This window comes from Bordetella genomosp. 5 (assembly GCF_002261315.1).
Lineage (GTDB): Bacteria > Pseudomonadota > Gammaproteobacteria > Burkholderiales > Burkholderiaceae_B > Bordetella.
In genome coordinates, this window is sequence record NZ_NEVP01000012.1 from 1 (window position 1) to 54514 (window position 54514).

At 67.9% G+C, this 54514-nt stretch carries 53 protein-coding genes, 3 tRNA genes and 1 riboswitch (1 of these 57 cut by a window edge); of the genes, 32 read left to right on the forward strand and 24 right to left on the reverse strand.

From position 1 onward, the window contains the following. Positions 1-202 precede the first annotated feature (202 nt). The gene (gene murB / locus CAL25_RS20065) at positions 203-1285 is read right to left on the reverse strand and encodes a UDP-N-acetylmuramate dehydrogenase (protein WP_094803344.1); all 1083 of its coding nucleotides are present in this window, start codon (positions 1283-1285) and stop codon (positions 203-205) included. A 345-nt stretch (positions 1286-1630) separates the two neighbouring features. Between murB and CAL25_RS20070 the strand changes: the two genes are divergently transcribed. The 5 genes from CAL25_RS20070 (at position 1631) to CAL25_RS20090 (ending at position 3401) form a co-directional block, all read left to right on the forward strand. Continuing rightward, positions 1631-1706 (forward strand) — tRNA-Gly (locus tag CAL25_RS20070). Between the two features lie 100 nt (positions 1707-1806). After that, positions 1807-2439 carry a hypothetical protein gene (locus CAL25_RS20075; protein ID WP_094803346.1) on the forward strand — a complete coding sequence of 211 codons (633 nt, stop codon included), beginning with the start codon at positions 1807-1809 and terminating at the stop codon, positions 2437-2439. Positions 2440-2666: 227 nt separating this feature from the next. Continuing rightward, positions 2667-2742, forward strand: a tRNA-Gly gene (locus tag CAL25_RS20080). 59 nt (positions 2743-2801) lie between these two features. Next, a tRNA-Cys gene (locus CAL25_RS20085) sits at positions 2802-2875 on the forward strand. A gap of 145 nt (positions 2876-3020) precedes the next feature. Next, positions 3021-3401, forward strand: coding sequence for a DCC1-like thiol-disulfide oxidoreductase family protein (locus tag CAL25_RS20090; RefSeq protein WP_094803887.1), 381 nt, complete (start codon positions 3021-3023; stop codon positions 3399-3401). A gap of 96 nt (positions 3402-3497) precedes the next feature. Here CAL25_RS20090 and ilvA read toward each other — a convergent pair whose 3' ends face one another. After that, entirely contained in the window at positions 3498-5090 is a 1593-nt protein-coding gene (gene ilvA, locus CAL25_RS20095) for a threonine ammonia-lyase, biosynthetic (RefSeq protein ID WP_094803348.1), read from the reverse strand. Positions 5091-5312: 222 nt separating this feature from the next. On the opposite strand from ilvA, the gene CAL25_RS20100 reads away from it, so the two are divergent. From CAL25_RS20100 to CAL25_RS20110, 3 genes are all read left to right on the forward strand, one after another. After that, positions 5313-5552 (forward strand): SlyX family protein, encoded by a 240-nt coding sequence (locus CAL25_RS20100; protein ID WP_094803350.1) that lies wholly within the window; start codon positions 5313-5315, stop codon positions 5550-5552. A gap of 369 nt (positions 5553-5921) precedes the next feature. Beyond that, positions 5922-6161, forward strand: a complete 240-nt coding sequence (locus CAL25_RS20105) for a hypothetical protein (RefSeq protein WP_249279182.1) — start codon at positions 5922-5924, stop codon at positions 6159-6161. Positions 6162-6247: 86 nt separating this feature from the next. Continuing rightward, entirely contained in the window at positions 6248-6841 is a 594-nt protein-coding gene (locus tag CAL25_RS20110) for a DUF2946 family protein (protein ID WP_094803354.1), read from the forward strand. A gap of 164 nt (positions 6842-7005) precedes the next feature. On the opposite strand, the gene CAL25_RS20115 is transcribed toward CAL25_RS20110, so the two are convergent. Next, positions 7006-7416 (reverse strand): DoxX family protein, encoded by a 411-nt coding sequence (locus tag CAL25_RS20115; RefSeq protein WP_094803356.1) that lies wholly within the window; start codon positions 7414-7416, stop codon positions 7006-7008. Positions 7417-7550: 134 nt separating this feature from the next. Here CAL25_RS20115 and CAL25_RS20120 point away from each other — a divergent pair, with 134 nt between their 5' ends. The 5 genes from CAL25_RS20120 (at position 7551) to CAL25_RS20140 (ending at position 11812) form a co-directional block, all read left to right on the forward strand. Further along, positions 7551-8492 (forward strand): LysR family transcriptional regulator, encoded by a 942-nt coding sequence (locus CAL25_RS20120; protein WP_170948555.1) that lies wholly within the window; start codon positions 7551-7553, stop codon positions 8490-8492. Continuing rightward, positions 8489-9064: an NUDIX hydrolase gene (locus CAL25_RS20125; protein WP_094803358.1), complete on the forward strand. Its 576-nt coding sequence runs from the start codon at positions 8489-8491 to the stop codon at positions 9062-9064. The genes CAL25_RS20120 and CAL25_RS20125 overlap by 4 nt, the downstream gene beginning before the upstream one ends. Before the next feature lie 4 nt (positions 9065-9068). Then, the gene (aat, locus tag CAL25_RS20130) at positions 9069-9818 is read left to right on the forward strand and encodes a leucyl/phenylalanyl-tRNA--protein transferase (RefSeq protein WP_094803360.1); all 750 of its coding nucleotides are present in this window, start codon (positions 9069-9071) and stop codon (positions 9816-9818) included. Positions 9819-9970: 152 nt separating this feature from the next. After that, positions 9971-10711, forward strand: a complete 741-nt coding sequence (locus CAL25_RS20135; RefSeq protein ID WP_094803362.1) for an arginyltransferase — start codon at positions 9971-9973, stop codon at positions 10709-10711. A 57-nt stretch (positions 10712-10768) separates the two neighbouring features. Further along, positions 10769-11812: a quinone-dependent dihydroorotate dehydrogenase gene (locus tag CAL25_RS20140; protein WP_094803364.1), complete on the forward strand. Its 1044-nt coding sequence runs from the start codon at positions 10769-10771 to the stop codon at positions 11810-11812. A 237-nt stretch (positions 11813-12049) separates the two neighbouring features. On the opposite strand, the gene phaP is transcribed toward CAL25_RS20140, so the two are convergent. Beyond that, positions 12050-12628: a TIGR01841 family phasin gene (gene phaP / locus CAL25_RS20145; protein WP_094803366.1), complete on the reverse strand. Its 579-nt coding sequence runs from the start codon at positions 12626-12628 to the stop codon at positions 12050-12052. Positions 12629-13090: 462 nt separating this feature from the next. Here phaP and CAL25_RS20150 point away from each other — a divergent pair, with 462 nt between their 5' ends. Beyond that, on the forward strand, positions 13091-14068 hold the full coding sequence (locus tag CAL25_RS20150; RefSeq protein WP_094803368.1) for a tripartite tricarboxylate transporter substrate binding protein BugD: 978 nt from the start codon (positions 13091-13093) through the stop codon (positions 14066-14068). A gap of 118 nt (positions 14069-14186) precedes the next feature. Here the strand turns inward: CAL25_RS20150 and CAL25_RS20155 are convergent, their stop codons facing one another. The 3 genes from CAL25_RS20155 to CAL25_RS20165 form a co-directional block, all read right to left on the reverse strand. Next, positions 14187-15038: an IclR family transcriptional regulator gene (locus tag CAL25_RS20155; protein ID WP_094803370.1), complete on the reverse strand. Its 852-nt coding sequence runs from the start codon at positions 15036-15038 to the stop codon at positions 14187-14189. A 243-nt stretch (positions 15039-15281) separates the two neighbouring features. After that, positions 15282-16094, reverse strand: coding sequence for a competence/damage-inducible protein A (locus CAL25_RS20160; protein WP_094803372.1), 813 nt, complete (start codon positions 16092-16094; stop codon positions 15282-15284). A gap of 108 nt (positions 16095-16202) precedes the next feature. Next, a complete protein-coding gene (locus tag CAL25_RS20165; protein WP_094803374.1) occupies positions 16203-17024 on the reverse strand; it encodes an EI24 domain-containing protein in 822 nt (273 codons plus the stop codon). 104 nt (positions 17025-17128) lie between these two features. Here CAL25_RS20165 and CAL25_RS20170 point away from each other — a divergent pair, with 104 nt between their 5' ends. Continuing rightward, the gene (locus tag CAL25_RS20170) at positions 17129-17521 is read left to right on the forward strand and encodes a thioredoxin family protein (protein ID WP_094803375.1); all 393 of its coding nucleotides are present in this window, start codon (positions 17129-17131) and stop codon (positions 17519-17521) included. A 73-nt stretch (positions 17522-17594) separates the two neighbouring features. On the opposite strand, the gene CAL25_RS20175 is transcribed toward CAL25_RS20170, so the two are convergent. The 3 genes from CAL25_RS20175 to CAL25_RS20185 all read right to left on the reverse strand — a co-directional run bounded on the left by CAL25_RS20175 (position 17595) and on the right by CAL25_RS20185 (position 20250). Beyond that, positions 17595-19091, reverse strand: a complete 1497-nt coding sequence (locus tag CAL25_RS20175; protein WP_094803376.1) for a DEAD/DEAH box helicase — start codon at positions 19089-19091, stop codon at positions 17595-17597. A 159-nt stretch (positions 19092-19250) separates the two neighbouring features. After that, the gene (locus CAL25_RS20180) at positions 19251-19580 is read right to left on the reverse strand and encodes an AzlD domain-containing protein (RefSeq protein WP_094803377.1); all 330 of its coding nucleotides are present in this window, start codon (positions 19578-19580) and stop codon (positions 19251-19253) included. Between the two features lies 1 nt (position 19581). Next, positions 19582-20250: an AzlC family ABC transporter permease gene (locus CAL25_RS20185; RefSeq protein WP_094803891.1), complete on the reverse strand. Its 669-nt coding sequence runs from the start codon at positions 20248-20250 to the stop codon at positions 19582-19584. A gap of 338 nt (positions 20251-20588) precedes the next feature. Here CAL25_RS20185 and CAL25_RS20190 point away from each other — a divergent pair, with 338 nt between their 5' ends. From CAL25_RS20190 to CAL25_RS20200, 3 genes are read left to right on the forward strand one after another with little or no spacing between them, the layout of a single operon-like run. Beyond that, positions 20589-20801 (forward strand): zinc-finger domain-containing protein, encoded by a 213-nt coding sequence (locus CAL25_RS20190; RefSeq protein WP_094803378.1) that lies wholly within the window; start codon positions 20589-20591, stop codon positions 20799-20801. 39 nt (positions 20802-20840) lie between these two features. Further along, a complete protein-coding gene (locus CAL25_RS20195; RefSeq protein ID WP_094803379.1) occupies positions 20841-21263 on the forward strand; it encodes a YybH family protein in 423 nt (140 codons plus the stop codon). Positions 21264-21276: 13 nt separating this feature from the next. Next, entirely contained in the window at positions 21277-22377 is a 1101-nt protein-coding gene (locus tag CAL25_RS20200; protein WP_094803380.1) for a YheT family hydrolase, read from the forward strand. 84 nt (positions 22378-22461) lie between these two features. On the opposite strand, the gene CAL25_RS20205 is transcribed toward CAL25_RS20200, so the two are convergent. Then, positions 22462-23976 carry a M48 family metalloprotease gene (locus tag CAL25_RS20205; RefSeq protein WP_094803381.1) on the reverse strand — a complete coding sequence of 505 codons (1515 nt, stop codon included), beginning with the start codon at positions 23974-23976 and terminating at the stop codon, positions 22462-22464. Positions 23977-24053: 77 nt separating this feature from the next. Here CAL25_RS20205 and galU point away from each other — a divergent pair, with 77 nt between their 5' ends. Beyond that, positions 24054-24893 (forward strand): UTP--glucose-1-phosphate uridylyltransferase GalU, encoded by an 840-nt coding sequence (galU, locus tag CAL25_RS20210; RefSeq protein WP_094803382.1) that lies wholly within the window; start codon positions 24054-24056, stop codon positions 24891-24893. 128 nt (positions 24894-25021) lie between these two features. Here the strand turns inward: galU and CAL25_RS20215 are convergent, their stop codons facing one another. The 4 genes from CAL25_RS20215 to CAL25_RS20230 form a co-directional block, all read right to left on the reverse strand. Next, a complete protein-coding gene (locus CAL25_RS20215) occupies positions 25022-25903 on the reverse strand; it encodes a cytochrome c oxidase assembly protein (protein WP_094803893.1) in 882 nt (293 codons plus the stop codon). Positions 25904-26140: 237 nt separating this feature from the next. Continuing rightward, complete coding sequence (locus CAL25_RS20220; protein ID WP_249279183.1) at positions 26141-27283, reverse strand: porin; 1143 nt, start codon at positions 27281-27283, stop codon at positions 26141-26143. Positions 27284-27627: 344 nt separating this feature from the next. Next, on the reverse strand, positions 27628-27960 hold the full coding sequence (locus CAL25_RS20225) for a hypothetical protein (protein ID WP_094803383.1): 333 nt from the start codon (positions 27958-27960) through the stop codon (positions 27628-27630). Between the two features lie 552 nt (positions 27961-28512). Next, entirely contained in the window at positions 28513-29523 is a 1011-nt protein-coding gene (locus CAL25_RS20230; protein WP_094803384.1) for a sodium:calcium antiporter, read from the reverse strand. A gap of 104 nt (positions 29524-29627) precedes the next feature. Beyond that, a riboswitch (yybP-ykoY riboswitch) is annotated at positions 29628-29757 on the reverse strand. 64 nt (positions 29758-29821) lie between these two features. Between CAL25_RS20230 and CAL25_RS20235 the strand changes: the two genes are divergently transcribed. Next, complete coding sequence (locus CAL25_RS20235; RefSeq protein ID WP_094803385.1) at positions 29822-31168, forward strand: aminopeptidase P N-terminal domain-containing protein; 1347 nt, start codon at positions 29822-29824, stop codon at positions 31166-31168. Between the two features lie 32 nt (positions 31169-31200). On the opposite strand, the gene CAL25_RS20240 is transcribed toward CAL25_RS20235, so the two are convergent. Then, positions 31201-31644: a TM2 domain-containing protein gene (locus tag CAL25_RS20240; protein ID WP_094803897.1), complete on the reverse strand. Its 444-nt coding sequence runs from the start codon at positions 31642-31644 to the stop codon at positions 31201-31203. A gap of 140 nt (positions 31645-31784) precedes the next feature. On the opposite strand from CAL25_RS20240, the gene CAL25_RS20245 reads away from it, so the two are divergent. The 6 genes from CAL25_RS20245 to ruvA all read left to right on the forward strand — a co-directional run bounded on the left by CAL25_RS20245 (position 31785) and on the right by ruvA (position 37217). Next, positions 31785-32951, forward strand: coding sequence for a UbiH/UbiF/VisC/COQ6 family ubiquinone biosynthesis hydroxylase (locus CAL25_RS20245; RefSeq protein WP_094803386.1), 1167 nt, complete (start codon positions 31785-31787; stop codon positions 32949-32951). 118 nt (positions 32952-33069) lie between these two features. Then, entirely contained in the window at positions 33070-34095 is a 1026-nt protein-coding gene (dusB, locus tag CAL25_RS20250) for a tRNA dihydrouridine synthase DusB (RefSeq protein ID WP_170948568.1), read from the forward strand. 37 nt (positions 34096-34132) lie between these two features. After that, positions 34133-34372, forward strand: coding sequence for a helix-turn-helix domain-containing protein (locus tag CAL25_RS20255; RefSeq protein WP_003814221.1), 240 nt, complete (start codon positions 34133-34135; stop codon positions 34370-34372). A 67-nt stretch (positions 34373-34439) separates the two neighbouring features. Beyond that, positions 34440-36029: a bifunctional phosphoribosylaminoimidazolecarboxamide formyltransferase/IMP cyclohydrolase gene (gene purH, locus CAL25_RS20260; RefSeq protein ID WP_094803388.1), complete on the forward strand. Its 1590-nt coding sequence runs from the start codon at positions 34440-34442 to the stop codon at positions 36027-36029. Beyond that, positions 36029-36577 (forward strand): crossover junction endodeoxyribonuclease RuvC, encoded by a 549-nt coding sequence (gene ruvC, locus CAL25_RS20265; protein WP_094803389.1) that lies wholly within the window; start codon positions 36029-36031, stop codon positions 36575-36577. Before purH ends, ruvC begins: the two co-directional genes overlap by 1 nt. Before the next feature lie 67 nt (positions 36578-36644). Beyond that, positions 36645-37217 carry a Holliday junction branch migration protein RuvA gene (gene ruvA / locus CAL25_RS20270; protein WP_094803390.1) on the forward strand — a complete coding sequence of 191 codons (573 nt, stop codon included), beginning with the start codon at positions 36645-36647 and terminating at the stop codon, positions 37215-37217. A gap of 57 nt (positions 37218-37274) precedes the next feature. Here the strand turns inward: ruvA and CAL25_RS20275 are convergent, their stop codons facing one another. Beyond that, positions 37275-38204 carry a complex I NDUFA9 subunit family protein gene (locus tag CAL25_RS20275; RefSeq protein WP_094803391.1) on the reverse strand — a complete coding sequence of 310 codons (930 nt, stop codon included), beginning with the start codon at positions 38202-38204 and terminating at the stop codon, positions 37275-37277. A gap of 154 nt (positions 38205-38358) precedes the next feature. On the opposite strand from CAL25_RS20275, the gene ruvB reads away from it, so the two are divergent. Beyond that, the gene (gene ruvB / locus CAL25_RS20280) at positions 38359-39429 is read left to right on the forward strand and encodes a Holliday junction branch migration DNA helicase RuvB (protein WP_094803392.1); all 1071 of its coding nucleotides are present in this window, start codon (positions 38359-38361) and stop codon (positions 39427-39429) included. 58 nt (positions 39430-39487) lie between these two features. Here the strand turns inward: ruvB and recQ are convergent, their stop codons facing one another. Together recQ and CAL25_RS20290 are read right to left on the reverse strand one after the other, a co-directional pair. Further along, complete coding sequence (gene recQ / locus CAL25_RS20285; RefSeq protein ID WP_094803393.1) at positions 39488-41317, reverse strand: DNA helicase RecQ; 1830 nt, start codon at positions 41315-41317, stop codon at positions 39488-39490. Positions 41318-41406: 89 nt separating this feature from the next. Further along, a complete protein-coding gene (locus CAL25_RS20290) occupies positions 41407-42849 on the reverse strand; it encodes a fimbrial protein (protein WP_249279184.1) in 1443 nt (480 codons plus the stop codon). A gap of 217 nt (positions 42850-43066) precedes the next feature. Between CAL25_RS20290 and CAL25_RS20295 the strand changes: the two genes are divergently transcribed. Together CAL25_RS20295 and CAL25_RS20300 are read left to right on the forward strand one after the other, a co-directional pair. Beyond that, positions 43067-43768: a response regulator gene (locus CAL25_RS20295; RefSeq protein WP_094803395.1), complete on the forward strand. Its 702-nt coding sequence runs from the start codon at positions 43067-43069 to the stop codon at positions 43766-43768. Next, a complete protein-coding gene (locus CAL25_RS20300; RefSeq protein WP_094803396.1) occupies positions 43765-45282 on the forward strand; it encodes a sensor histidine kinase in 1518 nt (505 codons plus the stop codon). The genes CAL25_RS20295 and CAL25_RS20300 overlap by 4 nt, the downstream gene beginning before the upstream one ends. Positions 45283-45365: 83 nt before the next feature. On the opposite strand, the gene CAL25_RS20305 is transcribed toward CAL25_RS20300, so the two are convergent. Further along, positions 45366-46424, reverse strand: coding sequence for a cytochrome d ubiquinol oxidase subunit II (locus CAL25_RS20305; protein ID WP_094803397.1), 1059 nt, complete (start codon positions 46422-46424; stop codon positions 45366-45368). After that, positions 46421-47761, reverse strand: a complete 1341-nt coding sequence (locus CAL25_RS20310) for a cytochrome ubiquinol oxidase subunit I (RefSeq protein ID WP_094803398.1) — start codon at positions 47759-47761, stop codon at positions 46421-46423. Before CAL25_RS20310 ends, CAL25_RS20305 begins: the two co-directional genes overlap by 4 nt. Before the next feature lie 116 nt (positions 47762-47877). On the opposite strand from CAL25_RS20310, the gene CAL25_RS20315 reads away from it, so the two are divergent. Then, a complete protein-coding gene (locus CAL25_RS20315) occupies positions 47878-49641 on the forward strand; it encodes a glutamine--tRNA ligase/YqeY domain fusion protein (protein WP_094803399.1) in 1764 nt (587 codons plus the stop codon). Positions 49642-49976: 335 nt separating this feature from the next. Here CAL25_RS20315 and CAL25_RS20325 read toward each other — a convergent pair whose 3' ends face one another. The 3 genes from CAL25_RS20325 to CAL25_RS20335 all read right to left on the reverse strand — a co-directional run bounded on the left by CAL25_RS20325 (position 49977) and on the right by CAL25_RS20335 (position 53422). Continuing rightward, positions 49977-50954 carry a Bug family tripartite tricarboxylate transporter substrate binding protein gene (locus tag CAL25_RS20325; RefSeq protein WP_094803401.1) on the reverse strand — a complete coding sequence of 326 codons (978 nt, stop codon included), beginning with the start codon at positions 50952-50954 and terminating at the stop codon, positions 49977-49979. Positions 50955-51248: 294 nt separating this feature from the next. Continuing rightward, positions 51249-52499 (reverse strand): CaiB/BaiF CoA transferase family protein, encoded by a 1251-nt coding sequence (locus tag CAL25_RS20330; protein ID WP_094803402.1) that lies wholly within the window; start codon positions 52497-52499, stop codon positions 51249-51251. Next, positions 52496-53422, reverse strand: a complete 927-nt coding sequence (locus CAL25_RS20335; RefSeq protein WP_094803403.1) for a hydroxymethylglutaryl-CoA lyase — start codon at positions 53420-53422, stop codon at positions 52496-52498. Before CAL25_RS20335 ends, CAL25_RS20330 begins: the two co-directional genes overlap by 4 nt. Before the next feature lie 184 nt (positions 53423-53606). On the opposite strand from CAL25_RS20335, the gene CAL25_RS20340 reads away from it, so the two are divergent. Beyond that, positions 53607-54356 (forward strand): IclR family transcriptional regulator, encoded by a 750-nt coding sequence (locus CAL25_RS20340; protein WP_094803404.1) that lies wholly within the window; start codon positions 53607-53609, stop codon positions 54354-54356. Positions 54357-54482: 126 nt separating this feature from the next. Further along, positions 54483-54514: the 5' end (the start) of a septum site-determining protein MinC gene (gene minC / locus CAL25_RS20345; RefSeq protein WP_094803405.1), read on the forward strand. 898 nt of this gene lie beyond the right edge of the window; 32 of the gene's 930 nt are visible here — the first part of the coding sequence; it begins with the start codon at positions 54483-54485; the stop codon falls past the right edge of the window.

Below are 54514 nucleotides of genomic sequence, written 5' to 3' on the forward strand. Positions count from 1 at the left end.
ACAAACTCCGTCTTCTGATCGCTCACGGTAACAGCACTCCAAGGCATGGAACTCTCCCGGGCATCTAGTCCGGAAAAGTGTCACCCATGTCCTCGTACACCTGTTACCTATCTGTCCGGTCCATACACGCTTTTTGTCTTGGGGCGGCCCGGCGACAAAAAAGCGGCCCCGGCCGCTTTTTTGTTGTCTGCTCTGTCGTCGCTCAGGCCGAGGCGCCCTGCACCACCACCGGCTCGGGCTCGAGCGTGACGCCGTAGCGCGACCGCACATCGTCCTGGATCCGGCGGGCGAGTGCCAGGATGTCGGCGGCCTGCGCGCCGCCCCGATTCACGAGCACCAGCGCCTGGCGTTCGTGCACGCCGGCCGCGCCCAGATCGCGGCCCTTCCAGCCGCACTGATCGATCAACCAGCCCGCGGCGAGCTTGTAGCGGCCATCGGGCTGCGCATACGACACCAGGTCGGGAAAGCGCGCCAGCAAGGCCTCGCGCTGCTCGGCGGACACCAGCGGATTCTTGAAGAAACTGCCGGCGTTGCCGATGAGGGCGGGATCCGGCAGCTTGGCGCGGCGGATCTCGCACACCGCATTGAAGATGTCCTGCGCACGCGGACCCGCGCCGTTGGCACTGGCCGCCGCGAGTTGCGGATGGCGCTGCAGATCGGGATAGCCCAGCACCGGGCGCCACGGCCGCGGCAAACGGAATCGCACCGATACGATGATCCAGCGGCCCGCGGGTTCGTGCTTGAAGACGCTATCGCGATAGGCGTAGCGACATTGCGCGGCGTCCATCTCGACCATCCGGCCTTCATGCAGATCCCAGGCCGTCAGGCTGTCGAAGCGATCGGCCAGTTCGACGCCATACGCGCCGATGTTCTGTACCGGACTGGCGCCGACCGTACCGGGGATCAACGCCAGATTCTCGAGCCCATCCCAGCCACTGGCCAGGGTTTGCGCCACGACCTCGTGCCAGATTTCGCCCGCGGCCGCCTCGACGATCCACGCATCCGGGCGCGCCTGCAACAGACGCAAGCCGCGCAGCGCAACGCGCACGACCAGTCCGTCGACATGACGGGGCAGCACCATATTGCTGCCCCCGCCCAGCACCAGCACCGAGGCGAATTGCCGTGCCAGCACCGTGAGCGCGGGCAGCTGGGCAGGGTCGTCCAGCGTGAAGCACGCTCGCGCATCGCAAACGAGGCCTAGCGTATTGCGCGCGGTCAGCGACTGCGGCAGAACCGGCAGCGCGACGGGAGGTTGCGGAGAATCAGACGCGGGGGTTGTTGACATTGATGCTACGAGTTGTGCTATAGTTTCTGTCTTCGCTCAGTTTACTTGATTCAAGTAGCGCGGCTCGGTTGGCCAAGGTTGCGAAACCAAGATTGCCAACCAAGAAGTGACAACCAAGAAGTGGCAACCAGGCGAAGACGTTTGAGAGCAGCGCGCTCGAAAACACATGTTTGATGCAAACCATCCCGACACGGCGCAAGCCACGCCAGGATGCCAAGCAGAAAGGTTCGAACCAAAGAATTTTTCAGCCCAGTTTGCAGATTTAAAAAAACATGTATAATGCGCGTCTTTCGCTGAAACACAAATGCAGCGAAAACAAGCAAGACAGCAGTTTGCAGTACCCATGCGGGAGTAGCTCAGTTGGTAGAGCGCAACCTTGCCAAGGTTGAGGTCGCGAGTTCGAGACTCGTCTCCCGCTCCAAATTCTCAAAAGGCCCAAACTTCGGTTTGGGCCTTTTGTTTTTGCCGCGCGCCTTTGCGGGTCGCGCGCGGTAAGGTGTGCTTTTGACGGAACACGAGGCATGGATTTTGCATTGACGTTGTTGTTGGTGTTTGCCGCGTGGCAGTTCTTGCGCGTGCAATATCAGCGATCGCACATCGCCCTGCTCGGGCGCCACCTGGCCAACCTCCAGCTCGAAAAGCACATGGAGACTCTGACCCAGGGATACGCGCGCGCCATCCGCGAAGAAAGCGAACCGCGCCAGCTTCAGATCCTGGAGACCTTCGCGCCGTCCGAACGCTCGCTGGCATCGCAGGCTCGCGCGCTGGCCAATAGCCTGCGCGACGAAAACCCGCAGGCCACGCGCATGACCGCCCTGTCGTTCTGCGTGCCGTATGCCGAGCGCTTTCTGCCGAACGGCATGCTGCGCGACTTCCGTGTGTTGATCGCGATTCACGCGAACGGCCTGCGTCATGTCGTGGACAATGCCGAGGGCCTCGATCCCAAGGCCCGTGCGTTTCATCTGTCCGCCGAGCTCTACCTGCTGCAGCACAGCTGCCACTGGTTCTGCAAATCGCGCGCGGTCGCGGATGCACGTCTGCTGCTGCGCCATCAGGTCAATCATCGCAAGGTGCTGGAGTCCGTGTCCGAAGTGACGCGCCGCCCTTATCTTGAGTGGCTTCAGGGCCGCGCACCGCGCGCGGACGACGAGTAAATCGCGAGCACGTTCGTTTTTTTGCGTTGTCATGTCGGCAACTTGAACACGAACCAAAAAACCATGTATAATTCTTTTCTTCGCTGATCACGCAGCCCTTGTGAAAACAAAGCGCTCGCGATCCGAAACCCAGCAGGGCATGAACACTTTTTGAGTGTTTACCAACCGCCCTGACGCCTGATTCGCAAGAGTCGCCGGGTTTCTAAAGTGAAGAGCGCAGTAAATCTGCGGGAGTAGCTCAGTTGGTAGAGCGCAACCTTGCCAAGGTTGAGGTCGCGAGTTCGAGACTCGTCTCCCGCTCCAGACATCTAAAAGGGAAGCACCTGGCTCTCGCCTCGCTTCCTTTTTTCTTGTGATCTGCCGGCGCAATGGCAGAGTGGTTATGCAGCGGATTGCAAATCCGTGTACGTCGGTTCGATTCCGGCTTGCGCCTCCAGCTGAACAGGCTGTGACCCGGCAGTGACCCAGTAATGACCCAGGCCCGCTTGATGCGGGCCTTTGTCATTTCTGCGCCAGGCGTTTGCGCTCACCGGTTCCCGATGCGCGGTATGCTGGAATGCCCTGATCCACCGGTGTTCGTGATGCCTCAATCCCGCAACTTCGTGCTGTACGACGGTGACTGCCCGTTCTGCACCAACTACGTCAAACTCCTGCGTCTGCGCCAGGCGGTCGGGCAGGTCGATCTGCTCAATGTGCGCGAACATCCCGAGCTTGCGCGCACCTACGCCGAGCAAGGCTACGACCTCGACAAGGGCATGCTGCTGCATCTGGACGGCCAGGATTACTTCGGCGCCGACTGCATCAATCGGCTGGCGCTGCTGTCCACCGGCAATGATCTCTTCAATCAGTTCAATGCCATGGTGTTCAGCAACGCGTGCCTGTCGCGCGCGCTCTATCCCTTCATGAGCGCGGGTCGCCACCTGGCCCTGCGGGTGCTGGGCCGCAGCCGCTTCACGGCCTGACCTGACGGTCCACTATCGCGCGGACCCCCGCCACTTAAGGCACGGGCGGACGCGCGATAGACCGATGGCGGCCAGGCCGCGCATGCCGGCCGCGCGTCAGCGCACGAACATCCGATAGGCCGGATTGCCGGTCTCGTCCCAATACGGGTAGCCCATCGCGTCGAGCACCTCCGGCAAGCGGTTGCGTTCTTCTGCGGGCACTTGCAGGCCCGCCGCCGCCCTGCCCTCGGCCGCGCCGTGATTGCGGTAATGGAACATCGTGATGTTCCAGCGCCCGCCCAGCTTGCTCAAGAAATCGAACAGCGCGCCCGGCCGCTCGGGAAACTCGAAGCGAAGCACGCGCTCGTCCTCGATGTTGTCGGCCCGGCCGCCCACCATGTGCCGTACGTGCAGCTTGGCGAATTCGTTGTCCGTCAGATCCAGAACCGAAAAGCCCTGATCGCGCAGGCTGGCAAGCAGCGACTCGCGCGGATCACGCTCGGGATGGGTTTGCACGCCCACGAATATCTGCGCGTCGGCGCCCGCGTGATAGCGATAGTTGAACTCGGTGACCTGCCTCGCGCCGAGCGCCGCGCAAAAGGCCCGAAAGCTGCCCGGCCGCTCCGGTATCGTCACGGCGATCAAGGCTTCGCGCTGCTCGCCCAGCGTGGCCCGCTCGGTCACATGACGCAGCCGGTCGAAGTTGATGTTGGCGCCGGAGTCGATGGCGACCAGCACCTCGCCCCGGGCGCCACCCGCTTGCGCATACTTGCGCAGCCCCGCCACCGCCAGTGCGCCGGCGGGCTCGGTGATGGAGCGCGTGTCGTCGTAGATGTCCTTGATGGCCGCGCAGATCTCGTCGGCGCTCACGAGGATCACCTCGTCCACGTAGCGCCGGCACACCTCGAACGGATGCGCGCCGATCTGCGCCACGGCGACACCATCGGCGAAGGCGCCGACGCGATCGAGCACCACGCGCTCACCGGCGGCGAGCGCCGCCTGCAGGCAGTTGGAATCCGCGGGCTCCACGCCGATCACTCTTACGTCGGGCCGCACGTGCTTCACGTAGGCCGCCACGCCCGCGATCAGCCCGCCGCCGCCCACGGGCACGAAGATGGCGTCGATGCGGCCGGGATGCTGACGCAGAATCTCCATGGCCACCGTGCCCTGCCCCGCGATCACATCGGGATCGTCGTAAGGCGGAATGAACACGAGGCCTTGCGCCTGGGCCAGCGCCTGCGCGTGCGCCAGGGCTTCAGGAAAGGCATCGCCGTGCAGCACGGCCTGCGCGCCATGCGACAGCACACCCTGCACCTTGAGCTCGGGCGCGGTGCGCGGCATCACGATCGTGGCCGGAATGCCCAGCCGCCGGGCCGCCAGCGCCAGCCCCTGGGCATGGTTGCCCGCCGACGCGGCGATCACGCCACGCTCCCGTTCCTGCGCACTCAGACTGGCCACGCGGTTGTAGGCGCCGCGCACCTTGAAGGAATACACCGGCTGCAGGTCTTCGCGCTTGAGCAACACCTCGCAGCCCAGCTGACGCGACAGGCGTGCGGCCGGTTGCAGCGGCGTCTGCACGGCAACCTCGTAGACGGGCGCGTTGAGGGTCTTGCGGGCGTAGTACGCGGCCAGGTCCTGTCCGGGATCGGTGGCGAGCGGGGCGGTGGCGGCGGTATGAGGCGCGGCGGGCGCGGCTAGGGTCTCGTACAAGTGGGGCTCCGGTGATTCGACAGCGCCCACGAGACAGAAAAAAAAGAACCCGCCTCGTAGGCGGGTTCTTTGAAATTTGCTGGACTATTTCGTGGCCTGACCCGCCATGTGGATAATGGCGGTAATAATGCTCGAAGCGAGAAAGGTCAGGCGTGCGTCCATGGGTTCAGACAGTAGCGTCTTTCGCCCCCTCCCGTCAAATCCGCTCGCCTGCCCATCACCATGACATCCACCGATACCTCTTCCCCCGACGCGCTGCAGCAGACGCAGGAGCGCCTGACGGAACTCGAGATCAAGTTCAGCTTTGCCGAAGACTTGCTCGACAGTCTGAACACGATCATCGCGCGCCAACAGCAGCAGATCGAAGCGCTGGCGCGCGAAGTGCACGACCTGCGCGAGCAGGGCCGCAATGCCCCGTCGGCACCGCGCAGCCTGCTCGACGAAGTGCCGCCGCACTATTGAAAAGGCGGCGCGGCGAGCGGCGCGCGGCGAGCGGCGCGCGGCGCGTGCCGCTCCAACACGCCGGCCTGTGCTGGCGAGCATGGCGCGCAGCGTGCGGCGAATGGCAAGTCGTGAGCGGCGAGCCGCGGCGAAAGATGTTGCACGCACCACGCGCCTCCCTAGTGGCAGTCGCGGCATTCTCTGCATATCGTTACCCTTGCGCACGCTTGCGTACCCATGGCCTCGGACCGGGTTGCTACCTTACGAACCGTTGACAACTCTGCGTGCCTGTCGGGCGCCTTAGCCTCCATGCCGATCGCGACGCCTTTGCGAACCCATCTGGGCCGAGCCCTTGCCACCCTCACCCTGAGCTGTGTCCCGCTGGCTGCCATGGCCGACCATGACGACCGTCATCGTCACCGCCACCATCATCATGGCGAGTACAAGGACAAGTACTGGGATGGACAGTGCAAGGTCGAGCGCAAATGGAAGAAGAACGGGCGCTACGAAGAGAAGCGCAAGTGTCGCCCGTCGTATGCCTACCCGCAGGCGGCCTATCCGCAGCCGCACTACGTGGCGCCGGGCGAGCCCGCCATCATCATCTCGCCCTCCATCGTCATTCGCCCCTGAACATCGCCGCGCGTCCGCGCGCAGCGCCCTCTCAACCCGCCGCCGGCGTGAGCCGGTTCGATGCGCAACCCTACGAGTGCTGCCCCATGGATGATGATGTGAAAGCCGCGCTGGTCCGCTGGCCCAACGTGCCCGCCGTCGCGGGCTGGCTTTCGCTCGATGGTCGCGGCCGCTGGCACCTGCATCCGCAAGGCGATGCGGCCGAAGGCGGTCCGGGCGAGTCCATCACGAATACCCAGATCCTCGCCTTCATCGAACGCAACTACGAACACGACGAGCAAGGCCGCTGGTTCTTCCAGAACGGCCCGCAGCGCGTGTACGTGCGCATAGACGCCGCCCCCTACATCCTGCGCGGCGCCGAGCGCGGCGCAGGGCTGCATACGCACACGCGGCGTGAGATCCAGTCGATCCAGGCGTGGTGGCTGGACGAAACCGGTCTGCTCTACGCCAGCACCGACGCCGGACCGGGCGTGATCGAGGATCGCGATCTGGCCGGCGTGATCGACGTGCTGACGCTGGCGGACGGCACCCCGCTGTGGGACCACCTGGAGTCGTCCGCCCCCGACGACGAGGCGCTGCATCTGCGCCATCCCGCCTTCGCCGAGCCGGCGCCGCTCTTGACGGTGGCACGCTCAGCCTTGCCGGCAAGGCTGGGCTTCGTGGCACAGCCCACGGTCTAGCGCCCTTACCTCACCGGCACCGCATCTCGCCGTCGCCCTGTGCGACAGGGCCCGGCCGGCCCGCCGGACAACGCGTCGGCGCGACGTGTGCTGCGGGAGAACGCGTCGTCACGACGCGGGCTGCGGGATAACGCGTCGGCGCGACGCGCGGTGCGGTAGAAGCGTCAGCGCGTCGCGCGGCGCTGGCTGCCAAGCAGCACGAACTTGCCGTCGCCCAGCAGGGCAAGCGCAGCCGCGGCCACGGCCAGGAACACCGGATATTCCCAACCGCCGCCCGTCGAGGCAAAGCCCCAGCCATTGCCGAAGTGCACGCTGGCCGCGGCCAGCAGTTGCACCGCCGCGATCGCCGCGACCCAGCGCGGCAGCACGCCGATGATGAGAAACAGACCGCCCACGATCTCGAAGGCGGTGACCGGGTAGGCGAGCCACCCCGGGAAGCCCACGCTGGCGAAAAACTTCGCGGTGCCGGGTAGCGTGAACACCATCAGCTTGGTCAGGCCGTGCGCCAGGTACATCACGCCCAGGGCGAGACGCAGCAGCAAGGCGGCGTACGGGGCGGTGCGGGTATCGATCATTTTGTTATCTCCAATTCGGAACCGAAAAACATCGCGGATACGCGATGGCGGCATTCTGTCGGTTCCTAAAATCAAGATAAACATGCAGAATTGCAAATAATTATTCCCCGAATTGAAACAAAGCTGGAGCGCTCATGGATACGGTCACCGCCATGCAGACCTTCGCCAAGGTCATCGAACTGGGGTCGTTCGCCGCCGCCGCCGAAAAAGCCGGACTTGCCCGGTCGGTGGTGACCCGGCAGATCGCTTACCTGGAGCAGAAGTACGGCGTGCGCCTGCTCAATCGCACGACGCGCAAACTCAGCCTGACCGACGCCGGCCGGGCCTTTCTCGAGCGCATCCGCCCGATCCTGGGGGACCTCGCAGAGCTCGATCTGGCCCTGCAGGTTCAGGGCCGTCAGCCCACCGGGCGCCTGCGTGTGAGCGCGCCCGTGTCGTTCGGGGTGCTCAACCTCGGGCCGGCCATCGCCGAGTATCTGGCGGCGTATCCGCAGGTCGTGATCGATCTCGACCTGAACGACCGCGTGGTGGATCTGGTCGAAGACGGCTTCGACGTGGCGGTGCGGATCGGGCCGCAGCAGGACTCCTCGCTGGTGGCGCGCCCGCTGGCCCCCCAGCAACTCGTGGTGTGCGCTGCGCCCGCCTATCTCGAGCGGCACGGCACGCCGCGCGAGCCCGAGGCCCTGCGCCAGCATCGCTGCCTGCACTACAGCTACGCCAGCACCGGCAACGACTGGCATTTCGAACGCGACGGTCACACGCATGTGATCCGCATCGCGCCCGCCTTCCGCGCCAATAATGGCGATGTCCTGCGCACCGCGGCGCTGGCCGGGCACGGCATCATCCTGCAGCCCGATTTTCTGGTGGGCGACGACGTGCGCGCGGGCCGGCTCGTGCCGCTGCTCACCGAGTATCGGCACACCCCGCTGACGATGGTGGCGGTGTATCCGCATCGCCGCCTGCTCTCGCCCAAGGTGCGGTCCTTCGTCGAACATCTGGAGCGGCGCTTCGGTGGCGCGCAGCCCGGCGTCAGGCCCTCCCGCGCCGGCGTGCAACCGGTAGAATCAGATTCATGACTTCGCCCATTCGCTACTTCCCCGCCCCGCGCCGCGCGCGCTTCTGCAGCCAGTGCGGTTCGACCGTCAACCACCGCGTGCCGGAAGACGACAATCGGGAACGCGACGTCTGCGATCACTGCGGCGCCATCCACTATCAGAACCCGCGCATGGTCGTGGGGACCGTGCCGGTGTGGCAGGACCGTATTCTCCTGTGCCGTCGCGCCATCGAGCCGCGCTACGACACCTGGACGCTGCCGGCGGGTTTCATGGAACTCGGCGAAAGCACGGCGCAGGGCGCCGCGCGCGAAACGCTCGAGGAGTCTGGCGCCAAGATCAAGCTGGGCGAGCTCTACACCATCATCGATGTGCCGCAGGTCGAGCAGGTGCATCTGTTCTACCTGGCGGAGTGCCTGAGCGATGAGCTCGATCCGGGCCCCGAAAGCCTGGAGGCGCGCTTTTTCAGCGAGGCCGAGATCCCCTGGGACGAGCTGTCGTTCCGCACCGTGGCCACCACGCTCGAACGCTTCCTGGCCGACCGCCGGGCCGGCGCGCTGCGCACGCACCACTACACCCTCGAATCGCATCGCTGATACCTTGAAGCTGCCCTGGCTCGCCGCCGACACGCCCTTCCCGCCGCCCGAGACGGCGCTCAGCGAACCCGACGGCTTGCTGGCCGCGGGCGGCGAACTCACCGTCACGCGGCTGCGCCAGGCCTATTCCAACGGCATTTTTCCCTGGTATGCCGAGGGTGAGCCCGTGCTCTGGTGGAGCCCGGATCCGCGCATGGTGCTGCCCTGCGCCGACTTCGCGCCCTCGCACAGCCTGCGCAAACTTCTACGCAAGCTCGCGCGCGACGAGCACCCGCATGCCAGTGTGCAGGTGCGCGTCGACACCGCATTCGCCGACGTGATCCTGGCCTGCTCGCAGGCGCGCAAGACCCAGCACGGCACCTGGATCACCCAGGAAGTGCGCAATGCCTACATCGCCTGGCACGCCGCGGGCCAGGCCCACAGTATCGAGACCTGGATCGATGGCAGGCTGGCCGGCGGCCTGTACGGCGTGAGCCTGGGCAAGATGTTTTTCGGCGAATCGATGTTCGCCCGCGTCACCGACGCCTCGAAGATCGCGCTGGCCTACCTGGTGGGCTTTCTGCGCGCGCAGGGCGTGGCCTGGATCGATTGCCAGCAGCAGACCTCGCACCTGGGCAGCCTGGGCGCCGCGCCGATTCCCCGGGCCGCGTTTCTGCGCCATGTGCGCACCGTGGTGCGCGAAGCGGCGCCCGACTGGCATCCCGGCTGGCTCGACGCCGCCGGCCGCCTCCACCCGCTGCCACCGCCCGCCTGAGTCGGCGCCGCTCTCACGCGCCCGCGACGGCACGGCGGCGCTGCCCCCTGCGGTGTGTGTCGTCCGTCCGGCGAACGATGTCAGCGCCCCCGGATCGGCGTTAATATGTTCCGAACCGGTCCCGGCAAATTCGGACCTTTTCGGCAGTCCCGATGAGCCAGCTCAAAGAACTACCTTTCTCCACGCTGCAGTTCTACGCCACGGCGCCCTACCCGTGCAGCTATCTGCCCGGTCGCCAGGCGCGCTCGCAGGTCGCCGCCCCCGGCCACCTGATCAACGCCGGCACGTACTCGCATCTGGTCGAACAGGGCTTTCGCCGCAGCGGCCTCTTCACCTATCGGCCCCATTGCGACAGCTGCCGCGCCTGTATCCCGGTGCGCGTGGATGCCGCGCGCTTCATGCCCAGCCGCAGCCAGCGGCGCGCCTGGCGTGCGCACGATACGCTGCGCCCGCTGGTGGCCGAGCTGGCGTGGTCGCCCGAACACTACGAGCTCTACACCCGTTATCAGCAGGGCCGCCACCCCGGCGGCGGCATGGACGAAGACAGCCGCACGCAGTACGCGCAGTTCCTGCTCACCACACGTGTCAACACGCGTCTGGTCGAGTTCCGCACGCCATCGGGGCACCTGGCCATGGTGTCCATCATCGATGTCCTCGACGACGGCCTGTCGTCGGTCTACACCTTCTATGATCCGGCCCTGCGCGGCAGCCTGGGCACCTACAGCGTCATGTGGCAGATCGAACAATGCCGCACGCTCGAGCTGCCCTGGCTCTATCTCGGCTACTGGATCGGCGCGAGCCAGAAAATGGCCTATAAGGCGGGATTCCGGCCGCTGCAGATGCTGGTCGATGGCGTCTGGCAGGACGACATCGCCGAAATCGCGGGCGCCTGATCCCCGGCGCTGCCGGAGGTGCGCCGCCGTGGCGCCGACACACTACAATTGCGCCTCATGTCTATCCTCTTTCACGCCTACCCCCTGGCCCGCACGGCGTTGTTCGCCATGGATGCGGAAACCGCCCACGAGGTCACCCTTGCCGGCCTGCAGCGCGCCTACGATTGCGGCGCCACGCGCAAGCTGCTGCACGCGCAGCCCGAATCGCCCACCACGCTGATGGGACTGCGGCTGCGCAATCCCGTGGGCCTGGCCGCCGGTCTCGACAAAAACGGCGCCTATATCGATGCGCTGGGCAATCTGGGGTTCGGCTTCGTCGAGGTGGGCACGGTCACGCCGCGGGCCCAGCCGGGCAACCCGAAGCCGCGCATGTTCCGTCTGCCGCGCGCCAATGCGCTGATCAACCGCCTCGGCTTCAACAACCAGGGGCTCGACGCCTTCCTGGCCAACGTGCAGAAGAGCAGCTTCCGCCAGCACGGCGGCATCCTGGGCCTGAACATCGGCAAGAACGCCGACACGCCGATCGAGCGCGCCGCCGACGACTACCTGATCGGGCTCGCGGGCGTGTATCCGCACGCCGACTACATCACGGTCAACATTTCGTCGCCGAACACCAAGAATCTGCGGGCGTTGCAGGGCGGCGACGAGCTGTCGCAACTGCTGGCGCTGTTGCGCGACAAGCGCGCCGAACTCGCCCAGCAGCACCAGCGGCAGGTGCCCCTGGCCGTCAAGATCGCCCCCGACCTGACCCAGGAGCAGATCGACGTGATTGCCGACGCCCTGCTGGCACACGGCGTGGACGGCGTGATCGCCACCAACACCACGCTGGCCCGCGACAAGGTCGCGGGACAGCCGCATGCCGACGAAGCGGGCGGCCTGTCGGGCGCCCCGGTGCACGAGCTGTCGCTGGCCGTGATCGCGCGCCTGCGCGAGCGGATCGGCACGGCGATGTCCATCATCGGCGTGGGCGGCATCCTGTCGGGCCAGCAGGCCCGCGAAAAACTCGCGGCGGGCGCCGACGCGGTGCAGCTCTACACCGGCCTGATCTATCGGGGTCCGGCCCTCGTCGGCGAGTGTGTCGGCGCGCTGGCCAGACGCTGAGCCCCGGCTCCGTGCCGCCAAACGAACAGCACCCCTGGGGTGCTGTTTTTCATTGTGCCGTTTCGTTCAGACGAGGCATAAAAAAAGGCCACCCGAAGGTGGCCCTAATTCCAGCTCTGCTCTGTCACTCAACGGTACTACAGACTCCGGGTCGGTCGCAACCTCCCCGGCGACCGGGCCTTCGCACGCCCGGGAGACCCCAGGGCGAAGGCCGGTCGGACCGGCTGCCAGGCTGCCTTAGGCGGCGCGGCGGCTACGGCCGGCCACTTTGGTGGCGGCGTCGGCGGCGTCGGTCGCGGCCTTGAACGTCGCGTTGGCGGCGGCGTTCAGGTTCGACTCGGCCACTTCGGCGGCTTGCTTGGCGGCCTTGCTCAGCGAGTCGTAGGCGCTATTGGCGGTGGCCAGCGACGACTTCATCAGGGCAACGGCGCTCTCGGAGCCGGTGGGCGCATTCTTGGAGAATTGCTCGACGGCTTCGGTCAGTTGCTGCTGGCCTTCGGCGATGTGCGCCTCGGCGAGCTTGGTCAGGTCGGCTTGCACGCCGGCCACGATGTCATACACGTGCTTGCCGTAGGCCAGGGCCTTTTCGGCGCCCGGCTGAACCAGGGTGCTGGCAAACGCGGTGGCGTCCTGCGGATCCTTCAGCTCGACGGCCTGTTGCGACTTCTGGGCGACTTCGTCCAGGGTGGCGCGAACGACCTTCAGGTTCAGGTCGACCAGCTTTTCGAAGCCGCTGAACATCGCCGATTGGGCGGCGACCAGGGATTGCAGGGTGGCTTGCTGGCGGGCCAGCACTTGTTGGGGAATGGCGCTCATCATGTCTCTCCTTCACGGGTGCCGGTTTGGACCGGCGAATAAGGATGATCTAAGACCGAAAGAACTTCGGTTCATCGTGCGCGTCCGGGAAGTACTGCCACCGCAGGCGCGTTTGCTGCATTGCACAATCGATATTCTAGACACTTGATTTTTCGTGTCAAGTAAAAGTTTGTGCGCCGCAACAAGTGACACAAAACGGTCAACTGGCGCTCCCGGGCACGGGCGCCTGCACGTCTCGGACACATTCCCGGCAGGGCCCGTGCGCCTTCCCGGCGCGCCCCCCGCGCAGGCCAAAAACCACCGGGGGAACCGTCCCCGACTTGCTCGGGAATTCCCCGAGGTGACGGAACAGGGTGAGTTCCTTACACTTGGCCCACGTCGAGCCGCCAATAAAAACCATCACAGGCCGGCCATAACTATATAAACCCTCGCAGCCAAAATCCCCCCTGCATTGGAGACTTCATGATCCGTCCTTCACGCTTGCTGTCGGCCCTGTTCGCGGCCGGCGCGCTCACCGCGGCCGCTTCCGCGGTCGCCGAGTACCCTGAGCGTCCCGTCAACATGGTTGTGCCCTTCGCCGCCGGCGGCCCGACGGACAACGTCGCCCGTTCGCTCGCGGAAGCCATGCGCGGCACGCTGGGTCAGACCGTCGTGGTCGAAAACAAGGGCGGTGCCGGCGGCACCATCGGCACCACGCAAGTGGCGCGCGCCCAGCCCGACGGCTACCAGATCCTGCTGATGCACGCGGGCTTCTCCACGGCCCCGTCGCTCTACAAAAACCCCGGCTACGATCCCTACACCAGCTTCGAGCCCATCGGCCTGGTCGTGGACGTGCCCATGACCATCGTCGCGCGCAGCGACCTGCCGCCCAACAACATCAAGGAGTTGGCCGACTACGTCAAAAAGAACAGCGACAAGATCTCGCTGGCCAACGCCGGCATCGGCGCCGCCAGCCATCTGTGCGGCACCATGCTGATCGAAGCGCTGGGCGTGAACCTGCTCACGATCCCGTACAAGGGCACCGCCCCGGCCATGAACGATCTGCTGGGCAAGCAGGTCGACCTGCTGTGCGACCAGACCACCAACACCACGCAGCAGATCAGCGCCGGCGCCGTGAAGGCCTACGCCGTCACCAGCCTGAAGCGCGTGCCGACGCTGCCGAACCTGCCCACGATGGACGAGTCCGGCTACAAGGGCTTCGAAGTCGGTATCTGGCACGGCATGTGGGTTCCGAAGGGCACGCCCAAGCCCGTGGTCGACAAGCTCGTCAAGAGCCTGCAGGCCGGCCTGGCCGATCCGAAGTTCCAGGAACGCATGAAGCAGCTGGGCGCCACCGTGCTCACCGCCGAAGCCAATCCCGAAGGCCTGACCGCCAAGGTCAAGCAACAGGTGCCCCAGTGGGAAGGCCTGTTCAAGAAGGCCGGCGTCGAAAAGCAGTAAACCCGCAACGAAAAAAACTGGTCCTCGGACCAGTTTTTTTTTGCCTGCGTTTTGTGCAGCCGGGACGAGATCGGTGCGGCCCGACGGGATCGGATCCCCGCCGCGGCGCCTCAGCGCCTCAGCGCGCCTCGGCGAGCGGCTCGTGGCCGCCCGGTGCGAGCGGCTCATGGCCCAGCGCCTCGGAAATCTGGGCGGCGGTATCGACCAGCAGCCGGATCCATTCGTCCTGCAGGCGTTCGGCAGGCGCGGAGATGGACAGGCCCGCGACCAGCTTGCCGGTATCGTCGTGGATGCCCGCGGCGATGCACCGCACGCCCAGCTCGAGCTCTTCGTTGTCGCGGGCGTAGCCATGGCGTCGCACCAGCGCGAGCTCGCGTTCGAGGCGTTCGAGCTCGGTCAGGCTGTTGCGGGTGTGTCCGGCCAGCCCCGTACGGGTCGCGTAGGCCCGCACCTGGCGGCCGTCACAGGTCGAGAGAAACAGCTTGCCGGTGGAGGTGAGATGCAGGGGCGCCCGGCCGCCGATGGCACGCACCACCTGCATGCCGGAGCGCTCGCTCCAGGCCCGATCGATATACACGATCTCGTCGCCCTGCTGCACCGACAGATTGATCGTCTGTCCCGTCTGGCGGTGCAGATTGCGCATCGCCCCGATGGCGGCCTCGCGCACGTTGAGCCGTCCCTTCACCAGCGAACCGAGCTCCAGCAGGCGCATGCCCAGCTGATACACGCCGTTGTCCACGCGCTCGACGTAACGCCCCACGACCAGGTCGTTGAGGATGCGATGCGCGGTGGAGGCATGCAGCCCCGTGGTGGCCGACAGCTGCTTGAGCGTGACCGGCTCGGGCTGCGCGGCCAGGGCATCGAGCAGGCTCATGGCGCGCTCGATCACCTGGATGGCGATGGGCGCATGAGCGGCGGACTCCTGGTCGGAGCCCGGCAGGGACGCGGCGACTCTGGGCAGGCGTGACATAGGCGGACGTAAGAGCGAAAAGGATGGCGGCGGAACCCGCCGGCGAGCGCCCTCATGGCGCTGGCTGGCTCGGCCTTGTCGCAGCGCAACAAGGCAGGCTTATCGTATTGTGAAATTCTGACAGGGATTTGGCAACCGCTTTTTGTGCGCGGCGGCGCAAAGCGGCAAAGCACGCCGCCAGACTGAATACCGCCTGAACGCCGTGCCGCCAAAAACGCTCGTGATCGACCCGGCCGATACCGATCAGCGCGCCGGCGGCGCCAGCTGCCCGCCCAGGCGCAGCACGTCGGCCCGCAGGAAAGCGAGCGCCTCGGCGCAGGCCTCGGGATCGCCCTTCACACCCAGTTCGATGTGCGGAGCCGCGCCGCTCTCGCCCACGCTGGGCAGGCTGAAGGCGCGCACGCCGGGCCAGCGCCGCTCGATCTCGACCATGGTGGGCGTGATGCGGGACTCGGGCATGCTGAACACCAGGAACGAGTGCTCGGCATGGCGGGTGATGTGCTGCAGATCGCGATAGCGCGTGTCCAGGGTCCATTCGAGCATGGGCCACGCCATGACCGGGAAGCCCGGCACGAAAGTGTGATCCTGGATGAAAAAGCCCGGAATCCGGTTATAGGGATTGGGCACGACCTCGCAGCCGACCGGAAACACGCCCATCTGCAAACGCTGCTGGTTTTCGGGGGTGCTCATGTCGGCGCTGCCCTGCCCCTTGGCGGCCATTTCGGCCGTGCGCAGCGCGATCGCCTCTTCGGCCTCGGGATGCAGGGCCATCTCGACGCCCAGCGCCGCGGCCACGGCCTGCCGGGTATGGTCGTCGGGCGTCCCGCCGATGCCGCCACACGAAAACACCACGTCGCCGGTCGCGAAGCTGCGCCGGTACGCCGCCGTCAATGCGGCGCGATCGTCGGAGTGAAACTCGGCCCACGAAAGTTGCATGCCGCGCGTGGCCAGCATTTCGACGATTTTGCCGAAATGCTTGTCCTGACGACGGCCGGACAGGATTTCGTCACCGACGATGATGAGGCCGATACGGCGCGGGGTTACGGCTGCGGTCATGGCGCAAGGTCCTGAAGAACGAAAATCGGAATCGGAGGGGCGGTGTCGCGCGGCGATGATCGTGCGTGAGCGGAGGCCGGCCTGGCAGGGACCGGCCGTCCGCCCCGATCAGGGCGGCAGGCGCGTCAGATCGTCGGCGGCGGGCACCGCAGGCTCGGCGGCGCGCAGTTCTTTCAGCGCCTGCAGCCCGTAGTGCGCGTAGACCAGCGCCGAATACACCGGCAGGATGATCCAGGCCGGCGGAATCAGGTTGATCAGCGCCAGAATGAAACCGATGATCCAGAAGCCGCCGTTACGCTGCTTGATCAGCAGCCGCCGCTCGGCGGGCGTGGCGTGTTCCACGATGGCGTCGACGCGCAGCATGCGCGAGAACGCGAACGCCCACCAGAACACCGACAGGATCAGCGCCATGGGCGGAATCAGCCAGAACGGCAGGGTGAACAGCCAGCCGATCGCGAACACCACGCCGACCCAGATGGCATTCCAGACGCTGACCGCCGTGGCGTTCGTGCCCAACCGCGCGAGTCCGGTGTACTCGCGCTTGTCCACATGGCGCAGCACCAGCGGCATCACGAAAATGGCCGCGATCACCAGACCGAGGATGCCGGAGACCGGCAGCAGAATGGCCGCGGCGATCACCGGCACCAGCCAGATCTTGAGCGAGAACAGCCCCACGCTCACGAGCCAGGCGTCGACATCGTTGACGGTCTCCCACTGCCCGGCCTCCAGGCGCAGCCAGTCGGTCAGGGGCGACCAGAACAGCCACAGCAACAGGATGGCGCCGACGAGCGCGATGAGGAACGGCAGCAGCACCGCGAACAGCATGTTCGGATGGCACTGCGAGACCAGCGCGCGCTTGAAGGCCTGCGCGATGCGCGCGCCTTCGGTGACGGGCGAGCGCTGCGCGGGAGCGGATGAAGAAAACGGCATGGAGCATCCAGAGTCGAAACGTGTGTCGCCCGGCCTGCGGCGCGGGTGGCAAGACGCAAGATAGACGCGCCGGGTATCATAGTCAAACACAGCGGAACCCCGATATGCCCCTCTACGAACCCGGCACCGATACGCAGGCGCTGCGCGCCGCCCTCGCCCGGCCCGACAGCCGGCTGGTCGCGTGCTTCTGCGCGGCATGGTGCGACACCTGCACCCAATACCGGCCCAAGCTCGACGCGCTCGCGGCGCAGTTTCCGGGCCATACCTTCGTGTGGGTCGACATCGAAGATCACCCCGATCTTCTCGGCGACGAAGACGTGGAAAACTTCCCCACGCTGCTCGTGCGCGAGGACGGCCGCACGCTCTTCTACGGCACCATGCTGCCGCACATCGGCCATCTCGAGCGCCTGCTGTCCAGCCTCGACACCCATGCGCCCGGCCAGAGCACCGGCCTGCCCGACGTCGAGGCCCTGCTCGGCGGCACGGCCACCGCCTGACACCCCCGCCCCAATGACAACGCCCCCAGGCATCGCTGCCGTGGGGGCGTGATTTTTTGCGCCGAGGCCCGGATCAGGGCTTGCGGCTGCCACCCAGCAGGACCGCCAGCTGACGCTTGGGCGCGACGCCGTTGCGCGGGCTGTCTTCGGCGGGCGCCGTCGGCGGGGCCGACGACGAGGGCTCGTAGGGCTTGAGGAAAAATTCGTCGACATGCTGGCGCGGCGCGCTCGAACGGCGCTCGCGCTCGGGACGGTCGCCCCGGCCTGCCGAGCGCTCACGGCCACGCTCGCCTCGATCGCCTCGATCGCCGCGGTCACCGCGCTCCGCGCGATCGCCGCGTTCGGTGCGCTCACCGCCGCGGCCATGGCTGTGCGCCAGCAACTCGCCCGGAATCTCGAGCGAACCACGCGGCACCTTGCGCTTGATGAGCTTTTCGATGTCGAGCAGATAGCGCTCTTCGTCGGGCGTGAACAGGGCGATGGCCTCGCCGCTCGCGCCCGCGCGACCCGTGCGGCCGATACGGTGGACGTAGTCTTCGGCGTTGTAGGGCAGGTCGTAATTGATGACGCACGGCACGCCGGCCACGTCCAGGCCGCGCGCGGCCACGTCGGTGGCGACCAGCACTTCGAGTTCGCCCGCCTTGAACGCCTCGAGGGCCTTCATGCGGTCGGCCTGGGTCTTGTCGCCGTGGATCGATTCGGCCTTGACGCCGTCGCGCTCGAGCTGGCGCGCCAGGCGCGCCGTGCCGATCTTGGTGTTCGAGAACACGATGACCTGATTCAGGCCGCGCGACTTCACCAGATGCACCACGGCGGCGCGCTTGGCCTCGCCGGTCATTTGATAGGCGATCTGCGTCACGGTGTCGGCCGTGGCGTTGCGGCCCGCCACTTCGATCTCGACCGGGTGGTTGAGATACGAGCGGCCGAGCTTGCGGATTTCGTTGCTGAAGGTGGCCGAGAACAGCAGGCCCTGGCGCTGTGCCGGCAGCAGACGGATGATGCGTTCGAGGTCGGGCAAAAAGCCCATGTCGAGCATGCGGTCGGCTTCGTCCAGCACCAGGATGCCGACCTGGCTCAGGTTCACGTTTTTCTGTTCGACGTGATCGAGCAGGCGGCCCGGCGTGGCGACCAGCACCTCGCAGCCCTGACGCAGTGCTTCTTTTTGCGGACCGATATCCACACCGCCGAACACCACCGCGCTGCGCAGCGGCGTCTGCTTGCTGTAGCGCTTGACGTTCTCGAACACCTGGTCCGCCAGTTCGCGGGTCGGCGTGAGAATCAGTGCGCGCACCGGATGGCGTGCGGGCGACGCGCTGCTGTTGGCCAGCGGCATCAGGCGATGCAGGATGGGCAGCGTGAACGCGGCGGTCTTGCCGGTGCCGGTCTGGGCGGCACCCATGACGTCGCGGCCCTCGACCACGACCGGGATCGACTGCGCCTGGATCGGCGTGGGTGTCGTATAACCAGTCTCGGCGATGGACTTCAGCAGAAGCGGATGCAGGCCGAATTCATCGAAGGTGCGCGTAGGCGTTTCAGCGGCAGGCGCTGCGGAAGAGATAGAGTCAGTCATCAGGTTGGGCAGATTCCGGGGCCACGAAAAAAGAACAAAACGGCATGCGGTCGTGCCCGGATTGCTGTGGATAACTTTTATTTTAGCGCAGCCGGGCCGTTCTGCCCGATCGGGGGCCGGATATCGGCGGCGACGCCGCCGCGGCGGTGCCGCCCGGGCCTACCCCGCCGCCCAGCGCAGCCCCCACAGGACCAGCATGCCGGAGACGATCACGGCCACCGCGCTGCGGGTGCGCAAGAACACGATCACCCCGATGATGCCTGCCACCAGCTTGTAGTCGAACACCGGCCCGAGGCCCGCCTTCCAGGGCAGCATGTCGGGCACGACGATCGCCGTGAGCGCCGCGGCGGGGGCGTAACGCAGCGCGCGCCGCACGCCGTCGGGCAACGGAATGTAGTCGCCAAACAACATAAAGCCGGCCCGCGTCAGCACGCTGCAGAGCGTGAGCAGCAGGATGGCGCTGTATACATAGAGCTCCGAAGGCCACATGTCAGGCTTTTCCCTTGAAGTAGCGCTCGGCCCACATGCCGGCCACGATGCCGGCCACCACGGCCACGGCGAGGCCCAGGCGCAACGGCAGGGTCTGACCGACCCAGGCGGTCACGCCGGCGGCGAGCATCGACACCAGCATGGGCTTGGAGTTGGCCAGCGGAATCGTGATCGCCAGCAGCGCCAGGACCGCCGCGAAATCGAGCGACCAGGTGGCGGGCACCATCGAGCCCAGGAAGATGCCGATGATCGACGACGACTGCCAGACGAACCAGCTCGGCGCGATCGTGCCGACGAAAAACCACAGCTGCTCGCGCGTGCCGCGCTGGGCCGCGTCGCCGTAGCGGGGCATGAACAGCACGAAGCCCATGTCGGTCGTGAAATAGCCCAGGCCCAGGCGCTTGGGCCAGGGCAGATGGCGAAAATACGGTTGCAGCGCCGCGCCGAAAATCACGAAGCGCAGGTTCACCACGAAGCCGGCCGCGAAAATCAGCCAGAGCGGTGCGCCCGAGGCGATCAGCGGCAGGGAGGTGAGCTGGGCGGAGCCGGCGTAGAGCAGCAGCGTCATGGCCAGCGCCATCGACTCCGTCAGGCCGGATTTGACCATGGCCACGCCGGTGACCATGCCCCACGTCCCCGTGGCGATGAGGGCGGGCACGATCGCGTGCACGCCGCTTTTGAATGCTTCGATGCGCTCGGCGCGGATGGCGCGCGCGTCGTCGAGGAGTGTTGACTCGGGTTCAGCGGCCACGGACGGGCCCCTGGCGATGCGGACGGAACGACATGGAATCCAGTGGGAAGCGACAGGCGTGCCGGTGTGTCCGGAGCGCGGACGGAAGGCGCCCCGCGCCCTCATGACACCGTCCCGGCCACATGGCGCGGGAGGCGGTCATTGTAACCCCGCCCTTGATACAATACCGGCCTCTGGAGAGGGGGACACCAGGACGACGGCAAATCGCGCCCGACCGCCCTCTTCGCCGTCCAACCCGTATCACCCCAGGAATTGCCATGACTGCTGCTGCTCCGGCCGGCGCCCCTCATCAAGAAGTCATCGAACTCGGCGCGGAAGACCTGCCCGTCCACTGTCCGGGCCCCAAGGCTCCGCTCTGGAGCATGCACCCGCGCGTTTTCCTCGACGTCACGCATACCGGTTCGGCACGCTGCCCCTACTGTGGCGCCGAGTACAAGCTCAAGCCCGGCACGGTCGTGCACGGTCATTGATTTACGATTTCGCATCCAACACGAGGTTACGCAGCCGCCATGTTCGCCACTCCCGATGAAGCGGAACACGCCTTCTACGAAGCCCTGGAGCAGGCCGATACCGATCGGCTGATGCAGATATGGGCCGACGACGAAGAAATCGTCTGCATTCATCCTGGCGGTCTGCGCATCGTGGGTCACACCGCGGTGCACGAGTCCTGGCAACAGGTCCTTGCCAATGGTCCGCTCCATATCCGGCCGCTGCGGCCGGTCGTGGTGCAGAGCATGATGTGCGCCGTGCACGTGCTGGTCGAACAGGTCAGCGCGAGCACGCGCGAGGGCACGCAGTTCGTGAACTGCTACGCCACCAACGTCTATCACAAGGGACCCACGGGCTGGCGCATGGTGATGCACCACGCCTCGCCGGCACCGGCGGAAGCCGGCGTGCTCGATCTGCACGACGTTCCCGACCGATTGCATTGAGGCGTAGACCCCGTTGGCCGCTTCCCGCATCGATCTGACGCCCTGCCCGGTACCGCCCTGGCTGCCCGACCGGCATAGCCAGACGGTCTATGCCTCGACGTTCGCGCAATATCACCGCATCGCGTTCGTGCGCGAGCGGGTCGATACGCCCGACACCGACTTCGTCGACATCGACTGGACCGGCCCCGGCCTGTCCCCGCACAAGGTGGCCGACGGCAGCCCTATCGATGCCATTACCCCGCTCTCGAACATCAAGACAGCCGCCGCGCGCTGGATGACGACGGCCGACTGGGGCTCGCTGCCCCGCACGGCCGACACGCCCGCCCTGCTGCTGTTTCACGGGCTCGAAGGCGGCAGCACCAGCCGCTACGCCCAATCGATCGCGCATTACTTCCGTGCGCGCGGCTGGATCGTGGCGGTCGCGCACTTCCGCGGCTGCTCCGGCACGCCCAACCGCCTGGCCCGCGCCTATTACTCCGGCGACTCCGCAGAGGTCGGCTTCATGCTGGCCACGGCGCGCGCGCGTATTCCCCATGCCCGCTGGCACGCCGTGGGCGTGTCGCTGGGCGGCAATGCCCTGCTCAAGTATCTGGGCGAGCACGCCGAAGAAACCAACTGGCTCGCGGGCTGCGCCGGCGTGTCGGTGCCGCTCGATCTGGTCGCCGGCGGCAAGGCGCTGTGCTCGGGCCTCATCGCCCGGCGCATCTACACGCCCTACTTCCTGCGCACCATGAAGCGCAAGGTGCTCGAAAAAGCCAAGCGCTTCCCCGGCGCCATCGACGTGATGCGCATCGCCCACGCGCGCGACCTGCGCGACTTCGACGATGCCTACACCGCGCCCATGCACGGGTATCGCAACGCGCTCGACTACTGGACGCGCGCCTCGAGCAAGCCGTGGCTGCCCAAGATCCAGGTGCCCACGCTGGTACTCAACGCGCGCAACGACCCATTCCTGCCCGAAGACGCCCTGCCCACGCCGGCCGAATGCTCGCCGACCGTGTTGCTGCACCAGCCGGCCGAAGGCGGTCATGCGGGCTTCCCGACCGGGCCGTTCCCCGGCCACCTGTATTGGCTGCCGCAACGACTGGGCCGCTTCTTCGAAACGGGCAAGTAAGCCCGGCCGGCGCGACCCTATCGCAGACGCACGAAGGGCCGCGATCCGCGGCCCTTCGTGTTTGACGCCGGATGAGGCGTCGGCTCAGCCCTTGAAGCGCTGCAACAGCGAGCGCTCGTCGGCCAGCTTCTGCTGCACCTCTTTGATCTGCACATCGATCTGCGACTGCTCGTAGAAGTCGCGCGACAGACCGCGAGCCTGCTGCAACTGCGACTCGGCGGCTGCGTAGGCACCGGTGGCCACATAGAAGCGCGCCATGCCGCGTCGCGCCGCCACCGCGTTGCCGGTGCGCTCTTCGCTCTGCGCCAGCAGCTGGTAGAAGGTCGGCTCGTCATCGCCCCATTCGCGGATGCGTTCACGCAGATAGGCCTGCGCATCGGCGTTGCGGCCGGCGCCCTGCAGCGCCTGCGCATAGGCCATGCCGAGGGCGCGCCGATCGGGCCAGCGCTTGATGGCCGCCTGCGAAAGCTCGAGCGCCCGCGCCGTGTCTTTGCGCGCCATCGCGATGTCGATGCCCAGCTTGGCCAGCTCGGGCGTGTTGAGACCGCCGGTCGTTGCCTGCGCATGCGCGCTCTCGGCCGCCGCCAGGTCGCCGCGCTGCAGCGCGTAGAGCGAGAGACCATAGAAGGCGGCCGATTGGCGAATCCCGGTCAGGGCGCGCGATTCGTCCTGCAACTGCTGTTGCGCCGTACGCAGGCTGACCGCGTCCCGGCCCTGCACCACGCGCATCTTGGCGCGGATGAACCAGAAATCGTCGCTGTCGACGTAGCGCGAGGTTTTGAGGTCGCGGATGCGGTTCTGCACATCCGACATCCGCTCGATCGACAGCGGGTGGGTGCTGGCCCACGCGCCGCCGCCCATGCCTTCGTTCAGGCGCGATGCATTCATCAGGCGGCCGAACATCTTGGCCATGCCATCCGGGTCATAGCCGGCACGGGACAGCATCTGCAGGCCGGTGCGGTCGGCCTCGCGTTCGGCATCGCGCGAGAAACCCAGCTGGCGATTGATCGCGGCGGCCTGCCCGAAGGCGGCCACGCCCATGGCGAGATCGCCGCCGCCGCCCGCCAGCGCGGCGAGCAAGGCGCCGGCCAGCGTGGCCATCATCATCATGCCGCTCTGGCTCTGCTGCGTCATGCCGCGCGCGATGTGGCGTTGCGACACGTGTCCGATTTCGTGCGCCAGCACCGAGGCCAGCTCCGACTCGCTCGCCGACGAAACGATGAGGCCGGTGTTCACGCCGATATAGCCGCCGGGCATGGCGAACGCGTTGATCTCGGGATCCCGCACGCCGAACACCTCGACATCGGGCACGCCGCCGGGCGCGAACGCCGCCAGCTTGCGTGCCATCGTGGTGAGGTACTGACGCAGTTCGGGATCGTTGACGTAAGTCGGGTCGCGCCGACCCTGCGCCATAATGGCCGCGCCGAGCTCGCGCTCAAGCATGGGAGAGAGATCGGACGCGGAGGCCGCGCCCATCGAAGGCAGGCCGACCGGCTGCGCGCGCGAGGGCAGCGCCGGCAACAGCAGGGTGAGGCTCAAGGCCGCCGCCAGCGCCTGGCGGGCCCACTTGCACGTCGGTGTCGTGTTGAAGCGGTTCATTGCTCTATGATAGCCAGATGGGCAAAAAGTTTGCGCCGCCCGTCTACGCTGGAACAGTTTTTTTTGGGGAACTTCACATGATCGCAGTACGCAAGGCCGTTTTTCCCGTCGCAGGCATGGGAACGCGGTTTCTGCCGGCCACCAAGGCCATGCCCAAGGAAATGCTGCCGGTCGTCGACAAACCGCTGATTCAGTATGCCGTCGAAGAAGCCGTGGCCGCCGGGGTCACCGATCTCATCTTCGTCACCGGCCGCAACAAGCGCGCCATCGAAGACCACTTCGATGCCGCCCCCGAGCTCGAGGCCGAGCTCGAAAAGAAGAGCAAGAACGACCTGCTTGAGCTCGTGCGCGACATCCTGCCCGCGCATGTGAACTGCATCTATATCCGTCAGTCGGCTCCGCTGGGTCTCGGTCATGCCGTGCTGACCGCCGCGCCCGCCGTCGGCGACGAACCTTTTGCCGTGCTGCTGGCCGACGATCTGATCGATGCCGATCGGCCGGTGCTGGGTCAGTTGATCGACTGCGCCATCAAGCATGACGCGAGCGTGCTGGGTGTGCAGGAAGTGCCGCGCGCCGACACCGGCAAGTACGGCATCGTGGCGGCCAGCGCCGTCGAGCCGCGCACCGAGCGTGTGTCTCATATCGTCGAAAAGCCCAAGCCCGAAGACGCGCCCTCGACGCTGGCCGTGGTCGGCCGCTACGTGCTCGAAGCCCGCATCTTCGATCACCTGCGCGCCACCCAGGCGGGCGCGGGCGGCGAGATCCAGCTCACCGACGGCATCGCCTCCCTGATGCGCGAGCGTGCGGTCTATGCCTACCGTTACGAAGGCCAGCGCTACGATTGCGGCAGCAAGGCCGGCATGTTCCAGGCCACCGTGGCGCTGGGCCGCAAGTACCACGGCCTGATTCCGGAATAACCCGGCCGGGCGCGGCCACCGCGCCCGCCTCCACACGCGGCTCAGGCCGCGCAGCGCTCCCACACGCGGCTCAGGCCGCGGAGCGCTTCCACTCGCGGCTCAGCCCGCGAACCGCTTTCTCTTTTGACTCAGCCCGCGGGCCGCTCCGATCGAGCGGCTACGCGCGCGCGTGCCCGCGCCTCGCGATCCACGCGGCGCAGGCGCCCTCGCGCCGACAGGCGCATCAGCGTGCCCAGGGCGACCAGCAGGCCGATGACTTCCACGAGCGCCGCCGGGATCCACATCGTGAGGCCGCCGATGGTCTGGTCCGTCTGTGCCGACATGGCGATGGCACGGCCGCACAGCTCGAACAAGGGATAGAGATCGCGCTCGGTAAACGCAATCACGGCGCCCGCCACCATCTGCGGCGCCATGGTCAGCACCGGCGACAGCACGCGTCCGCCAGGCGTCATCGCCGCGGGCGGCGAAGGCCGGCGGTCGAGGATCAGGTTCCAGTACATGAAGCCGCTGAGGACCACCGACCAGTTCATCAAGCGGTACAGGCGCCAGTCGAGCATGGAATAGAACTGCACCGACGGGATAAGCCAGATCAGGACCAGCGCGACGAAGAGCGCCGGCACGAAGATGCGATGCGTGAGCAGGCCCACGGTGAACCGGCCGGGCGCGGTCGTGCACCACGTGCGCAGGCGGTGACGCCAGGTCAGCGGCAGACCGGCGCGCATGACCGATCCCGGAAACGCGGCCATCACGAGCAAGGGCCCGAGATGATGCAGCACCAGATGCTGGGCGCGATGGATGAAGAACATGCGCTCGGCGTAGTAGTCGAGCCGGGTGTGCATGGAGAGATAGAGAATGACCACGCCCGCCCAGAACAGGGCCTGGCGCGCCGCCGTCACATGGTGCACGCGGGTCCCGCGCACGAACAGCGCGATGCAGACCACGAACGCCGCGACCAGCGTGGGCGAAAACTCCCAGGGAACGAGCCAGCCAAGCACATCCATGCGTGAGATCCGACGAAGCAATCCCCTGATGAAGGGAACGCGGGCCACGGGCGGACGGCCTCTCGTGCGCCATCCGGGCGGTGGGGGGAGCTCGCCCCCTCTCGTCGATTGTAGTGGAGGATTTCCGGGGCCCCGCCCTGCGGCGATGCGCGGGCTTGGGGCAGATCAAGGCGGGCGGTCGGCGGAGCACGCGGCCGGCGCCCCGGACAGCACCGCGCAACGCGTCGGGGCATGCCCGCCGGGAACTCAGAAGGTGTGATTCAGGCCCGCCATGTAGCGGGTCGTGTGACCGGCCCCCTGCACGAACGGCTCGTCGAGCGTGCCCTGCCACAGGCGGCCGACAAAGCTGTAGAGCGTCGTGCGCGGCGACAGCGCATGGCGGTAGCCGAGTGTGAGCAGGCGCACCCGCTCCGCGCGCGAGCCGTCGTCCCAATGCCAGGTCGGCCGCGCCATCGAAAACTGCATCAGTACGCTGTCGTGCGCACGCAGCTCATACTCGGCGCCCACCAGCCAGGTGTCGGCACGACCGCCGTCGATGAAGGCCAGCGGGCCGAGGCCGTCGACGCCGCCGCCGTTCTGGCCGGTGAACCCGTCGCGCTGCCGTGACCAGGCAAGCGACACGCGCAGTCCGTCGAAGTCTCGCGCCACGCCGGCCTGCCACGCCGTGGGCGTGGCGCCGTGCGCCGGGGAGCCGGATGGCAGGGTCAGCCGGTCCCAGGTCAGGACGGCAAGCCATGGATCGGATTCGTACTTCACGCCGGCCGACAGCGCATGGCCCCGGCCACGGTCGGCGGGACCATCGGGGCCGGCCGTATCGAAGGCGTAGCCCACGCCCGCCTGCCAGCCGCCGAGGTCGGCGCTGGTGATATTGACAAGATTGTCGCGGCGGAAATTATCGGAAGCGCGCAACAGCGCGCCCATCCCCATCTGACGCCATGACGCCACCTCGAGCGCGCTGCCGTAGCTCATGGCGATGGTGCGCTGGCGCCCCAGCCGCAACTCGCCCACGCCGTCGCGCCGCAGTCCGACCCAGGCGTCGTAATCGAACAGCCGGCCGGGCTCGTTCGATTGCCCGGTGGTCAGATCGTAGCCACTCTCCAGAGCGAAGACGGCCGCCGCGCCACCACCCAGATCCTCGCTGCCGCGCAAGCCCCAGAGGTTATCGCTGAGACCACCACCGAGCACGCCCGTGCTCGAGCCCATGCCGGTGGTCCGAGTCGAAGCGATGCCCGCGTCGACGACGCCATAGAGGGTGAGCGTGGTGCCGCCCTCGCCGGTCTCGGCGTGCGCGGACAGCGCCAGCAGGGCGCAAAGCGCGGCGCTGGCGCGCGAGACCGCGCGCATCAGCCGGCTCGCGGCGAGGTGGCAGGAAGAAAGAGGCTTGACCATGTAGCACCCGAAGCGCGTCAGTGAGGAGCCGTGTTCGACGTTGCGCATCGCGGGCCGGCGACGCGGGGCGCGTGCGGAGGCGCAGAGCACTGCCCGCGGCAAGGTTGAAAACGGCGAACCATTATCACCAGCCGCCCGGCACAGCGGGCAGCCCGATCACCGAATCAGCAAGGCCCCACAACAGGCTCGGCATCATCCCACACGCGCGTGCGTCGTGGCCCATGCGTACCCCAGTAAAACGCTGTCGGCGCGAGGGTGCTTTGTCTTTAGCCAAAAAAAACCCCCGGCGATCATGACGATCGCCGGGGGCGGGTGTGGCGGCTCAGGCTCGGGGGCGAGGCCGCTCAGGCGTTGGCCGGCTGGCGCGCGGAGAAGCGCACATCGCGCACGGACGGGTGCGCGCTCAGGCGCTTGGCCTGAGACATGAGTTCGGCGCGCAACTCGGGCGGGCAATTCACGGTGACACAGGCGGATGCCAGGTCACTGTGCCTGCCGCTGTCGACGTGAAAACGCGCGACGGACAGGCCGGCGGCCGAAAAGTCGAGGCAGATCTGCTTGCGCAGTGCGCCTACTGCATCGCGGGGGCAGACGACGGTGAGTCGCGTACCACGACGCTGGGCTTGGACGGCCGCGCGGTCTACACCGGCACGACGCAGAAACAAGTCGAAGAAACGCATGACGACCTCCTTGCAGCTTGAGGTTTTGGTCGGTGAACCAAGGAACACGAAGCCGCTTCCGGCGCAAACGAACCCGGGCCACGCACCGCAAGGTGCAAGACGTACGGAATCGTGCCCGGATGCTCGCGCGCAAGACGCAAGCCGGCATCGATATCGGTTCTGGCGGTATGAAGCTGGGAGATTTTCCAGTGCCAGCCCGGGCGAAATGCCGGGTGGTGTGCCGCCCTGGAGGGTTCGTGGACTACCGGCGGACCTGCCGGTGAAAAGCCCTGGAATCCTGGGTGACGCTGGAGAAACGCCGCAACCTGTTCAACACTGATGACAGGCGCGGCAGAAGAAATTCTGCGGAAATACGCTCGTCAGGCAGTGCGGTCGATACAAGATCGACTACTACTGTCGCCGGAATCGGAATTCACAGAACAACTCCTGTTGTGGATAACCCATTCATTTTATGCGGGTTTTCACTGAGTGGCAATGCCTGATTCGAAAGAATCGGGAGAAGGCGTTGCGCGCACCCGCCCGCCACGCGGGAGAGCGGCGCGAACACAGGCGTCAGGCCGCGAAGTGCCAGCCCAGGTAGACGGCGAACAGCGCATACAGCCCGGCCACGGACGACAGGGCGGGCACCGTCATGGTGGCGGTGCGGAATCGCATCCAGAGCATCATGATCGAGACCATGGTGAGCATGCCGGCGGCCAGCAGCGGGCCGTCGAGCAGCCAGGGCGTCAGGAAGATCCCCAGCGCGCTCGGGATCGTGGCCTGAATCATCATCGCGCCGGAGATGTTGGCGAGCGCCAGGCGCTCTTTGCCCTGCCGCACCCAGATCAGGGCATTCATGATCTCGGGCAGCTCGGTGGCGACGGGCGCCAGCAGCAGGGCGGCCACGTGCGAGGACAGCCCCATGGCCACGCTCAGCACCTCGATCTGCCGCACGAACACATGCGATGCCAGCGCGATCACGACCAGCGCCAGCACCGATTGCGTACAGGCCCAGAAGAGCGAGGGGTTCGGGTCGCGCGGACGCAGCTTCAGCGGCTCGAGCGTCTCGGCTTCGATGCACTCGTCATCGTGGGAGAGCTCGCGCTTCACGTAGAGCGCGTAGACCCCGAGAAACAGAATGCCGAGCCAGGGCTTCCAGGCGAAGGCGAGCACGCCCAGCGCGACCTTGAAGATGAAGATGCCCATGAACCAGGCCTGGTCGCGCGCCAGACGGCGCTGGTCGGCGTTGATGCCGGTGCGCTGGCGGGCCGTGCCAGCCGCCGACTTGCCGCGCAGCAGGGCCAGACCGACCACCGCGTAGGCCAGGGTGGCGAGCACGAGCGGGCCGCCCATGGCCGCGCCCACGCCGATGTCTTTCTGCTCGGGCGTGGTGCCGAACACCACGGCCATGAAGGTGACGGCGCTTTCGGGCAACGCCGTGCCGAACGCCGCGAGCACGGTGCCGGTGGCCGTCGCGCCCAGCTTGAAATGATGGCCCAGCCATTCGACGCCGTTGACGAAGAACTCACAGGCAAAGTAGATCACTGCCGCGGACAGCAGGAACAGAACAATGGACAACAACATGATGACAACAGCCGGACGAGCGGAAACCAATGGCGCGACGACGCGGCTCGCCCGGCTGGGTGAACGCATCGCGGCCAAAGGTCTCGCCTGGCTGGTCCGTCGCGAATCCCGATGGCGCGCGAAGCGCAACAGGATGGACGGATGCCGTCAGCGCCATGGGGTAGGACCACCAAGTTTGTTGACGCTGACTCCCTTGGGGCTCAAAGGATGGCTACTCCCCAATGACAGTGGCGGGATTGTAGCAGCGTGGGCGCGGTACGTTAAGCTCTAGGCCACCCCCGAACGGATGATGCCTGTCATGAGCCTGCCTGTTGCCGATCTCGCCCCCTTCGCCGAGCGCCGCCGCCGCGTGCTGGACTGGATGCGGGGCCAGGGCGGCGGCGTGGCCGTGCTGGCCGCGGGCAAACCGCCCACGCGCAACCGCGACAGCGAGTATCCGTTTCGGCCCGACAGCGATTTCTACTACCTCACGGGCTTCGTCGAGCCCGACGCCTGGCTGGTGCTCATCGCGGGCGCCGACGACCGCGCCCTGCTCTTCTGCCGCGCGCGTCATGCCGAACACGAAATCTGGGAAGGCAAACGTTTCGGCCCGCAGGCGGCGGCCACGCATTTTCAGATGGACGACGCCTATTCGGTGGAGAGCCTGGACGAACTGCTGCCCGCCTGGCTGATGGATCAGCCCACGCTGTGGCTGGGCCTGGCGGATGATCTAGTCGCCCCGAAGGCGCGCGGCTGGCTGGCGCAGGCCCGCGAGCGCACCCGCGCCGGCGCGCGCGCGCCCGAGCAACTGCGTGACCTGAGCGGCCTGCTCGCCGAGATGCGGCTGGTGAAAGACGCGAGCGAGATTGCCACGATGCGGCAGGCCGCCCGCATCTCGGCCCATGCCCATGCCCGCGCCATGCGTGCGGTGCGTCCCGGCATGCACGAATACGAGCTCGAAGCCGAGCTGCTCTACGAATTCCGCCGTCAGGGGGCGCAGGCCGTCGCCTACAGCAGCATCGTCGCCGGCGGCGCCAACGCCTGCGTGCTGCACTACCCCGCCGGCGATGCGGTGCTGCGCGACGGCGACCTGGTGCTCATCGATGCCGGCTGCGAACTCGATTGCTATGCGTCGGACATCACGCGCACCTTTCCGGTCAACGGCAAATACAGCGGCCCGCAACGCGCGCTGTACGACCTGACCGTCGCGGCCCAGGACGCGGCGGCGGCCGCCACGCGGCCGGGCGCCTCCTGGAACGATGCCCATCTGGCGGCGGTACGGGTACTGACGCAGGGCCTGATCGACGAAGGCCTGCTGCAGGGATCGCTGGACGGCGCGATCGAGTCGAGCGCCTATAGCCGCTTCTACATGCATCGCACGGGGCATTGGCTGGGCCTCGATGTGCACGACGTGGGCGATTACCGCGGCAGCCCCGCGGCGCAGGCCGCGGCGGGCGAGCGGCCCTGGCGCACGCTGGAGGCCGGCATGATGCTCACCATCGAGCCGGGCCTTTATGTGCGGGCGGCCGACGACGTGCCGGCGCGGTTCTGGAATATCGGCATACGCACCGAAGACGATGCGCTCGTGACCGAGACCGGCTGCGAGCTGATCACGCGCGCGGTGCCGGTCAATGCCCGCGAGATCGAAGCGCTGATGCGCGAATAGGCGCGAGCGGCATCGCCGCGCCGAAGCGGCGGCTACAGCACGTAGCCGTCGAGCCAGCCCAGCGCGACCCAGGTGTAGACCACCACCATCGCGATCGCGAACATGCTGCAGATGGCCCCCAGCAGACCGCCGAAGATCGCGGTGAGCACTTCGGGCCAGCCGCTGCGCGAGACGCTGCCGAGGCCGGGGTTGTAGCGCTGGTCGAATTTTTCGTCGGGCATTAGACAGAACACGACGCCTTCGATGAAGCCGTCGATCATCGGAATGAACACCAGGAAAAACGCCGGGTTGTCCCACCAGACGGGGTAGCGCGTCGCGAGTGCGAGGCACAGCAACGAGAAGGCGGTGACGAGCCAGGCATGACGGCGCCCGAGATACCACCAGTGCGCGCCGGCCCAGCCCAGCAGACATCCCAGCAGACCGGCGACGACCTTGCGCCGCGGCCGTGCTGACGTGCCCGCGGCAGCGTCCGGCATGATCGTGGCGGCCGAAGTCGAGCGGCGGGACGAAGACGTCATGTCGAGGAATCCTGGGAGCGAGAGGGTCAGGGGGCGTTGCCGATTCTACGGGAGATGACGAGCGAGAAGGCCCGCGGCCCGGAGGGTAAAATCCCTGAATGACTTCGTCCGTGTTCGACATCGCGATCCTGGGGGCCGGGCCAGTGGGCCAGGCGCTCGCCCTGCTGCTGGCGCGCACCGCGCGCGATCCCGCGCGTATCGCGCTGCTCTCCGCGCCCGCCGGCGCCGGGGGCGCGGCCGGCCTGCCGCCGCTGGCCGACCCGCGCGTGCTGGCGCTGAACCGCGGCAGCCGCGTGCTGCTCGAGTCGCTCGACGCGTGGCCGACCCGGACCGCCGACATCCGTCATATCCACGTGTCGCAGCGCGGCCGCCTGGGACGGGCCCTGATCGACCATGCCGACTTCGGCGTGCCTCAGCTGGGCAGTGTCGTGGCCTACGGACCGCTGCACGAGCGCCTCTCCGAGCGCGTGGCCGCCAGCGGCGTCACGGTGCTGCCCGGCCCGCCGGCCCGGATCGGCGACACACTCACCGATGCGGTGCAGGTCCTGCAGGGCGACGTGGCGCTTGCCGCGCGCGTCGCGGTGCAATGCGACGGCGCCGCGGGCGCCGACGTCCATCGCAGCTACGGCCAGCATGCCGTGCTCACCACCGCCCGCGCCTCGCTGCCGCGGCCCGGTTGGGCCTGGGAGCGCTTCACGCGCGAAGGTCCGCTGGCCATGCTGCCCCATCCGCAAACGCCCGACACCTACTCGGTCGTCTGGTGCTGTGCGCCCGAGCGCGCGGCCGAACTGGTGCAGCTCGACGACGAGCGCTTCTCGCAGGCCCTGAGCACCGCGTTCGGCGGCCGGCTCGGCCGCCTGCACAGCCAGGCACCCCGGCATGTTTTCCCGCTCGAGCTCAAGGCCCGCCGGGCCCAGGCGCAGGGCCGCACCGCCACCATCGGCAATGCCGCCCAGACGCTGCACCCGGTGGCTGGACAGGGGCTCAACCTGGGTCTGCGCGACGCCGCGCAATTGGCCCAGGCGCTCGCCGCCTGGATGCAGGACCCCACGCCCAATCCGTCGCCGCTCCTGGCCGGCTTCGCGCGCGACCGCGGCGCGGATCGCCTGCTCACGGCCAGCCTGACCGACCTGATGCCGCGGGTGTTCGCGACGGGCCTGGCGCCCGTCGAGCATGCCTGCGGCCTAGCGCTGCTCACGCTCGACCTCGTTCCGGCGGTGCGCGCGCCCCTGGCGCGCCACCTGCTGCAGGGCCTGCGCACCTGATGCAACCCCGTTTTTTTATTGCGGCGCGCCGGGCGGGCGCGCCCGCCGGCCTGCCCGTTTTTGCCCGATGCATCGAGGCGAAAACGGGGTGCCATGCCGAAGCGGTTAAAATGTGACCATGCGCATCGGCCCCTGGACCCTTCCCAACAACGTGCTCGTCGCCCCCATGGCCGGGGTGACGGATCGTCCGTTCCGCCAGCTTTGCAAGAAGCTGGGCGCGGGTTATGCCGTGTCCGAAATGGCCGCCAGCAACCCCCGCCTGTGGGACAGCGTGAAGACCTCCCGCCGTCTCAATCACGATGGCGAGATCGATCCGATTTCGGTGCAGATCGCGGGCGCGGATCCGGCCATGATGGCCGAGGCCGCCGTGTTCAACGTGAACAAGGGCGCCCGCATCATCGATATCAATATGGGTTGCCCGGCCAAGAAGGTCTGCAACCTGGCATCGGGCTCGGCGCTGTTGCGCCACGAAGACCTGATCAAGCGCATCCTGGATGCGGTGGTCGAGGCCTGTGCGCCGCTCGGGATCCCGGTCACGCTCAAGACGCGCACCGGCTGGGACCGCGAGCACAAGAACGCCCTGCGCGTGGCCCGTATCGCCGAAGACAGCGGTATCGCCGCGCTGACGCTGCACGGCCGCACGCGCGCCGATCTCTATACCGGCGAGGCGGAATACGACACCATGCGCGCCGTGCGCGACGAGATCCGGATCCCGCTGATTGCCAACGGCGACATCACGACGCCGCAGAAGGCCCGGGCCGTCCTGGATTACACTGGCGCCGACGCGGTGATGATAGGCCGTGCCGCCCAGGGCCGGCCCTGGATCTTCCGCGAGATCGATCATTTCCTGCGCACAGGCGCCATGCTCGTCCCGCCCTCCTGGGACGAAATGCGCAACCTGCTGCTTGAACACCTCGACGATCACTACCGCTTCTATGGCGAGCACACGGGCGTACGCTCGGCGCGCAAGCATATCGGCTGGTATCTGGAAGACCTCCCCGGCGGGCCGGCATTCTGCGCCCGCATGAACCTGATCGAAGACACCCGCGGCCAGTGGCAGGCGGTGGCCGACTGGTTCGACACCATGATGCGCGACGGCCCGCACCCCGGCACCGACAACGCGCAACCCCTGCTGGCGGCATAACCGCCAGTACCCCCAACATAAAAATATCTGTACTCCGATGAGCAAGAAAGATGTCCTGGAAGAATGCGTGCGCGCCAGCCTGGAGCGCTATTTCGAAGATCTGGGTGACTCCGAACCCCACGACATGTGGGACATGGTGATGCGCTGCGTCGAGCGCCCCGTTCTCGAAGTGGCGCTGGAGCGCTCCGGCGGCAACCAGTCGCGCGCTTCCGAAATGCTGGGCATCACCCGCAATACCCTGCGCAAAAAGCTGCTGGCCCATAACATCCAGCCCTGACGATTTCCTCGATCCCCCGCCCGTGGCCTGGGCCTGGCCCCACCCGGACGCAACATCTCCCACCGCTATGAAAATCGAAACCGCCCTGCTTTCGGTGTCCGACAAGACCGGCATCGTCGAATTCGCCCGTGCCCTGGCCGCTCGCGGCGTGCGCCTGCTCTCCACCGGCGGCACCGCCCGCCTGCTGTCGGAAGCGGGCCTGACCGTCACCGAGGTCGCCGCTCACACCGGTTCGCCCGAAATCCTGGACGGTCGCGTCAAGACGCTGCATCCGAAGATCCACGGCGGCCTGCTGGCCCGCCGCGACAGCGCCGAGCATCTGGACACCATCGCCGAACACGGCATCGACCGCATCGACATGCTGGTCGTGAACCTGTATCCGTTCCGCGAAACCGTGGCCAAGCCCGACTGCACCTTCGCCGATGCCGTCGAGAACATCGATATCGGTGGCCCGGCCATGCTGCGCGCCGCCGCGAAAAACCACGGCACCGAAGCCGGTGGCGTCACGGTCGTGATCGACCCGGTCGACTACTCGCGCGTGCTGGGCGAAATGGACAAGGGCGGCTCGACCTCGTATGCGCTGCGCCTGGAGCTGGCCGCCAAGGTCTATGCCCACACCGCGTCGTACGACGGCGCGATCGCCGCCTACCTGACCAGCCTGGCCGACGCCGCGCCGGCCCAGGACGCCGTGCCGGCCCGCAACGAATGGCCCGCCACGCTGACCCTGCAGGTCAAGCAGGAGCAGGCGCTGCGCTATGGCGAAAACCCCCACCAGTCGGCCGCGTTCTATGTCGACGCGCAGCGTTCGGCCGGCCTGCTGGGCAACTATCGCCAGCTGCAGGGCAAAGAACTTTCGTATAACAACATCGCGGACGCCGACGCCGCGTGGGAATGCGTGCGCAGCTTCGACACGCCCGCCTGCGTGATCGTCAAGCACGCCAACCCCTGCGGCGTGGCCGTGGCGGACGGCACGCTGAACGCCTATCGTCAGGCCTTCAAGACCGACCCGACCTCGGCGTTCGGCGGCATCATCGCCTTCAACCGTCCGGTCGACGCCGCGACGGCCGAAGCCGTGAGCGGTCAGTTCCTCGAAGTGCTGCTGGCGCCCGCCTATGACGGCGCCGCGCTGGCCATCCTGGCCGCCAAGAAAAACGTGCGCGTGCTGGAAGTCCCGGCCGGCACCGGCCAGAACGCCTTCGACGTCAAGCGCGTGGGCGGTGGCTGGCTCGTCCAGACCCCCGACGCCTACAACGTGCCGCGCGATGCGCTGAAGGTGGTGTCCAAGCGCCAGCCGACCGAACAGGAAATGAACGACCTGGCGTTCGCCTGGAAGGTCGCCAAGTACGTCAAGTCCAACGCCATCGTGTTCGTCGGCAACGGCATGACGCTGGGCGTGGGCGCGGGCCAGATGAGCCGCATCGACTCGGCCCGCATCGCCTCGATCAAGGCCGAGAACGCGGGCCTGACGCTGGCCGGTTCGGCCGTGGCGTCGGATGCGTTCTTCCCGTTCCGCGACGGCCTGGACGTGGTGGTGGCCGCCGGCGCGACCTGCGTGATCCAGCCGGGCGGCAGCGTGCGTGACGACGAAGTGATCGCGGCGGCCGACGAACACGGCATCGCCATGGTGCTGACCGGCACCCGCCACTTCCGCCACTGATGCGTATCCTCGGCATCGATCCCGGCCTGCGCCGCACCGGCTTCGGTGTGATCGATGCCGAAGGCATGCGCCTGCGGTATGTGGCCAGCGGCACGATCGTCGTGCCGCCGGCCCTGCCGCTGCCCGAGCGGCTGAAGGTCATCCTCGACAACCTGCGCGAGGTGGCCCGCGAGACGCGGCCCGATGTGGCCGCGCTCGAAATCGTCTTCCTGAATACCAATCCGGCGTCGACGCTCCTGCTGGGCCAGGCCCGCGGCGCCGCGCTGTGCGCGCTCGCCGACAGCGCGCTCGACGTGCACGAGTACACGGCGTTGCAGATCAAGAAGTCGGTGGTCGGCACCGGCCGCGCCGCCAAGGAACAGGTGCAGATGATGGTGCAGCATCTGCTCAAGCTCGACGGCACGCCCGCCCCCGACTCGGCCGATGCGCTCGCCTGCGCGATCTGCCATGCCCACGTCGGACCGCTCCAGGACCGCGTGGCCGCGTTGTCGGGCGTGCTCAACGCCAGCGGCCGTCCGCGCATTCGCAACGGCCGGCTGCTCGGCTGATCCGCCGCCGCCGAGCGTATAGAATCGCGCCATCGGCGCAAGCGCCCTATTCCCCTCTGCCATCGCCATGATCGGACGCATCACCGGAACCCTGATCGAGAAATCGCCCCCCGTCGTCTGCGTGGACGTGAACGGCCTGGGCTATGACATCGACGTGCCCATGAGCACGCTCTACGCGCTGCCCGAAAACGGCGCGCGCGTCACCCTCTACACCCACCTGGTGGTGCGTGAAGACGCGCACCTGCTGTATGGCTTTGCCACCGCCGCCGAACGCGCCGCGTTCCGTGAGCTCGTGAAGGTGAGCGGCATCGGCGCGCGCACCGCGCTGTCGGTGCTGTCCGGGCTGTCGGTGGCCGATCTGGCGCAGGCCATCACGCTGCAGGAAGCCGGACGCCTGATCCGCGTGCCGGGCATCGGCAAGAAAACCGCCGAGCGCCTGCTGCTCGAAATGCGTGGCAAGCTGGGCGCGGACATCGGCGCAAGCGCCCATCCGATCCAGGAAGGCCAGGCCGACATTCTCAATGCCCTGCTCGCGCTGGGCTACTCCGACAAGGAATCGCAGGCCGCGCTCAAGGCGCTGCCCGAGGGCGTCAGCGTGTCGGACGGCATCCGCCTGGCGCTCAAGTCGCTGGTGCGCTGAGCGCATTTGGCCGGGCGGCCCGGAGCTGCCCGGGCGACGCGCGGTCAGCGACGCGCGTTAGCGGCGCGTCGGCGTGGGTCCGAGATAGGACGGCGCCAGCGCGTCGAGCGCGGTGGGCACCAGCTTGAGTTCGGGCGCCAGCGGGCCGCTCAGCACGCTAGGCACCGACAGCGAATCGAGGTTATCGCCCGACATCAGCGGCTCGCCGGGCAACAGGCCGAGCATGCCCGCCTGCAAGCGCCCGACCGACATCGGCAGGCTGATGACGGGCCTCGGATGGCCGCTCCAGTGGGCACACAGCCGGACGAGCTCGCCCAGTGTGTATTCCTGCGGGCCGCCCAGCTCGTAGACCTTGCCGCGCGTGTGATTGTTGTTGAGCGCCGCCACCATCGCATCGGCGACATCGCCGACGAACACGGGCTGCATGCGGGCATCGGTGCCCGCGATCGGCAGCACCGGAAACCAGCGCGCCAGCCGCGCGAACATATTGGTGAAGTTGTCGTCGGGACCGAACACGACCGAGGGTCGGAAGATGGTCCAGGCGCTTTCGTGGGCATCCGCGAAGGTGCCGATGATGGCGGCCTCGCCGTCGCCCTTGGAGCGCAGATACATGCTGGCGCCCGCGGGGTCGGCACCGAGCGCGCTGATATGCAGCATCCGGTGCACGCCGTTGCGGCGGCAGGCCTGCGCGATGCGCTCGGGCAGCAGCACGTGCGCGCGGGCGAAGTCGGAGCCATAGGGACGGCCCCGGTTGCCATGCAGAAGGCCGACCAGATTGATCACCACGTCGGTCTGGCGCAGCAGGTTGTCGAGCACGGCATCGTCGTGGATGTCGGCCTGCACCAGCGTGACGGACGGCAACACCTGCAGATCGCGGCCGCGTGCCAGCGCGCGTGTCGGCACCAGCACCGCATGCTCGGCCGCGGCCAGGCGGGCAACCAGATGACGGCCGATGAAACCGGTACCGCCGATGACAAGGATACGCATCGTGCTGCCCTCGTTCGTCAGGAGTGGATTTGATTCTGCCCTGCCCGGGCGCGAGCCGCAACCCGCGCCCCATGCGAAAATGGCGGTTTGCCGGCCCCGCGCCCCACCCGGGTGTACGATGCCAGCTCGGGCCCGCCCCGCTTTCCTGATCGCCATGGCCATACAGTCCGATTCGCTTTCCACCCGTCCCGACGCCCCGCGTCTGGTCACGCCCCAGCCCACGTCGCCCAACGAGGAGTCGATCGAGCGCGCGTTGCGCCCGAAGGCGCTCCAGGAGTACGTGGGCCAGCGGCGGGCGCGCGAACAGCTCGAGATCTTCATCGCCGCGGCGCGCAAGCGGGGCGAATCCCTCGACCACGTGCTGCTGTTCGGCCCGCCGGGCCTGGGCAAGACCACGCTGGCCCACATCATCGCGCACGAGATGGGCGTGCAACTGCGCCAGACCTCGGGCCCGGTGCTCGAGCGCCCGGGCGATCTGGCCGCGCTGCTGACCAATCTCGAAAAGAACGACGTGCTGTTCATCGACGAGATCCACCGGCTCTCGCCCGTGGTCGAAGAAATCCTCTATCCGGCACTCGAAGACTTCCAGATCGACATCCTGATCGGCGAAGGCCCCGCCGCGCGCAGCGTCAAACTCGACCTGCAACCGTTCACGCTGGTGGGCGCGACCACCCGGGCCGGCATGCTGACCAATCCGCTGCGCGATCGCTTCGGCATCGTGTCGCGGCTGGAGTTCTACAACACCGAAGACCTGACCCACATCGTCACGCGCAGCGCGGGCCTGCTCAACGCCGAGATCACGCCCGAGGGCGCGCGCGAAGTGGCGCGCCGCTCGCGCGGCACGCCGCGTATCGCCAACCGGCTGTTGCGCCGGGTGCGCGACTACGCAGAAGTCAAGGCGGGCGGGCGCATCGACGCCGAGTCGGCCGGCCTGGCGCTCGCCATGCTCGAGGTCGATCCGCAGGGCCTGGATCTGATGGACCGCAAGCTGCTCGAGGCCATCGTGCACAAGTTCGACGGCGGGCCGGTGGGTGTCGACAGCTTGGCCGCCGCCATCGGCGAAGAGCGCGACACCATCGAAGACGTGATCGAGCCTTACCTGATCCAGCACGGCTATCTGCAGCGCACGCCGCGCGGCCGCATGGCCACCCAGACCACCTGGCGCCACCTCGGCCTCACGCCGCCCAGCGGCGTGCAGGGCGGCAGCGGCGAGCTGTTCAAGTAGCGCCGGATAAACGCAAAAGGGACCCGCGGGGTCCCTTTTGCATGGCCGCTCGCCGCGCTTACAGCCGCGGACTGGACACCGTGCGCAGGATCTCTTCGCCGTAGGCTTCGAGCTTGCGCGCCCCGACCCCGCTGATGTGCCCGAGCTCGTCGATCGACCCCGGCTGGGCCAGCGCGATCTCGCGCAGCGTGGCATCGTGGAAAATGACGTAGGCGGGCACACCGTGGCTCTTGGCGACCTCGCCGCGCCAGGCGCGCAGCGCCTCGAACACGGGCAGCGCTTCGGCCGGCAGATCGATCACCGGCGCCTTGGTGCGCGTGCCGCCACCGCGACCCGAGCGCGCCTTCTTCTCGGGCTCGCGCCGCAGCATCAGCTGGCGCTCTCCTTTGAGCACCACCCGGCTTTCTTCGGTGAGGGCGAGCGTGCCGTAGCCGTCGGTATCGACCGTGAGCAGGCCCTGCGCGAGCAGCTGACGCAGCACGCCGCGCCAGGCCGTCTCGGACAGGTCTGCGCCGATGCCGAAGACGCTGAGCGATTCGTGGTCGTTCTGACGGGTGCGGTCGGTGCTCTTGCCGCGCAGGATGTCGATGATGTGACCCGCGCCGTAGCGCTGGCCGCGTTCGCGGCCCAGCCGGTACACGGCCGATAGCACCTTCTGGGCGGCCACGGTGCCGTCCCAGGCTTCCGGAGGATCGAGGCAGACGTCGCAATTGCCGCAGGCCGTGATGGTCTGCCCGAAGTAAGCCAGGAGGCGCACCCGGCGGCATTCGACGGTTTCGCACAGCCCCAGCATGGCGTCGAGCTGCTGGCCCAGGCGGCGGCGATACACCTCGTCGCCCGGCGACTCGTCGATCATGCGCCGCTGCTGCACGACGTCTTGCAGACCATAGGCCAGCCAGGCCGATGCCGGCAGGCCGTCACGGCCGGCACGGCCGGTTTCCTGGTAGTAGCCCTCGACCGATTTCGGCAGGTCGATGTGCGCGACGAAACGCACGTCGGGCTTGTCGATGCCCATGCCGAACGCGATCGTGGCGACCATGACGATGCCATCCTCGCGCAGAAATCGCGATTGATTCTGCGCGCGCACCTGGGCACTCAGCCCGGCGTGATACGGCAGCGCGTTGATGCCGTTGTTGCACAGGAACTCGGCCGTCTCTTCGACACGGGCGCGCGACAGGCAATACACCACGCCGGCATCGCCCTCGTGCTCGCTCTGGATCAGATCGAGCAATTGCCGGCGCACCTCGTTCTTTTCGACGATGCGGTAGCGGATGTTGGGACGATCGAAGCTCGAGACGAAATGACGCGCGTCGTCGAGGGCGAGACGCTGCGCGATCTCGCTGCGCGTGGCCGCGGTGGCGGTGGCCGTGAGCGCGATGCGCGGCACGTCGGGCCAGCGCTCGTGCAGCATCGACAGGCCGAGGTACTCAGGCCGGAAATCGTGCCCCCATTGCGATACGCAGTGGGCTTCGTCGATGGCGAACAGCGAAATGTGGCCGCGCTCGAGCAATTGCAGACAGCGGTCGGTGAGCAGCCGCTCGGGCGCCACGTACAGCAGATCGAGCTGGCCATTGAGGAACTCCTGCTCGACCTCGCGGGTGATGCGCCAGTCCTGCGTGGAGTTGAGGTAGGCCGCGCGTACGCCGAGCTCGGTGAGCGCGTCGACCTGGTCCTGCATCAACGCGATGAGCGGGGACACCACGATACCGGTGCCTTCGCGCACCAGCGCGGGCACCTGATAACAGAGCGACTTGCCGCCGCCGGTCGGCATGAGGACCAGCGCATCGCCGCCGTCGATGACGTGCTGGACGATCGCTTGTTGGTCACCGCGGAAGGATTCGTAACCGAAAACGCGCTCGAGCACGCCCAGAGCGCGCGATTCAGACATGGGTAGCAGCCAAATGCATCATGACCGGGATTTTAGACCCCATTTGGCCGCACGCCGATCCGGCCCGTGAATCCGTTGCCATCCCCGGGTCAGAACCCCAGCCAGCGGCCGCGCATGAAGGCGTCGACGGGCATGGACAGGCGGGCCCGCCATTCGTAGTCGCCCGAGACCAGATCGCGATCTGCCCCGAGGGCGAAGCGCACCTTGGGCGCGAGCATCATGCTCTGCTCCAGACCCACCCGGCGCTCATTGGGGTCGCTGCTGGCCGTGACGCCCGACGAGTAGGTGCCGCTCAGCGTGCCCCACCCCGAGATCGGCACGCCGGCCGAGAAGGTGCTGCGCAGTTGCCGGGCGTTGGAGCCGCCGTTGTTATAGGACGAGAGGTCGTTGTAGCCGGCGCCGATGTCTTCGCCGCTCACGCCGAGGGTGACGGCGTCGGCCATGTTGACCGAGTAGCCGAACCGGTAACGCCAGGCGTTGACCGCGTCGAACGTGCTCTGCGTGGCGCCGGCCTGGAAGGTGCCGATGTCGCCCGCACGGTATGTCGTGCCGAAGCCGCGGGTGGTGAGTTGCGGCGCCGTCTGCAGCTGGCCCTCGACGGTCAGATCGGTGGTCAGGCCGTAGCGCACCATGCTGCTGCCCGCCGAGGCGCCGTAGTCCACCGCGCCGGAGGTGGCGGCCGGATCCATCAGGTTCAGACGGCCCAGCGACGAGGCATAGCCGAACTCGCCGGGCTTGAGCGCGGACCCGGTGGCGCGCTCGGAAAACTGGATGCCGCCGATGGGCGCGCTGTTGCCCCAGGAGGGCGCCAGGCTGGTGACGTTACCCACGCCGACCGACGGCCCCGCGCCGACCGAGGGCGTGTAGCGCCAATTTTGACCGGTATAAGACGTGGTGGGCACCGAACTGACGGCGGAGAACCAGCGGCGGCGCTGCGGGGCGATGCCCGTGCCGCCCACCGGCCGCGACGCGACCAGTTCGGCGGCCTCCAGATCGAAGGAGTAGGCGGCGCTGCTCTGGCTCACCGGGTAGTCGGGATAGGGCGAGGCGCACAGCACGTCGGGACTGGCGGCCACACCGGCGTCGGGCGCCGCCGCCCCCGCGTCGAGGCCGAGCGGCGGGGTGGTCTGGGGCTGGAGCCCCTCGCCCGGCGCGGGACCGGTGTGCGGGTCTTCGGGCAGGCCGGCTTCGGCCGTCGACACCAGCCCGGCGCACGGGTCGGCCTCCGGCGGGAGCGCATAGGCGTCGATCTCGGACGGCGGGGTCACGCGCTGCGGCTGCACGGGTGACAGCACGCCGATGCCGTAGCGGGCGATGTCGTTGGCGGCCGCCGTACGAACGGCCTGACGCGGCTGCGCCGCAGCGGCCGGCGCGGACGGAGTCTGCGTGGCGGTGGCCGAGGGCGTTGCCGGGGGGGAAGCATCGGGCGGGGCGTCGGTGGAGGCGCAGGCGGCCAACGCCATGTTCGCGGCGAGGACCGTTCCCAGAATGGTGCGCGACACCCGCTTGTCTACACGTTCGCGAGCAACCATAACGCGAACCAGTTTAAAAAGTCCGGGACGGCACATCTGTAAACGATCTTAAAAAAACACCACGGGAGGTCTCGCCAGGATCGCGGGGGCCGCGGCGCGAGCCGGCTATTCTAAGCTCTGGCGCCCGCCGCCAGCGCGGGCGAGTTGCAACGGTTATATTTTTCAATCGATTTCTTGCCCCTTGCCCGCAAACAGCCCGGGCACCACACTGGCACCCATGGAAAATCCGCATACCAAGCTGTTGGTGGTCGACGATGACCCCGCCCTGCGCCAATTGCTGGCCGATTACCTCAATCGCCACGGCTACGACACGCTGCTCGCGCCCGATGCCAGCGATCTGGCCGCCCGCATCACGCGCTATGCGCCCGATCTCCTGGTGCTCGACCGCATGCTTCCCGGGGGCGATGGCGCCGATGCCTGTCGCCGCCTGCGCGAACAGGGCGAGGACCTGCCCGTCATCCTGCTGACCGCGCGCGACGAGGCGGTGGACCGCATCATCGGTCTCGAGGCCGGCGCAGACGACTACCTCGGCAAGCCCTTCGATCCGCGCGAGCTGCTCGCCCGCATCGAGGCCGTGCTGCGGCGCAAGCGCGGCCCCTCCGCGCTCACGAAAGACGCGCCGGTGTCCTTCGGCCCCTTCGTGTTCGATCCGACCACGCGCCAGCTGATGCGCGAAGGCGTCGTGGTCAAGCTCACCGGTGGCGAGATCAATCTGCTCGAAGCGCTGGTGCGCAACGCGGGCAAGCCGCTGTCGCGCGAGCGTCTGCTGGCCCTGGCGCGCGACGACGACAGCGGCGAGCGCAATGACCGCGCCATCGACATCGCGATCCTGCGGCTGCGGCGCGCCATCGAAGAAGATCCCAAACAACCCCGCTGGATCCAGACCGTCTGGGGCATCGGCTACCGCTTCGCGCCATGAAGCTGCCTTTCGGCCGCCTGATGCCGCACTCGCTGCGCGTCAGGCTCATCCTGCTCGTGCTGGGCTCGGTACTGCTGGCGCAGGCCGCCACGCTGGGCACCGTGTCGTACTTCCGCCAGAAGTTCATGGAAGAGGTGGCGATCGGCTACATCGCCACCACGATTCGCACGCTGCGCGCGGCCCTGGCCCAGGTGCCGGCCGAAGACCGCGCTGACTTCGTCCGTGCCGCCTCGCAGAACCAATGGCGTCTGTGGTCGCGCATGCTGCCCGCCGAGGCGCGCCTGCAGCGCCTCAATCTGCCGCCGGCCGATCGGTTCATGCCCAACGCCATGCCGCCGCCGCCCCCGCCGCAGCCGCGCGAAGACGAGTTCGAAGACCCGGCCGACCGCGAACAGCGCATGGAGGCCTATCGCAAGATGGAGGCGCAGCGCCGCGCGCGCTACCCTCACGGCGAGCCCGACGACGTGCGCCGCGATCTGCGCGGGCTGGTGCGCGAGCTCAACATCCGCCTGAACGACGGCACGCGCGTGGCGCTCTCGCGCGGTCCGCGCGCCGAAATCTATATCTCGCTCGCGCCCAATCCGGCGAGCGAAGACGCGCCGCTGTTGCGCGAATGGCTGGTGATTCCGCTGGAGCGCCTGGACCCACCCGTCTCGTCGCCGCTGGTGGCGTTCTGGCTGGGCGGCCTGGGGCTGGTGCTGTTGCTGGCGGCGGGCTTCTCGTGGCACATCACGCGTCCGCTCACGCGGCTGGCGCAGGCCGCCGACCAGCTCGCCGCCGGGCAGCCGCAGCGCGTGGAGCCGTCGGGTCCGCACGAGACGCGCGCGCTGGGCGAGCGCTTCAATGCCATGCTCGACGCGCTGGCCGAATCCGACTCCGTGCGCCGCACCCTGCTCTCCGGCCTGCCGCACGATCTGAAGGGGCCGCTCTCGCGCATGTGGCTGCGCATCGAGATGGCCGACGACTCCGTGCTCAAGGAAGGTCTGCGCAAAGACCTGCAGGACATGCAGCACATGGTCGATCAATTCATCGGCTTCGTGCGGGGCACCGATCCGGCCGCCTACCGCTACGCGCCGCTGGACCTGAACGACTGGATCCATGACCGCGTGGGCGCATGGCAAAGCACCAACACCGCCGTCACCCTGCGCACGCCCGAAGACGCCAATCTGCACATCCAGGGCGATGCGGTGGCGCTGGGCCGCCTGCTCGACAATCTGATCGGCAATGCGCTGCATCACGGCGCCGCGCCCATCGACGTCAGCCTGAGCCAGGACGGCAGCCACGCCGTGCTCGAAGTGGGCGATCATGGCACGGGCATCAGCCCGGAACGCCGCAGCGAGGCCTTGCGGCCCTTCGCCCGTCTCGACGACGCGCGCACGCGCACCGGCAATGTGGGCCTGGGGCTGGCGCTGGCCGACGCGATCGCGCGGGCCCACGGCGGCACACTGGAGCTCGGCGATCACACGGGCGGCGGCCTGCTGGTACGCATCCGCCTGCCCCTCGCCCAAGCCTGATCCAACGCCTTCTCGAAATGACGCAGGCCGCCCCGAGGGGCGGCCTGTTTCGTGTTGCGGCGAATCCCGTCCCGCCGCGCCCGTCAGGAGGCCGACGGCGGCGGCAGCAGCGCCACCGGGCGGCGCTCCTTGCCGAACACCGAGCGATAGGCAAGCAGATTGAAGATCAGCACCACCGGCACACCGACCACCACGCCGGCCAGCACCAGGCGCATGGACCCCAGCGCGCCGCTGCCGTCCCAGATGGTCATGTCGTCGAGGATCAGATACGGGAAGAAGCTGTACGCCAGCCCCAGCAGCATCAGCACATAGAGCACCACGCACAGCACGAACGGCATCCAGCTGAAGCTGTCCGGCTTGGTCCGCACGCGCGCCAGGAACACCTCGGCGCAGACGAAGCAGAGCAGCATGCAGGCCCAGACCGCCGCGGCCGCGCCCAGATGCGCGGCGTTGCTCCACTTGAAGAAGATGCCGGCATTGGCCAGGCCGAGCGTGACCGCGATGGCCACCATGCCCGCGGCCGTCCAGCGGATCGAGTGGCGCGCCCAGTTGGCGGCACGGCGCTGCAGATCGCCGTCGACCCGCATCACGAGCCAGCAGGCACCCAACAGCGCATACGCGGCCACGGCGCACAACCCCACGAACAGCGAGAACCAGCCATAGCCGGCGTCGCTCTGGTAGTCGGTGGCGATACGGCCGAGCACCATCCCCTGCCCGATCGCGGTCAGGAGCGATCCGATCCAGAAGCCGAAAATCCAGCGCGGCTTGTGCTCGTGACGTGCGCGGATGCGGAACTCGAACGCCACGCTGCGCAGCACGATGCCCAAGGTCAGCACGATCAGCGGCCCGACCAGCTTGCCGGTGATGGTGCCCCAGGCAAACGGGAACGCGGAGGCGAACAGCCCCATGCCCAGCAGAGGCCAGAACTCGTTGGCATCACGCCAGGGCGACAACAGGCCCATCATGCGGCCGCGCTCGTCGGCCGGCGCGATCTGCAGCAGGATGCCCACGCCCAGATCGAAGCCGTCGAACACGATACCGGCGGCGATCAGCAGCAACAGCAATGCCATGAACACCATCGGCATCCAGAACATCGGATCGTCGGGGGCCAGGCCCAGCGACGCGGCCAAGGTGGCGATCATGGCGTACCTCCCGTCTTGCGCACCGGCACGACGCCGTAGCGCGCCGCATGAAACAGCATGCCGACAAAGGCGCCCAGCAGAATCAGATAGAGCAGCCCCCACGCCGCCACGCCGTAGCCCAGCGTGGCCGGTGTGGCCGGACTCAGGACCTCGGACTGCGTGATGGTGCGGTTGACCATATAGGGCTGCAGGCCGAGCTGGCTCACCCACCACGACGCCATGACGGCCAGACCGCCGGCGAACATCATGCCGCTCTGGAAGCGCAGCCACCAGCGCGGCATGACGGCGGGATCGAAGCCGCGCCGGGCCGTGCCGCTGAAGCTCACGAGCGCGGCGATCACCATGAGGACGCCCAGCACGATGGCCAGGCGCAGCGACCAGAACACCATCGCCACGGGCGGCTGCATGCCGGAGTATTTGTCGAGCCCGATGTAGATGCCATTGGGATCGCGCGCCAGCCAGCGCGCGCCGGTGTTCTGCAGGGTCCAGGCGCCGGCGGTCGACTGGCTTTGCGCGTCGGGCCAGCCCCAGATCGTGATTTCGGGCTTGCCGCCGCTGTGCCAGTAGCCGGCCAGCGCGGCCGCCTTGGCCGGCTGGTGCCGCACGGTCAGGTCGCGCAGGCCCAGCGCCACCGGCAGTTGCAGGATCGAGGCCACGAGCGCGACCACGACGGCCGCCTTGAACGCGTTGCGCTCGCCGTCGTCGAGCGGCCGGCGCAGGGCCTGGAGGGCGTGCACGCCGAGCATCAGGAAGGCGGCCGCCAGCGCGGCGCCCACCGCAGTGGCGCCCATGCGCCAGCCGAACGAGGGGTTGAAGATCACCTCGAGCCAGTCGTAGACCTGATAGCGCCCGTCGATCAGGGCCGCGCCGTCGGGGGTCTGCATCCAGGATTGCAGCGCCAGCACCCAGCCCAGCGCCACGAGCTGCCCGATGGCGACCATGAACACGGCGAAGGTGTGCGCCAGATCGGAAACCCGGCGCTGGCCGAACAGCATGACGCCCAGGAAACACGACTTCAGCACGAAGACCGACAGCACGCCGAAGCCGACCAGGGGTCCGGCCACATTGCCGATTTTGTCCATCAGGCCGGGCCAGAGACTGCCCAGCTGGACCAGCACCGGCACGGCGAACGCCAGTGCGAGCACGAAGGACAGCGCGAATATCCGCACCCAGAGCCGATAGGCGGCGGTCCAGCCGGCGAGGCCGCTGACGCGCGCCCGGAGCTTGAAAAAGAGTAGAAACCAGGCCAATGCCAGGGAAATGGCCAGGAACAGGGCCAGGAAGCTCAGGCTGGTCATGAACTGGGTTCGGGCCAGCAGGAGAGGGGCGATATTCATGATGGGCGGTAGTGTAGAGCCTGTTCCGCCCCCGTGGGAGGCGTGATTGCAACGGCATCGCCGCCCGAACGTGGCAAAATTGACGCTTTGTCGCCGCTTTTTCCTATTCTTTCAGAATGACCCACGCCCCGACGCCGCCTGCCGCCAGCAATTATCTGCGCAACATCATCGACGAAGACCTGGAATCGAACCGCTTCCAGGGCAAGCGCTGGGCCGGCCGGCCCGGCCCGGCCAGCGTGCAGACGGCGGGCGAACCCGACCCTGCCCGTATCCGCACCCGCTTCCCGCCCGAGCCCAATGGCTACCTGCACATCGGTCACGCCAAGAGCATCTGCGTGAACTTCGGTCTGGCCAAGGAGTACGGCGGCGTCTGCCACCTGCGCTTCGACGACACCAATCCCGAAAAGGAAGATCAGGAGTACGTCGATGCCATCGAAGAGGCCGTGCACTGGCTCGGCTTCGACTGGAAGGCCGATGGCCGCGACAACCTGTATTTCGCCAGCGACTACTTCGGCTACATGTACGAGTTTGCCGAAGCGCTGGTCGAGGCCGGCCACGCCTACGTCGATGCCCAGAGCGCCGACGAGATCCGCGCCCAGCGCGGCACCCTGACCGAACCGGGCACCAACTCGCCCTGGCGTGACCGCGCGCCGGCCGAATCGATCGCCCTGCTGCGCGAGATGCGCGACGGCAAGCATCCCGACGGCAGCCTGGTGCTGCGCGCCAAGATCGACATGGGCTCGCCCAACATCAATCTGCGCGACCCGGTCATGTATCGCGTGCGCCACGCCACGCACCATCGCACCGGCAATCAGTGGTGCATCTACCCGATGTATAGCTGGGCCCACCCGGTCGAGGATGCGCTCGAAGGCATCACCCACAGCATCTGCACGCTGGAGTTCGAAGACCAGCGTCCGTTCTACGACTGGATCCTGGCGCGTCTGGCCGAGCTGGGCAAGCTGGCCCAGCCGCTGCCGCGCCAATACGAATTTGCGCGCCTGAACCTGACCTACATCGTCACCAGCAAGCGCAAGCTGCTGCAGCTGGTGCGCGACGGCCACGTCGATGGCTGGGACGATCCGCGCATGCCCACGCTGTTCGGCCTGCGCCGCCGCGGCTACACGGCCTCGTCGATCCGCCTGTTCTGCGACCGCACCGCGGTGTCGAAGTCGGACTCGCGCATCGACTACAGCCTGCTCGAGCAGGCCGTGCGCGACGACCTCGATCCCGGCACGCCGCGCTCGGTGGCGGTGCTCGATCCGATCAAGCTCGTCATCACCAATTACCCCGAGGGGCAGACGGAATCGTGCACGGCGCCGCGCAACCCGCACGATCCGGAAGCGGGCGTGCGCGAGTTCCCGTTCTCGCGCGAGCTCTGGATCGAACGCGACGACTTCCGCGAGGAGCCGCCCAAGAAGTACTTCCGCCTGTTCCCCGGCAACACCGTGCGCCTGAAGTACGGCTACGTGGTCCGCTGCACCGGCTTCACGAAGAACGACGCCGGCGACGTGGTCGAGGTGCAGGCCGAGTATCTGCCCGACACCAAGAGCGGCACGCCGGGCGCCGACAGCGTCAAGGTCAAGGGCAACATCACCTGGGTCAGCGCGGCGCACGCAGTGCCGGCACAGGTCCAGCTCTACGACCGCCTGTTCGCCGATCCGCATCCCGATACCGGCGACAAGGACTTCCTGGCCGCCCTGAACCCCAACTCCAAGCAGACCGTCCAGGCCTGGCTCGAACCCAACATCGCGACCGAACCCGGCGCGACCTGGCAATTCGAGCGGCTGGGCTATTTCACCGTCGACGCCAAGGACTCGCGCCCCGGCGCCCCGGTCCTGAACCGCATCGTCACGCTGAAAGACTCCTGGGCCGCGGGCTGAGCGCCGCCTGACCGGGATGAAAAAACGCGGACCTCGGTCCGCGTTTTTTTACGCCCACCGCCGAGCCGTCTCAAGGTGGGCGCGCCCCTTTACGCCCACCGCCGGGCCGTCCCAAGGTGGGCGCGCCCCCTCGGGGGGCAGCAAGCGGGCGAAGCGCGCGCGGCGTGGGGGCTCCCCCCCACCGCCGGGCCGTCCCAAGGTGGGTGCGCCCCCTCGGGCAGGCGGGCGAAGCGCGCGCGGCGTGGGGGCTCCCCCACCGCCGGGCCGTCCCAAGGTGGGCGCGCCCCCTCGGGGGGGCAGCAAGCGGGCGAAGCACGCGCGGCGTGGGGGCTTGTCTAGTCCAGGCGGATGCCGGCCGCCTTCACCACCTCGCCCCACTTCGTCGTCTCGCTCTCGAGATAACTGCGGAACGCCTGCGGCGTGCCGCCCAGCGGCTGGCTGCCCTCGTCGGCCAGGCGCCGCTTCATCTCGGGCTGCGCCAGCGCGGTCTGCAGTTGCGCGTTGATCGCACTGACGGCGGAGGCCGGCATGCCGGCCGGGCCGACGAGGCCGGTCCAGGCCGAGGCCTCGAAGCCGGCGAAACCCGATTCCGCCACGGTCGGGACGTCGGGCAGCGCATCGAGCCGCGCGGTCGACGTGACGGCGAGCGCACGCAGCTTCTCGGCCTTGAACAGCGCGAAGGCGGTCTGCGGCGTAATGAAATAGAGATCGGTCTGACCGCCCACCAGATCGGTGACCGCGGGCCCTGCCCCCTTGTAGGGCACGTGCAGAAACTCGACCTCGGCGCGCCGGGCCAGCATCATGCCGGCCATGTGGCCGATCGTGCCGTTACCGGCCGAGGCGAGCTTGAGCGCGCCCGGCCCGCGCTTGCGCGCGTCGTCGAGCAGGTCCTTCAGGCTGCGGTACGGCGAATCCGCCCGCACCACCAGCACCACCGGCTGCGCCGCCACCAGACCGATGAGGGTGAAGTCGCGCGCCGGGTCGAACGGCATGCGGGGATAGATGGCCGGGTTGATCGCCAGATTGGCCGCCTGCCCCATGCCGACGGTGTAGCCGTCGGGCGCGGATCGCGCCACGAACTCCATGCCGATGTTGCCGGTGGCGCCCGGTTTGTTCTGCACGACCATCGACCATCCCGCGCCGCTCGCGCCCACGCGCTCGGCGACCAGGCGGCTGATGGTGTCGGTCCCGCCGCCAGGCGGCATCGGCACGATGAGGTTGATGGGGCGCTCCGGCCAGGCGGCCTGAGCCGGCGGGGCGAGCGCGGCGGCAAGCGCGGCGGCAAGCGCGGCGGCAAGCGCGGCGCAGGCCATCAGCCGCTGCGCAAACCGCGTGAGCAGGCGAGCGGCATGCCGCCCAGCGGCCTGCCGCCCAGCGGATTGCCGCCCAGCGGCATGCCGCCCAGCAGTACGCCGCCCGGCGTTCTGCGGCCCGGTGCCCGAGATGATGCATGTCATGGTGTTGTCTCCGTGTTGTTATGTTGCCGTCGACCGCCGGAACGCCACCGTCCGCACGCGCCTTCGACCTTCGCTACCACCGGCCGATGAGGCCGCTCCTTGAAACAGGGGCCGCGCCGGGCGTCGATCCGACGCCCGGCGCGGCCCGGGTCAGGTCACCGGCCCCAGGACGCCCGCCTCGATCAGCGCGGCGCGCGCCTCGGCATCGATGCCAGCCTCGTCGAGCACCGCCGCCCCGCAGGCACCCAGCGCGGGCGGCCCGGCACGCACGCCCGGCCGGCGTCCGCCCAGCGTGATGGGCAGCAGCGGCACACGCGTGGCCTCGCCGGCGCGCGCGCCGTCGGGAATCGCGATCTCGGCCAGGCCACCGGTGCCGGCCAGGTGCGGATCGTCGAAGAGGTCCTGCGGACGCGCGATCGGCGCATACGGCAGCCCGTGCTGCTCGAAGCGCTGCGCGAGCGACGCGGCGCTCATGCCGGCCAGCCTTTCGCGCAGGATCGGCATGAGCCAGGGCCGCGCGTCGACGCGGGCATTGTTGGTGGCCAGACGTGCGTCGTCCGCCAGATCCACGAAGCCGAAGGCCTCGCAGAAGATCCGCCACTGCGTGTCCGACACCACCGCCAGGAAGATCTGCCCACCCTCGGCCACCGTGAACACGTCGTACACCGCCCAGGCCGAGATGCGGCTGGGCATGGGGGCGGCGGCCTGGCCCGTGACGGCGTACTGCATCATGTGATGGCCCACGAGAAATACGTTGTTCTCGAACAGCGCACTCTGCACCTGCTGGCCCCGGCCGGTGCTGCGCCGTTCGATGAGCGCGGCCATCGCGCCCAGCGCGCCGAACATGCCACCCATGATGTCGTTGACCGCCGCGCCCGCGCGCAGCGGCCGGCCTTCCGGACCGGTCATGTAGGCCAGCCCGCCCATCATCTGCACCACCTCGTCGAGCGCGGTGCGATGCTCGTAGGGGCCCGGCAGAAAGCCCTTGTGCGACACGTAGATCAGTCCGGGATTGAGCGTCTGCAGGCTCTCGTAATCCAGTCCAAGGCGCGCCATCGCGCCCGGCTTGAAGTTCTCGCTCACGATGTCGGCCGTGGCGATCAGCCGCAGCACCAGTTCGCGTCCGCGCGGATCGTGCAGGTCGACCGGAATGCTCTTCTTGTTGCGGTTGAACATCGCGAAGAATCCGGCGCCCGAGCCCTTCAGCCGGCGCGTGTTGTCGCCCTGCACCGGCTCGATCTTGATGACTTCGGCGCCCAGGTCCGCCAGCACCATGCCGCAGGTCGGGCCCATCACCATATGCGTGAATTCGATGACGCGGATGCCGGCCAGCGGCAACGGGGGCGCGTCTTGCGCGGCGGTGTCTGCCTGCGCCGTATGGGCTTGGTCGGCGCGACTCATGCGGCCTCCCGTGCGTAGACGAAATCCTTGGGCAGCCCGGCATCGGGCAGGTGACCGTAGAGCGGCTCGTCCGGCAAGGCGGCCCGCAGGATCGCGCGCGCCTCGAGCAGCGCGGCGACGTCGATGCCGGTATCCAGACCCATCGCCTCGAGCAGAAACACCAGGTCTTCGGTCACGATGTTGCCGGTCGCGCCGGGCGCATGCGGGCAGCCGCCCAATCCGCCCTGGCTCGCATCGAACGTGCGCACCCCGGCCTCGAGCGCCGCCACCACATTGGCGAGCCCCTGCCCGCGCGTGTTGTGAAAATGCGCCCCGCCCGCGCGCTCGCCGAGCTCGCGCTGCAACGCGCTGAACAGGCGCCGAACCTGCGCCGGATTGGCGTAGCCGGTGGTATCCGACAACCCGACCTCGTCCACGCCGCAGTCGGCCATGGTCTGCGCCAGGGCCAGCGTCTGCGCATCGCTGATCGCGCCCGCCAGGGTGCAGCCGAAGGCCGTGGACAGCCCGGCTTCGATGCGCGCCTCGGGCCAGTCCTCGTCGCGCAGCGCGACCACCTCGCGCACCGTCTCGATCATCTGCGCGTGGCTCTTGCGCACGTTGGCCAGCGAGTGCGCCTCGCTCACCGACACGGGCAGCGTGATCTTGTGCGCGCCCGCCTGCAACGCCGCACGCGCGCCCTGCAGATTCGGGGCGAGCACCGCCACGTGCAGATCGGGCAGAGCCAGCGCGTCTTGCACCACCTCGGCGGCGTCGGCCATCTGCGGCATCAGCCGGGGCGGCACGAACGAGGCCACTTCGATTTCGCGCAGGCCGGCGCGCGCCAGCGCTGCGATCCAGCGGCGCTTGGCGTGCGTGGGCATGACGGCGGCGATGCTTTGCAGGCCATCGCGCGGCCCGACTTCGCTCACCAGGACGGAAGGCATTGACGGTCTCCTTGTTGTTCTATAAGATAGAACGACGTTCTATTAATTTATTATTCGCCGACCCTGCCCCCGATGTCAATCGGGGGCGCCCTGCAAGGGGCGCCTGCTAGGGGCGCGTGCTAGGGGCGCCTGCTAGGGGCGCCCGCAGGGGCGCGCGCAAGGGGGCGTCCGCACGCCTGATCTCATGCCTCGTAAAGCCATCCAACCCTCGCTCGCCGATCAACATGCCGCACCGGGCGGCGCCGCCGCCGTGGATCGCGCGTTGTCGGTACTCGGTGCCTTTCGGGCCGGCGACGGCGAGCTCGCCCTCACCGAGCTCGCCGCGCGCACGCAGCTGTACAAGAGCACCGTGCTGCGGCTGCTCGCCTCGCTCGAGCACGCGGGCTGGGTGCGACGCACGCCCGCCGGGCACTACGCGCTGGGTGCCGAAGTCGCCCGGCTGCACGGCGTGTACGCGGCGTCTTTCGCCTTGCAGGATGTGGTGGTGCCCGCGCTGCGGGCGCTGGTCGCCCGCACCGGCGAGAGCGCGGCCTATCACGTGGCGCAGGGCGGACACCGGCTCTGTCTGTATCGCGTGGATTCGCCGCACCCCGTGCGCGACCACATCCGCGCCGGCGACCTGTTGCCGCTCACCCGGGGCGCCGGGGGCCGGGTGCTGAGCGCCTACGCCAGCCCCGACGCGCGCGCGGACGACGAGGTCGCACGGCGCATCCGCGCCGAGCAGGTGATCGTGCTCGAAGGCGACCGCATGCCCGAGCTCTCGGGCATCTCCGCGCCGGTGTTCGGCGCCGATGGCACGCTCGCCGGCGCGGTCACCCTCACCATGCCCACGCCGCGCCTGATCCGCGCGCAGGCCGACGATGTGCTGGCCGCCGCGCGGGCGCTCACGAAGGCGCTCGGTGGCACGCCGCCCGCGCCCGAACCCTTGCCCTGAACGCAGGGCGGCGCCGCGTCCTTTCTACGTTTCGGGCCGTCCCGCCGCGGGTTATCATGCCCGACATTGCAGAGCCGGCTCCGTGCGCACCCTGTCCTGGCGCGCGCCCCGTCTCACACTCGACCCATGAACAGCGAACCCCTAGCACTGGATTTCAA

What these genes read in the sequence shown, in the direction of transcription:
- CAL25_RS20120 (WP_170948555.1), top strand. Translation starts at nt 7,551, where the DNA reads ATGGATACGGTCACCGCCATGCAGACCTTCGCCAAGGTCATCGAACTG.
- CAL25_RS20240 (WP_094803897.1), bottom strand. Translation starts at nt 31,644, where the DNA reads ATGCCGGACGCTGCCGCGGGCACGTCAGCACGGCCGCGGCGCAAGGTC.
- CAL25_RS20235 (WP_094803385.1), top strand. Translation starts at nt 29,822, where the DNA reads ATGAGCCTGCCTGTTGCCGATCTCGCCCCCTTCGCCGAGCGCCGCCGC.
- CAL25_RS20225 (WP_094803383.1), bottom strand. Translation starts at nt 27,960, where the DNA reads ATGCGTTTCTTCGACTTGTTTCTGCGTCGTGCCGGTGTAGACCGCGCG.
- CAL25_RS20125 (WP_094803358.1), top strand. Translation starts at nt 8,489, where the DNA reads ATGACTTCGCCCATTCGCTACTTCCCCGCCCCGCGCCGCGCGCGCTTC.
- CAL25_RS20220 (WP_249279183.1), bottom strand. Translation starts at nt 27,283, where the DNA reads ATGGTCAAGCCTCTTTCTTCCTGCCACCTCGCCGCGAGCCGGCTGATG.
- galU (WP_094803382.1), top strand. Translation starts at nt 24,054, where the DNA reads ATGATCGCAGTACGCAAGGCCGTTTTTCCCGTCGCAGGCATGGGAACG.
- CAL25_RS20195 (WP_094803379.1), top strand. Translation starts at nt 20,841, where the DNA reads ATGTTCGCCACTCCCGATGAAGCGGAACACGCCTTCTACGAAGCCCTG.
- CAL25_RS20175 (WP_094803376.1), bottom strand. Translation starts at nt 19,091, where the DNA reads ATGACTGACTCTATCTCTTCCGCAGCGCCTGCCGCTGAAACGCCTACG.
- CAL25_RS20305 (WP_094803397.1), bottom strand. Translation starts at nt 46,424, where the DNA reads ATGATCGCCACCTTGGCCGCGTCGCTGGGCCTGGCCCCCGACGATCCG.
- murB (WP_094803344.1), bottom strand. Translation starts at nt 1,285, where the DNA reads ATGTCAACAACCCCCGCGTCTGATTCTCCGCAACCTCCCGTCGCGCTG.
- CAL25_RS20340 (WP_094803404.1), top strand. Translation starts at nt 53,607, where the DNA reads ATGCCTCGTAAAGCCATCCAACCCTCGCTCGCCGATCAACATGCCGCA.
- CAL25_RS20170 (WP_094803375.1), top strand. Translation starts at nt 17,129, where the DNA reads ATGCCCCTCTACGAACCCGGCACCGATACGCAGGCGCTGCGCGCCGCC.
- CAL25_RS20310 (WP_094803398.1), bottom strand. Translation starts at nt 47,761, where the DNA reads ATGAATATCGCCCCTCTCCTGCTGGCCCGAACCCAGTTCATGACCAGC.
- CAL25_RS20075 (WP_094803346.1), top strand. Translation starts at nt 1,807, where the DNA reads ATGGATTTTGCATTGACGTTGTTGTTGGTGTTTGCCGCGTGGCAGTTC.
- CAL25_RS20245 (WP_094803386.1), top strand. Translation starts at nt 31,785, where the DNA reads ATGACTTCGTCCGTGTTCGACATCGCGATCCTGGGGGCCGGGCCAGTG.
- CAL25_RS20330 (WP_094803402.1), bottom strand. Translation starts at nt 52,499, where the DNA reads ATGAGTCGCGCCGACCAAGCCCATACGGCGCAGGCAGACACCGCCGCG.
- CAL25_RS20315 (WP_094803399.1), top strand. Translation starts at nt 47,878, where the DNA reads ATGACCCACGCCCCGACGCCGCCTGCCGCCAGCAATTATCTGCGCAAC.
- CAL25_RS20230 (WP_094803384.1), bottom strand. Translation starts at nt 29,523, where the DNA reads ATGTTGTTGTCCATTGTTCTGTTCCTGCTGTCCGCGGCAGTGATCTAC.
- CAL25_RS20105 (WP_249279182.1), top strand. Translation starts at nt 5,922, where the DNA reads ATGGCCGACCATGACGACCGTCATCGTCACCGCCACCATCATCATGGC.
- CAL25_RS20275 (WP_094803391.1), bottom strand. Translation starts at nt 38,204, where the DNA reads ATGCGTATCCTTGTCATCGGCGGTACCGGTTTCATCGGCCGTCATCTG.
- CAL25_RS20115 (WP_094803356.1), bottom strand. Translation starts at nt 7,416, where the DNA reads ATGATCGATACCCGCACCGCCCCGTACGCCGCCTTGCTGCTGCGTCTC.
- CAL25_RS20335 (WP_094803403.1), bottom strand. Translation starts at nt 53,422, where the DNA reads ATGCCTTCCGTCCTGGTGAGCGAAGTCGGGCCGCGCGATGGCCTGCAA.
- CAL25_RS20150 (WP_094803368.1), top strand. Translation starts at nt 13,091, where the DNA reads ATGATCCGTCCTTCACGCTTGCTGTCGGCCCTGTTCGCGGCCGGCGCG.
- ruvB (WP_094803392.1), top strand. Translation starts at nt 38,359, where the DNA reads ATGGCCATACAGTCCGATTCGCTTTCCACCCGTCCCGACGCCCCGCGT.
- CAL25_RS20135 (WP_094803362.1), top strand. Translation starts at nt 9,971, where the DNA reads ATGAGCCAGCTCAAAGAACTACCTTTCTCCACGCTGCAGTTCTACGCC.
- CAL25_RS20110 (WP_094803354.1), top strand. Translation starts at nt 6,248, where the DNA reads ATGGATGATGATGTGAAAGCCGCGCTGGTCCGCTGGCCCAACGTGCCC.
- CAL25_RS20165 (WP_094803374.1), bottom strand. Translation starts at nt 17,024, where the DNA reads ATGCCGTTTTCTTCATCCGCTCCCGCGCAGCGCTCGCCCGTCACCGAA.
- CAL25_RS20155 (WP_094803370.1), bottom strand. Translation starts at nt 15,038, where the DNA reads ATGTCACGCCTGCCCAGAGTCGCCGCGTCCCTGCCGGGCTCCGACCAG.
- CAL25_RS20290 (WP_249279184.1), bottom strand. Translation starts at nt 42,849, where the DNA reads ATGGTTGCTCGCGAACGTGTAGACAAGCGGGTGTCGCGCACCATTCTG.
- CAL25_RS20100 (WP_094803350.1), top strand. Translation starts at nt 5,313, where the DNA reads ATGACATCCACCGATACCTCTTCCCCCGACGCGCTGCAGCAGACGCAG.
- CAL25_RS20295 (WP_094803395.1), top strand. Translation starts at nt 43,067, where the DNA reads ATGGAAAATCCGCATACCAAGCTGTTGGTGGTCGACGATGACCCCGCC.
- CAL25_RS20300 (WP_094803396.1), top strand. Translation starts at nt 43,765, where the DNA reads ATGAAGCTGCCTTTCGGCCGCCTGATGCCGCACTCGCTGCGCGTCAGG.
- ruvC (WP_094803389.1), top strand. Translation starts at nt 36,029, where the DNA reads ATGCGTATCCTCGGCATCGATCCCGGCCTGCGCCGCACCGGCTTCGGT.
- CAL25_RS20140 (WP_094803364.1), top strand. Translation starts at nt 10,769, where the DNA reads ATGTCTATCCTCTTTCACGCCTACCCCCTGGCCCGCACGGCGTTGTTC.
- CAL25_RS20160 (WP_094803372.1), bottom strand. Translation starts at nt 16,094, where the DNA reads ATGACCGCAGCCGTAACCCCGCGCCGTATCGGCCTCATCATCGTCGGT.
- ruvA (WP_094803390.1), top strand. Translation starts at nt 36,645, where the DNA reads ATGATCGGACGCATCACCGGAACCCTGATCGAGAAATCGCCCCCCGTC.
- CAL25_RS20325 (WP_094803401.1), bottom strand. Translation starts at nt 50,954, where the DNA reads ATGGCCTGCGCCGCGCTTGCCGCCGCGCTTGCCGCCGCGCTTGCCGCC.
- CAL25_RS20205 (WP_094803381.1), bottom strand. Translation starts at nt 23,976, where the DNA reads ATGAACCGCTTCAACACGACACCGACGTGCAAGTGGGCCCGCCAGGCG.
- CAL25_RS20090 (WP_094803887.1), top strand. Translation starts at nt 3,021, where the DNA reads ATGCCTCAATCCCGCAACTTCGTGCTGTACGACGGTGACTGCCCGTTC.
- phaP (WP_094803366.1), bottom strand. Translation starts at nt 12,628, where the DNA reads ATGAGCGCCATTCCCCAACAAGTGCTGGCCCGCCAGCAAGCCACCCTG.
- CAL25_RS20255 (WP_003814221.1), top strand. Translation starts at nt 34,133, where the DNA reads ATGAGCAAGAAAGATGTCCTGGAAGAATGCGTGCGCGCCAGCCTGGAG.
- CAL25_RS20190 (WP_094803378.1), top strand. Translation starts at nt 20,589, where the DNA reads ATGACTGCTGCTGCTCCGGCCGGCGCCCCTCATCAAGAAGTCATCGAA.
- dusB (WP_170948568.1), top strand. Translation starts at nt 33,070, where the DNA reads ATGCGCATCGGCCCCTGGACCCTTCCCAACAACGTGCTCGTCGCCCCC.
- recQ (WP_094803393.1), bottom strand. Translation starts at nt 41,317, where the DNA reads ATGTCTGAATCGCGCGCTCTGGGCGTGCTCGAGCGCGTTTTCGGTTAC.
- CAL25_RS20180 (WP_094803377.1), bottom strand. Translation starts at nt 19,580, where the DNA reads ATGTGGCCTTCGGAGCTCTATGTATACAGCGCCATCCTGCTGCTCACG.
- purH (WP_094803388.1), top strand. Translation starts at nt 34,440, where the DNA reads ATGAAAATCGAAACCGCCCTGCTTTCGGTGTCCGACAAGACCGGCATC.